Genomic DNA, 55,762 nt, shown 5'->3' with positions numbered 1-55,762 from the left:
CCACCCGGTACGACAAGACCGCCGAGTCCTACCACGCAGCAGTCACCCTCGCCTCACTCCTGATGTGGGCGTGACATTTGACGACAGAACCTAGGGCCCGGCGTCCCCCACCGCCCGGCGCAGGAACCCCACCAGCTCCGCCGGGCGGTAGCCGAGCGCCAGGCCGCGCTCGGCGGCCATGAGGAGCAGTTGCCCCACGATCCCGGCGCCCCACCCGTCGGTCCCGCCCTCGGAACTCCACTCCCACAGCTTCTCGACACCGAGGTCGGTCATCAGCAGACCGTGCCCGGCCCGGACCTCGGCACACAGCTCGCCGACCGAGTCGAGCAGGGTCGCGCCCCGCCGCTCGCACCTCAGCCCGAAGTACGCCCCGAACGCCTCCACCGTGCAGCCCTGAGGCGGGCTCGCTTTGATCGTGTCGTACAGCGGATCTCCGAACCCGGGCAGCCGCCCCACCGGGCAGTGGATCAGGTCGAAGCGGTGCCACCCGGGTGGCAGCAGCGGCGGGGGGCGGTACGCCGCCAGGCCGAACGCCTCCCGTACCAGCGCAGCCGCTTCGTCCGCCGTCCCCGCCGTCACCGTCACCGCCGGGCGCTCCCCGTCCTCACCGGTGGCGGTCCACAGGCCGGTGAGCTGATCCTGGTGGCACCGGATCGAAAGTCCCATGCGCCCCACCGTCCCACCGGCCACTGACAACGCCCCTCACGGCAGCCGACCCTCCCTGTTCACCTGGCGGACGCGGGCGCGCAGGACCTCACCCGTCGACGCGGGGGCCGTCGACTCCGGTGGGCAGTCCCACTCTCTGCCTCCGCCTACCGGGCGCAGCTGTACGTAACCGCCCTCGTGGCTCATCACCTGGCCGACGCTGCCGTTGCGTACGTCGACCGCGTACTCCCCCGGGTTCACTTCGCCGCCTCGCGCAGCACGGCCACGAGGCGCATCGCCGTGTCCAGGTTGCACCGCCCCAACTCCACCAGCGGGTACGGGGCTTCCGCCGCCATCGTCAGGGGGTCCACCCGCAGCGAGGGCAGCGTAAGCCCGAGCCGGGCCAGCTCCGCCCGCAGCGCGGCCACCGCGTCCTCGGCCGCGCGGCCCCTCTCCTCCGCCGTCATTGCCATGACTACGCCTTTCTACTGAGTGTTCAACGTTCCTCACCCAGGGTGTTCACCCGCGCCTACCCTGAAAAGCGCAGGCCACCCAACAGTCCCCCCGGTGTCCGAGGAGCTACTCGCCGATGACCCGCCCCAAAGACCTCGACCCGTCTTCCAATCCCCGCGCTTTACTGGGCGCCGAACTCCGCCATGCGCGTGAGCGGGCCAGCCTCAGCCAGGAGGCCCTCGGCGCCCCGCTGTTCGTCAGCGGCTCCTTCATCGGCCAACTGGAGGCCGGTACGCGCAGGATGCACCTGGAGTACGCCCGCCACTTCGACGAGACCCTCGGCACGGGCGGCTTCTTCGCCCGTAACTGCCGCGCCCTGGCGAAGTCGAAGTACCCCGACCACTTCGCCGAAGCAGCGGAGGCGGAAGCTGTCGCCACCGCGATCAAGGAGTACGCACCCCTGCTGATCCCCGGGCTGTTGCAGACCCCCGACTACGCCCGCGAAGTATTCCTGGCCTACCAGCCAACTGCGCCGGACGCCGTCATCGACGACCTCGTCTCCGCGAGGATGGCTCGGACAGCAATCCTCGATGATCCAACAACCCCGTTGTTATGGGTGGTGTTTGACGAAGCCGTACTGCGACGAAGTGTCGGCGGACCTGACGTGATGGCACCAGCGCTACGGCACATTGTCCAGCTGGCACGCAAGCGGCGAGTGATCGTGCAGGTGCTGCCGTTCGACGTAGGCGCGCACATGGCGCTGGGCGGCACCCTCAAGTTGATGACGTTCAGCGACGCACCCCCGCTGGCGTTCGTCGATGGCCTGGGCATCGGCCGCCTGGAGGACGACCCGGCCACAGTCGCACGGCACGAACTGACCTACGATTTGGTTGGGGCCAGCGCACAGTCACCCAAGGATTCCCTGGCCCTGATCGAATCAGTGGCAGAGGATTACGAGCATGAGGACCAGCCCTGAGTACGACCTGAGCAAGGCCATCTGGCACAAGTCCACGTACAGCGGCGGGGGCGGCGACGACTGCCTGGAGATAGCCCGCTGGCGCAAGTCCACGTACAGCGCGGGGGACGGCGGCAACTGCCTGGAAGTGGCTGACGGCCACCCGGACGTCGTCCCCGTCCGGGACTCCAAGAACCCCCACGGCCCCCACCTCCTCTTCCATCCCCCAGCCTGGTCCGCTTTCATCGGGTCGTTGAGGCAGGGCGGCTGAAGGAGGAGGCACGGCGTTGACGACCGCGCTCCTGAGCGAGGACCCCGAGCGGCTCGGCGGCTACTGGCTCGCGGCACGGCTCGGTGCGGGCGGCCAGGGCGTCGTCTACGAGGCGTACGACGCCCACGGCACCCGCGTCGCGGTCAAGGCGCTGCACCGGGGCGCGGAACCGTTCGTACGGGAGCGGTTCGGGCGGGAGGCGGACGCGGCCCGGCGGGTCGCGTCGTTCTGCACGGCCCGGGTGCTCGACGCCTCGGCCGGGGGCGAGACCCCGTACATCGTCAGCGAGTTCGTGCCGGGGCCGACGCTCGCGGACGAGGTGCGGGAGCGGGGCCCGCTCGGCGAGGACGCCCTGACGCGCATGGCGGTGGGCGCGGCGACCGCGCTCGTCGCGATCCACGGCGCGGGCGTGGTGCACCGCGACCTGAAGCCGGGCAACGTCCTGCTCGGGCCGGACGGCCCGCGCATCATCGACTTCGGGATCGCCCGCGCCCCGGACACCTCGGTGACGGCCACCGGCAGGATCATGGGGACGTTCGGCTACATGGCGCCCGAGGTGCTGGCGGGCAGGCGGGCGACGGAGGCGTCGGACGTGTTCGCGTGGGCGGCCGTGGTGCTGTACGCGGCGAGCGGCGCGGAGCCCTTCCGGGGGGCGCACATCGGCGAGGTCGTGCACCGGGCGACGACCCTGGACCCGGACCTGTCGGCGGTGCCGGGCCGGATGCGTCCCCTGGTCGCGGCGGCCCTGGCGAAGCGGCCTGAACTGCGGCCCCCCGCGCGGGAGTTGCTTCTGGGCCTGGTCGGGGAGCTGCCGAAGTCCGCCGACCCGCGCAAGGGCCTCCTGGAGGCGGGGGCCCGGCGGGCGGCCGAGGCGGGCGGCCGGCCCGAGGGCGCCACCACGGAGGTCGTGCCACCGCTGGGCGACCGCGCGGAGGACGCGTTCGCCGCGCTCCCGGCCGCGACCCAGCTCGTGGCGCGGCAGGTGCTGCTGCGCCTCGTCGTGCCCGGGGACGCGGCCGACGGCGCCCAGGACACCGTACGGACCGCGAGCCGGGCGGAGCTGTGCGCGGACCGGCCCGAGAGCGAGCGGCGGGCCACGGACGCCGCCGTGGACGCGCTGGCCGCCGCCGGGGCCCTCGTCGTCGAGGCGGACGACCGGTCCGTACGGCCGGTCAGCGCGGCCCTGATACCCGCGTGGCGGCGCTTACGGGAGTGGGTCGCCGACGACCGGGCCGGGCTCACGGTCCACCGGCGCGTCGGCCGGGCGGCGCTGGCCTGGCGGGCGGGCGGGGAGCGCGCCGACGACCTGCTGCGCGGCACGGCGCTCGCGACCGGCCTGGACTGGCTGGCCACGGCTCCCTTCCCGCTCCGCCCGAACCCGCTGGAGCTGCGCTTCCTGACGGCGTCCCGGGACGAGGCCGCGCGCGCCACGCGCCGCAGGCGCCAACTCCTGTCCGGCCTGGCCGCGTTGGCGGCGCTCGTGCTGCTCGCCGGGACGATCGCCTGGTTCCAGGCCCGGGAGAGCGACCGCAACGCCGCGGAGGCGGACCGCCGCCGCGCCGAGGCCACGGCCCGCTCGGTCGCCCAGGCCGCCGACAACCTGCGCGGCGACCAGCCGGACACGGCCCTGCTGCTGGGGCTCGCGTCCTGGCGCATCGCGCGGACCCCGGAGTCACGCTCGGCGCTCAACTCGGCGGCGACGCAGCGCGAGACGGCGGTGATCGCGCCCCCCGCCGTCGTGTCGACCGAGGACAGCGGCCAGGAGGTGCTGCCCGGCGGGCGGGTGATGGTGCAGTACACGACCGGCACCTTCAGCTTGTGGGACCTGACCAAGGGGCGCGCGGGCGCGGCCAAGCCGTACGCCACGCTGAAGGGCGACGCCATGGGCGACGAACTGGGCGAGATCGTCGCCAGCCCGGACGGCCGCCTCCTCCTCGCCCACGGCGGGGGCGAGGACTCCCCCGACCGGATCGTGTCCGTCCGCGACGGCGGGACCCGGGGAAAGCCCCTGCCGCACACGCCCGGCTACGTCCCCGCCGCGCTCTCGAACCACGGCCACGTACTCCTGGAGGAGTTCACCACGGAGCCGGAGCGGAACCCGGACACGAAGTACCGCCTCCTCTCCCCCACGGGCAAGCGGATCGCGGCCTGGTCCCAGCGGAGCAGGCCGGTGCTCTCCCCGGCCGGCACGCACTACGCGACCTGCGGCACCCAGGGCGAGGACCAGGCCCCCATGGTGGTCTGGTCGGTCGGCCCCGGCGGCACCGAGCGGGTCTTCGACTCGGAAGGCGACGGCAGCGGCCCGCTGTGCGGCCGGGGCATCAGCTTCAGCGCGGACGGCCGCCAGGTGGCGGTGCACTCGCCCCTCACCACGACCACCGTCTTCAGGACCGCCACCGGTGAGGAGACGGGTCAGGCGGTCTACGAGGAGCTGGAGAGCGCGTCGCTGAGCGCCGACGGCCGCCATGTCATCGGCACCACCGAGAAGGGCACCCTGGAGATCTGGGCCCTCGACGACGCCGGGACCCCGGTCTTCCGCTTCACCCCCCGCCAGGGCCAGGAGGACGACTTCCGCCAGGCCGCCTACGACCACCGCACCCAACACCTCGTCTACGTCACCACCAGCCCGCTCCAGGTGCACCGGCTCGACGTGCGCGCCGCCCTGTCCACCGGGCCGCTCGGCCCGGACACGGAGGCCGCCGCGGTGTCCGCCGACGGCCGCGTGGGCGTGTTCCGCACGGCCACCCACGAACGGCCGGTGCAGCGACTCGTCGACCTGCGTACGGGGAAGAGGTCCGCCGCCCCCGTCACCCAGCGCCCCGGCCCGGGCGAAGCCGCGGAGAACCGCGAGAGCGGCCTGTCCGCCGACGGCCGCCACCTCGCCTTCACCGACTTCGTGACCCGCGGCGACCGGTACCGCCTCGCGATCAGCCTGTGGGACACCCGCGCGCACAAGGAACTGTTCCGCGCGCCCGTCCCTCAGGACCGCGAGGTCTCCGCCATCACCGTCTCGCCGGACGGCCGCCACCTCGCGTACTTCCACGAGCCCGCGGGGGCACCGGACCCCGAGCCCGGCACGTACGAGGTCTGGGACACCCGCGCCCGCAAGCGCGTCCACACGTACGAGAAGGCCGACATCCACGGCCAGTTCAGCCCGGACGGCCGCCGTCTGATCACCACCCGGGGTGACGTCCTGGACCTGGCGAAGGGCACCACGCGGCGGGCCCGCTTCGGCCGGGGGACCGCGGCGGACCTCGTCTTCTCCCGCGACGGCGGGACCCTCGCCGTCGTACGGGACACGGGCTGGGTCGAGCTGTGGGACGGCGCGGCCACCGGGCGCCGGGCGCGGATGCCCAGCAGCACCGTCCGGGGCGGCACCCACGGCGGCAAGGCGATGGGCGCGCCCGCCGTCTCGCCCGACGGCTCGCTCCTCGCGGCCGTCGTCGACGGCAACGCCCTCCAGCTCTGGGACCTCGACGCCCGCCTCGCCCTCGGGGCGCCGCTGGAACTCATGGGCCGCGACATCGACGCCCTGGCCTTCGACGGCGACGGCGTGCTGCGGGCCCTCACCGGCAACCGCGCCCAGGCCCTCGACCTCACCCCGGAACGCCTGACCGCCGCCGTCTGCCGGAAGGCGGGCCGCGACATCACCCGCGAGGAGTGGCGTACATACGTCCCGGACGCCCCCTACCGGAGCCTGTGCTGAAACGCCCGAGGGCGGCACCCCCTGCCAGAGGCAAGGAGTGCCGCCCTCGGGAAGGACGAGCCTGAACCGTCAGCCGGCTCAGAAGTCCATGTCACCGCCGGGCATGCCGCCCGGAGCGGCCGGGGCGGCCTTCTCCGGCTTGTCGGCGATGACGGCCTCGGTGGTGAGGAACAGCGCGGCGATCGACGCGGCGTTCTGCAGCGCGGAGCGCGTGACCTTCGCCGGGTCGATGATGCCCTCGGCGATCATGTCCACGTACTCGCCGTTCGCGGCGTTCAGGCCGTGACCCGGGGTGAGGTTGCGGACCTTCTCCACGATGACGCCACCCTCGAGCCCGGCGTTCACGGAGATCTGCTTCAGCGGGGCCTCGAGCGCGAGCTTGACGGCGGCGGCGCCAGTGGCCTCGTCGCCCTCCAGCTCCAGCTTCTCGAACACCGAGGAGGCCTGGAGCAGGGCCACGCCACCACCGGCGACGATGCCCTCCTCGACGGCCGCCTTCGCGTTGCGAACGGCGTCCTCGATGCGGTGCTTGCGCTCCTTCAGCTCCACCTCGGTCGCGGCACCGGCCTTGATGACGGCCACGCCGCCCGCGAGCTTCGCCAGGCGCTCCTGGAGCTTCTCGCGGTCGTAGTCCGAGTCGCTGTTCTCGATCTCGGCGCGGATCTGGTTGACCCGGCCCTGGACGGCCTCGGAGTCACCGGCACCGTCGACGATCGTGGTCTCGTCCTTGGTGATGACGACCTTGCGGGCGCGGCCGAGCAGGTCCAGACCGGCGTTCTCCAGCTTGAGGCCGACCTCCTCGGAGATGACCGTGCCGCCCGTGAGGATGGCGATGTCACCGAGCATGGCCTTGCGGCGGTCGCCGAAGCCCGGGGCCTTGACGGCGACGGACTTGAAGGTGCCACGGATCTTGTTGACGACCAGCGTGGACAGGGCCTCGCCCTCGACGTCCTCGGCGATGATCAGCAGCGGCTTGCCCGACTGCATGACCTTCTCCAGGAGCGGAAGGAGGTCCTTCACGTTGGAGATCTTGGAGTTGACGATGAGGATGTACGGGTCCTCGAGCGACGCCTCCATGCGCTCCATGTCGGTCGCGAAGTACGCCGAGATGTAGCCCTTGTCGAAGCGCATGCCCTCGGTCAGCTCAAGCTCCAGACCGAAGGTCTGGGACTCCTCGACCGTGATGACGCCTTCCTTGCCGACCTTGTCCATGGCCTCGGCGATCAGCTCGCCGATCTGGGTGTCGGCGGCGGAGATGGAGGCCGTGGACGCGATCTGCTCCTTGGTCTCGACCTCCTTGGCCTGGTCGAGCAGGGCGCCCGAGACGGCCTCGACGGCCTTCTCGATGCCGCGCTTCAGGGCCATGGGGTTGGCACCCGCGGCCACGTTGCGCAGGCCCTCGCGGACCAGCGCCTGGGCCAGGACGGTCGCGGTCGTCGTGCCGTCACCGGCGACGTCGTCCGTCTTCTTCGCGACCTCCTTGACCAGCTCGGCGCCGATCTTCTCGTACGGGTCCTCGAGCTCGATCTCCTTGGCGATGGACACACCATCGTTGGTGATCGTGGGGGCGCCCCACTTCTTCTCGAGGACGACGTTGCGACCCTTGGGGCCCAGGGTCACCTTGACGGCGTCGGCGAGCTGGTTCATGCCGCGCTCGAGGCCGCGCCGTGCCTCCTCGTCGAACGCGATGATCTTGGCCATGTGAAGTGGTCCTCCCGGACAGGGGTGGAAAAACTCGGACCGCGCCGGCGCCCGCGACGGACGGCCTGCCTGCCTTGTGGTTCCTTGCCCCACCCGGCCTGCGGGCCTCGCCCACCCGGTCCTTCTGTCACTCTCACTCGTAGAGTGCTAACGCCAATGATTAGCACTCGCCCCCTCCGAGTGCAAGGTCGCCCCCACACACTGGGGTCCGGCTTCCTCACTTCCCCTCCTGCCCGGGGGTCCCTGGGAACCCTGGCTGCGCATGCGAGCCCCGGCTGCCGCCCGGGGGCGCGGCCTGTCGGCCCCTCGGGCCTCGCCGCCCGGCTGCCGCCCGGCCGCCCCTCGGGTGCGGCCTTGGTGGCTGGGGGGCTGGGGGGCTGCCGCCTGCTCGTCCCTCGGGCGCGGCCCTGGCCGCTGGGGGCGCTGCCGCCTGCTCGTCCCTCGGGTGCGGCCCTGGCCGCTGGGGGGGCTGGGGGCGCTGCCGCCTGCTCATCCCTCGGGCGCGGCCCTGGCCGCTGGGGGCGCTGCCGCCTGCTCATCCCTCAGGCGCGGCCCTGGCCGCTGAGGGCGCTGCCGCCTGCTCATCCCTCGGGCGCGGCTCGTCGCCCACGACACCGGCGCTGGCGCGCCGGATGCCTCCCACCCACCCGCCCATTGCTCGGCAGTGCACCGCCCGGGCAGGAAAGCGACCACCCGCTCGCGCGTGGAACATCTGCCGCAGAACGGTGGCGCCGCTGCCGCCTGCCCGTCCCTCAGGCGCGGCTCGTCGCCCACGACACCGGCGCTGGCGCGCCGGATGCCTCCCACCCACCCGCCCATTGCTCGGCAGTGCACCGCCCGGGCAGGGAAGCGACTACCTGGCCCCGAACCAGCGCGAAACGCGCGCCGCGCAACCCCAGCCGCTGCCACCCGCCCCCGCCGCCCACAACACCGCCGCTAACGCGCCGGATACCTCCCACCCACCCACCCATTGCTCAGCAGCGCACCGCCCGGGCAGGCAAGCGCCCATCCGCTCGCGCGTGAAACATCCGCCACAGAACAGTGCCGCCGAGGGCGACAGCCCGCGCCGTGAAGCTGCGCCTGGTCATGGGCGGGAGACATCCGCCGTGGTAGCGACGGAGGCGACAGCCCGCGCCGGGGACTCCGTGGTCATGGGCGGGTGGGTGGGAGACATCCGGCGCGGAGCGACGGTGACGGGCGACGACGGCCCGCGGCCGAGGGACGGGGCGCCCGCGCCGGAACCCGGCTGGTCATGGGCCGGCGGTGGGAGACATCCGGCGCGGAGCGACGGTGACGGTGATGGGGGGGGCAACGGCCCGCACCCGAGAGACGGGTAGCCCGCGCCAGGGGCTGCCTGGCCATGGGTGGGCGGGTGGGAAGCATCCGGCGCGGAGCGGCAACGGCCCGCGGCCGAGGGACGGGGCGCCCGCGCCGGAACCCGGCTGGTCATGGGCGGGCGGGTGGCATCCGGGGCGGAGCGGTGACGGCTCGCGGCCAAGGGGCCGGGCGCCCGGCGCCGGAACCCGGCTGGTCATGGGCGGGCGGTGGGAGACATCCGGCGCGGAGCGACGGTGACGGAGGGCCACGGCCCGCACCCGAGAGACGGGCCGCCCGCGCCAGGGACTGCCTGGCCATGGGCGGGCGGGTGGGCGGCATCCGGCCCGGAGCGGTGACGGCTCGCGGCCGAGGGGCGGGGCGTCCGGGCCGGGGGCCCGGTCATGGGCGGGCGGGTGGGCGGCATCCGGCCCGGAGCGGTGACGGCTCGCGGCCGAGGGGCGGGGCGTCCGGTCCGGGGGCCCGGTCATGGGCGGGCGGGAAGCATCCGGCGCGGAGCGGCGGCGGCTCGTGGCCGGGGGGCAGGGGCTGCCTGGTCATGGGCGGGTGGGTGGGGGGCATCCGGCGCGGAGTGGAGGCGGCAGGCCGGGGGCCCGGGCCCGGAGGGGGACGGCGGAAGGCCCGCCTCCCGGTGAGGGAGGCGGGCCCTTGCGTCGCTGGTGGCCGATCGCGCCAAGCCGATCAGACGGCGAGCTTGACCATGTCCGCCTGCGGACCCTTCTGGCCCTGCGAGATCTCGAACTCGACTCGCTGACCTTCTTCCAGGGTGCGGTAGCCGTCCATCTGAATCGCGCTGTAGTGGACGAAAACATCCGCACCACCGTCGACCGCGATGAAGCCGTATCCCTTCTCCGCGTTGAACCACTTGACGGTGCCCTGAGCCATGCCTAACTCCCCTATTACTGGCCCTTGCGCAGGACCGCACTTCGCGGACCCGGGTCAGACCTCACTCCCCATGGGTTGGGGGTGTGCGCCGGAACGCGTCGACCGCGGCTGAATGTATCTGCCCAACTGCCGTCTGCAACAGGTCAATCGGACGAGAATTCTGGGCAGGGCCGATCGCCGATATGCGGAGAATTCACCGGGGTTCAGGGCAAGTCGGGCCAGGCAAAAGCCACGTTCGGCTCAAATAGGCAGGACACTTTGGCTACTTCTTGTCGGCTCCGAGGCCGACTTCATCCGGGCGACTGACGCCGCCGGACACCAATAGCGAAGCTCCATTCCCAACTGTACCGCGATCAACCATGCAGAATTGCCCCCTCCGCTTCTCTCGTGGTGGGGGCAATCGGAGTAACTCTGCGCAGGGACAGGGGTCGTTGTATACGAAAACGCGTGTACGAAGCGGCCCCCGGCGCGGCGGTTCAGCCGCCGGCCACCGCCGGAATGATCGAGACGCCCGCGCCGTCGGGCGTCGCCGTTTCCAGGCCCTGCTCGAAGCGCACGTCGTCGTCGTTGACGTACACGTTCACGAAGCGGCGCAGCTTGCCCTGGTCGTCCAGGACGCGGGCGGCGATGCCGGTGTGGTTCTTCTCCAGGTCGGCGATGACCTCGGCGAGGGTGGCCCCCTCGGCGCTCACCTCGGCCTGCCCACCGGTGTACGTACGGAGGATGGTCGGAATGCGGACGTTGACGCTCATACTCTTCACCTCGGTAGTTCAGACAGGGCGCCCGGTACGGGAGCGCCCCGAAGGGGCGCGGGGAACTGCGTGAACTGCGCGACCAGCCACAGCGAACCCGCTGACGAAATGAGGACCTGTGACTCCACGGCGCTAGCCCGCAAGCCCCGCGGAGCGGAACGCCTCCAGGCTCGGCCGGATCGTCGCGGTCGCCTGGGACGTCGCCGCGACCGCGTCGAGGGTCTTCAGGCCGTCGCCGGTGTTGAGGACCACCGTGGTCAGGGAGGGGTCGATGAGGCCCGCCTCGATCAGCTTGCGCGTGACCCCGACGGTCACGCCGCCCGCGGTCTCCGCGAAGATGCCCTCCGTGCGCGCCAGGAGCTTGATCGCGTCGACGACCTGCTCGTCGGTCACGTCCTCCACCGCGCCGCCCGTGCGCCGGGCGATGTCCAGGACGTACGGGCCGTCGGCCGGGTTGCCGATCGCGAGCGACTTGGCGATGGTGTCCGGCTTCTGGGGGCGCACGACGTCGTGGCCCGCCTTGAAGGCGGCGGAGACCGGCGAGCAGCCCTCCGCCTGGGCGCCGAAGATCTTGTACGGCTTGTCCGCGACGAGGCCCAGCGCGATGAGTTCCTTGAGGCCCTTGTCGATCTTCGTGAGCTGCGACCCCGAGGCGATCGGGATCACGAGCTGGTCCGGCAGTTCCCAGCCGAGCTGCTCGCAGATCTCGTACGCGAGGGTCTTGGAGCCCTCGCCGTAGTACGGCCGCAGGTTCACGTTGACGAAGCCCCAGCCCTCGCCGAGCGGGTCGCCGATCAGCTCGGAGCAGAAGCGGTTCACGTCGTCGTAGTTGCCCTCGATGCCGACAAGCTCGCCGCCGTAGACCGCGGCCATGACGACCTTGCCCTGCTCCAGGTCGTGCGGGATGAACACGCAGGAGCGGAAGCCCGCGCGGGCGGCGGCGGCGCCGACGGCTCCGGCGAGGTTGCCCGTGGAGGAGCAGGACAGGGTGGTGAAGCCGAAGGCGCGCGCGGCCTCCAGGGCCTGCGCGACGACGCGGTCCTTGAAGGAGTGCGTGGGGTTGCCCGAGTCGTCCTTGACGAACAACTTGCCCGGCTCGACGCCCAGTTCACGGGCCAGGTTGTCGGCCTTGACGAGCTTGGTCCAGCCGGGGTTGAGGTTCGGCTTGTCCGCGACGTCGGCGGGGACGGGGAGCAGCGGGGCGTACCGCCAGATGTTGGCCGGGCCGGACTCGATCTTCGCCCGGAGCGCCTCGGGGTCGCCGAGGGGGAGGTCGTACGCGACTTCGAGCGGGCCGAAACACTCGGCGCAGGCGAAGATCGGTCCGAGCGGGAAGACGGTGCCGCACTCGCGGCAGGAGAGACCCGAGGCGGGTCCCAGGTCGACGGCGGCGTCTGCGGGGGACGGGGTGTCGACGGTCTGCACAGCCATGGAGGCGAGGCCCTTTCTCCTCATCTTCCTCGCGGCGCATCTCGCCACGAGACGGAATTGGCACCTTCCCGAGCCGGGAGCCTCGCGGTCGCGCCTGTGGCGCTACGAGACCGGCTGGAGGGTTGCCGGGGCTTCAACGGGCCGTATCCCTCTGCCCCTCTGGATGAGCGGTATTCGATTGTTGTGCGGGGGTGCCGACGGCACCCGTGACGGGCGGTGACCCCCGACATGCGACGGTCACCGGCGTTGTTCAAGACTGTAACCGAAGGCCAGGACAGTTGAGATAGTCGTCCGAACCGCGAGATGGATCACATACGGCCACCAACGGGAGGAACCCGCGTGCTGGAAGAGGTCGAGCGCTGGCTGAGCAGGCGTTCCTGGTCCGTGACCGACCGCCCGCCGGAGCGTCTCAGCGCCGCGAAGCGGGCCTCGGGCACCACGGTGAGCGTCGTGCTGCCCGCCCTCGACGAGGAGCGGACGGTCGGGGAGATCGTCGCGGAGATCCGCCGTGAGCTGGTGGAGAAGGTCCCCCTGGTCGACGAGCTGGTGGTGGTGGACTCCGGCTCGCGGGACCGCACGGCGGAGGTGGCGCGCGCCGCGGGCGCCCGGGTCGTGCGCCGGGACGACGTCCTGCCGCGCCTCCCGGCGGTGCCCGGCAAGGGCGAGGTCCTGTGGCGCTCGCTCCTGGTCACGCACGGTGACGTGGTGGCGTTCGTGGACGCCGACCTGAAGGAGTTCTCGGCGGACTTCGTGACCGGCATCGTGGGGCCGCTGCTCACCGAGCCGGACGTGCACTTCGTGAAGGCGATGTACGACCGCCCGATGACGGTGATCGACGGATCCGGCGGCCCCGGCGACGCGTCGAGCGCCACGGCGGGCCAGGGCGGCCGGGTCACCGAGCTGATGGCGCGGCCCCTGCTCAACATGCACTGGCCGCAGCTCGCGGGCTTCGTCCAGCCCCTCGGCGGCGAGTACGCGGCCCGCAGGTCCCTCCTGGAGCGCCTGCCGTTCCCGGTCGGGTACGGGGTGGAGCTGGGGCTGCTCGTGGACGCGCTGCACACCGTGGGCCTGGACGCGCTCGCGCAGGTCGACGTGGGGGTGCGCAGGCACCGGCACCAGGACGGGCAGGCGCTCGGCCGGATGGCCGCGTCGATCTACCGCACGGCGCAGCTGCGGCTCGCCCGCGGCCATCTCGTACGGCCCGAGCTGACGCAGTTCGTGCGGGGGGCGGGCGGCTTCGAGCCGCGTACGTATGCGGTGGATACGGAGGAGCGGCCGCCGATGGTGGAGGTCGAGGAATACGCGGCGCGCCGCGTGGCCTGAGCGGCCTGCCGGGGCACGGGGGCTGGATTTCGTCCGCGGGCCGTCGGGGGCTGGTCGCGCAGTTCCCCGCGCCCCTTAGGGGCCGTCGAGTCGGCCAAGTGAGGGGGCACTCGTACTGATGCGCGTTTACGGGCATCCCGGGCGGGCTAGGTTCGCCAACATGGTCTCCGTTCACGCCGCCGCCCGGGTCCTCGTCGCGTCCAACCGCGGCCCCGTCTCGTACGCCGTCGGGGACGACGGCGAGCTGACCGCCAAGCGCGGCGGCGGGGGGCTCGTGTCCGGGCTCAGTGCCATCGGTGACGAGGCGGACGCGCTGTGGGTGTGCTCCGCGCTCGGTGACGGCGACCGCGAGGCGGTGCGGCGCGGGATCTCCGAGCCCGGCGTGCGCATGCTCGACATCGACGCGAAGACCCACGCGGCGGCGTACAACGGCATCGCGAACTCGGTGCTGTGGTTCGTGCACCACATGCTGTACCAGACGCCCCTGGAGCCGGAGTTCGGCCCCGAGTTCCGCGCCCAGTGGGCGGCCTACGAGCAGTACAACCAGGCCTTCGCGCGGGCGCTCGCCGACAGCGCGGCGGACGGCGCGGCGGTCCTCGTGCAGGACTACCACCTCGCGCTCGTCCCGGGGATGCTCCGCGAACTCCGCGAGGACCTGCGGATCGGGCACTTCTCGCACACCCCCTGGGCGCCCGTCGACTACTTCCGGATGCTGCCCGACGACGTCGCCGAGCAGCTCCTCCGCGGCATGCTGGGCGCGGACCGGCTCGGCTTCCTCACGGGCCGGTGGGCGGACGCGTTCACGGACTGCTGTGTGCGCCTCGTCGGCGGCACGTCGGGGACGCGCGTCGGGGTGCACGGCCTTGGCGCGGACGCGGACTTCCTGCGGGAGCGGTCGCGGCGCGCGGACGTCGAGGAGCGGCTCGCGGCGCTGCGGGAGCAGGTGGGGCCGGACCGGAAGGTCATCGTCCGGGTGGACCGCACCGAGCTGTCGAAGAACATCGTCCGGGGCCTCAGGGCGTACGAGCTGTTGCTGGAGACGCACCCCGAGTGGCGCGAGCGGGTGGTGCACGTCGCGTTCGCCTACCCCTCGCGGCAGGACCTCGCGGTCTACCGCGACTACACGGCGGAGGTCTCCCGCGTCGCCGACGCCGTCAACGCCCGCTTCGGCACGGACGGCTGGACGCCGGTGGTGCTGCACGTCAAGGACGACTTCGCGCGCTCCCTCGCCGCGTACAGGCTCGCCGACGTGGCCCTGGTCAACCCCATCCGGGACGGCATGAACCTCGTCGCCAAGGAGGTCCCCGTCGTCTCCGACGAGGGCTGCGCGCTCGTCCTGTCCCGGGAGGCGGGGGCGTATGAGGAGCTGGGCGAGGACGCGTTCGCGGTGAACCCGTACGACGTGACGGGCACGGCCGCCGCGCTCCACGAGGCCCTGCTGCTGCCCGCGGCGGAGCGGGCCGAGCGCACCAAGCGCCTGGCCGACGCGGCCACGGCCCTGCCGCCGGCGCGCTGGTTCCTGGACCAGCTCGGAGCGCTGGAAGCGTAGGCGGTCAGGACAGGGCCGCGGTCAGCTCGGCCAGGAGCCCGACCACACCCGCGGGCCCGTCGACCACCAGGTCGGCGCGCGAGGCCAGCTCCGCGACCTCCGCGCTGCCGCTGCACACCAGGAGCCCCCGCACCCCGCCGTCCGCCCGCAGCTTGTCGACCGCGGCGAAGGCGGGCAGGTCCCCGAGGTCGTCCCCGGCGTAGAGGACCGAATCGGCGCCCGTCTCGCGTACGTACTCGGCGAGCGCCACGCCCTTGTCGACGCCGGGCGGCCGCAGCTCAAGGACCATCCGGCCGGGCTCGACGATCAGGCCGTGGCGGGCGGCGAGGTTGCCGAGGGGGCCGCGCAGGGTTTCGAAGGCGGCCTGCGGGTCGTCGGCCCGGCGCGTGTGCACCGCGACGGCCCGCCCCTTCTCCTCGATCCAGGTGCCCCGCCAGGCCCCGATCGCGTCGAGGAAGCCGGGCAGCTCGGCCCGTACGGCGGCGACGCCGGGGTGCGGCTCCGCCGCGTGCACGGTGCCGCTGACGGCGTCCCAGCGCTCCGCGCCGTAGTGCCCGAGCACGACGAGGTGCTCAAGGCCGGGGACGCCCGCGAAGCCGCCGTAGCGGACGGCCACGCCCGCGGGGCGGCCGGTGACGACCGCGACGGAGCGGACCCGCGGGGCGAGCGCGGCGAGCGCGGGCACGGCGTCCGGGTGGGCGCGGGCCCGCTCCGGATCCGGCACGATCGCGGCGAGCGTGCCGTCGAAGTCCAGCGCGATCACGGCGCGTTCGGGCCGGGCCAGGATCGCGGCGAGCCCTTCGCGGCCCGCGGGGGTCAGTGGCTCGTACGGGGAGTGCGTGCGGTCGTCGCCCATGGCCCCGACCCTAGCGTCAGCGCTCGGCGCGGCGTGCGTCGCGTACCCGACGCAGGCGGTTCACGGTGACGGGGTCGTGGGCGAGGGCGCGCTCGTCGTCGAGCAGGGCGTTGAGGAGCTGGTAGTAGCGGACCGGGGCCAGGCCAAGCTCCTCGCGGATGGCGCGCTCCTTGGCGCCCGGGCCGCTCCAGCCCCGCCGCTCCAGGGCGAGCACGGCCCGGGCCCGCGCGGACAGGCCTCCCGCCACGGCGGGGGGCTCCGCCTCAGGAACGTCGTTCATCCCGTCCAGCCTAACGCCGCCCCGGCCCGGGAGTGCCCCGAAGGGGCGCGGGGCTGAGTCGACATGCGGCTCCGCCGCGTGGGCGCGATCAGCCACGACGGACCCGCGGGCCATCGACGGCGAGGCGCCGCAGAACCGGCGGAGCGCTCAGCTCGCGTTCTCCTCCGCCGCCGCCTTGGCGTCGAGCTGGGTCAGGATCGCCTGCGGGTCGCCGTTCGGGTCGACGGCCTTGCCGATGTACTTCTTGATCTGCACGGACACCTGTGCCCAGGAGGTCTTGCCGACCGGGTACAGCTGCGACGTGGGCAGCTCGTCCAGGAAGCCGCCGAGCTTCTTCGCGTCCTTCTTGTCGGCGGCCATCTCCTGGGACGCCGAGGTGGTCACCGGGAGCAGGTCGTACTCGCGCGAGAAGTCCAGGACGTTCTTCTTGGAGTAGGCGAAGTCGAGGAACTGGCGGATCTCCTTGCGGTGGCCGTTCTCCTTGAAGGCCATCATCCAGTCGGCGACGCCCATCGTGGACTGGGCCTTGCCGTTGACGCCGGGCAGGGGGACCATGCCGTACTTCAGGTGCTTCTTGGCGGCCATCTGCATCAGCGTCGGGTGGCCGTTGAGCATGCCGACCTCACCGCGCGTGAACGCGGCGAAGGCCTCGGCGCGGTTGAGCTTGCCGGGCGGCGTCGGCCCGGTCAGGCCCTTGCCGACCAGCTCGTTCTTCAGCCAGGTGAACGTCTTGACGTTCTGCTTGGAGTCGAAGTCGTACGAGCCGACGTTGTCGGTGTAGCCGCCGCCCCCGCTGAGCAGCCACTGGTACGTCTCGGCCTGCGCCTCCTCCGGGCCGAGCGGCAGCGCGTACGGGAACTTCACGCCGCGCGCCTTGAGCTTCTTCGCGGCGGCCTGGAGTTCGCCCCAGCTCTGCGGCGGGGTGACGCCGGCGCTCTTGAAGAGCTTCTCGTTGAAGAACAGCAGACGCGTGGACGCGGCGAACGGCATGCCGTACTGCACGCGGTTGACGATGCCCGCCTTCGCCAGCGGCGCGAGGAAGTCGGCCTGGGTGGGGATGGAGAGCACGTCGTCGGCGCTGTAGAGCTTGTCCTGCGCCGCGTAGTCCGCGTAGGCGCCGATCTGCGCGAGGTCGGGGGCCTCGCCGTCCGCGACCATCTCCTTGACCTTGCGGTCGACGTCCGTCCAGGAGTAGACGCTCACGTCGACCTTGATGCCCGGGTGCGCGTCCTCGAACTTCTCGGACAGCGCCTCCCAGTACTTCTTCGAGCTGTTCGCCGCCGAGTCGCCGTAGTCGGCCGCCACGAGCTTGAGGGTCACATCACCCGATCCGCCCGATTCGCCGCATCCGGCGAGCAGCGCCGCCATGCTCAGTGCGGCCACCGCCGCCGTAAGGCCTGTCCCGCGCCGCTGCACCGCTTTTTCCCACCCTTGCCGAGTCCAACCGGAACGCGAGTCTCCCCCGCGTCAACACACCAGGTCTACACCACCCGAGTATCACTTCTGCAACGGCGGTCACCCATTGCCGGGCCGGTCCCCCTGCTGCTAAGCACTGCTCGGGGCGCCACCCCAAGGGCGCCCGGCACAACTCCCGCACCGGCAAGGAGCCTTGGCACATGTCGCGTACCGCAAATGAGATAGCCACCCAGCCCGACTGCTGGCGGCGGGCCGCCGGGAGCGCCGCGGCCTGCGCGGGCCTGCCGGAGCCGGGCGAGCGGATCGCCGTGACCGGGTGCGGCACCTCGTGGTTCATGGCGCTCGCGTACGCGGCGCTGCGGGAGGCCGCGGGACAGGGCGAGACGGACGCGTTCGCGGCGTCGGAGTTCCCCACCGGGCGGCGCTACGACCGCGTCGTAGCGATCACCCGGTCCGGTACGACCACGGAGGTGCTCGACCTGCTGCGGGCGGTGCGGTCCGGCACGCCGACCCTTGCGCTCACCGCCGACCCGAAGACGCCCGTCATGGACGCCGCCGCCGAGGTGGCCGTCCTGGACTGGGCGGACGAGGAGTCCGTCGTGCAGACCCGGTTCGCCACCACCGCGCTCGCCTTCCTGCGGGCCGGGCTCGGCGCGGTCCCGGGCCTCAAGCCGGTCGCGGAGGCGGCGGCGGACGCCGAGCGCACCGTCGCGGAGCCGCTGCCGGATACGGTTCTCGCGGCGGAGCAGTGGACGTTCCTCGGCCGCGGCTGGACGTACGGGCTCGCCCTGGAGGCGGGCCTGAAGATGCGGGAGGCCGCGGGGGCGTGGACGGAGGCGTACCCGGCCATGGAGTACCGGCACGGGCCGATCTCCATCACCGCGCCAGGCCGCGTGGCGTGGATGTTCGGGGAGCTTCCGGAGGGCCTCGCGGACGACGTGGCCCAGGTCGGCGGCCACCTGGAGGCGCGCGCCGACGTCGACCCCCTCGCCGATCTGGTCCGCGCCCAGCGCCTGGCCGTGCGCCTCGCCGAGGACCGGGGCCAGGACCCCGACCGGCCGCGCAACCTGACCCGGAGCGTCGTGCTCAAGTAGCGCGGCCCCTGACGGGGACGGTCCGCACACTGGACTAGACCTCTTGTGGGGTCACACGCGACACTGTCCCCGTGAGACATGTCATCGCCCTGGACGTGGGCGGCACCGGAATGAAGGCCGCCCTGGTCGGGGCGGACGGCACGCTGCTGCACGAGGCGCGCCGCCCCACCGGGCGTGAGCGCGGCCCGGACGCCGTGGTCGAGTCGATCCTGGACTTCGCCGCCGAGCTGCGCGCCCACGGCGTGGCCCAGCTCGGCGAGCCCGCCGCCGCGGTGGGTGTCGCGGTGCCCGGCATCGTCGACGCCGAGCGCGGCGTCGCCGTGTACGCGGCGAACCTCGGCTGGAGCGACGTACCGCTGCGCGACCTGCTCGCCGAGCGCCTCGGGGGCACCCCCGTGGCGCTCGGCCACGACGTGCGCACCGGCGGCCTCGCCGAGGGCCGTCTCGGCGCGGGCCGGGGCTCGGCGCGCTTCCTCTTCGTGCCGCTCGGCACCGGCATCGCGGGCGCCATCGGCATCGACGGCGTCATCGAGCCCGGCGCGCACGGCTCCGCGGGCGAGATCGGCCACATCGTCGTCCGGCCCGGCGGCCCGCCCTGCGGCTGCGGCCAGCGCGGCTGCCTGGAGCGGCTCGCATCGGCGTCCGCCGTGAGCAAGGCCTGGGCCGAGGCGAGCGGCGACCCGGCGGCGGACGCCGCGGACTGCGCCAAGGCGGTGCGCTCGGGCGACCCGCGCGCGGCCGAGGTGTGGCAGCACGCCGTGGACGCCCTCGCCGACGGCCTGCTCACGGCCCTCACCCTCCTGGACCCCGACACGCTGATCGTCGGCGGCGGCCTCGCGGAGGCCGGGGACACGCTGTTCGGCCCGCTGCGCAAGGCCGTGGCGGACCGCGTGGTGCAGTTCCAGACGCTGCCCGAGATCGTCCCCGCGGCGCTCGGCGACGCCGCCGGCTGCCTCGGCGCGGGCCTGCTCGCCTGGGACCTGCTCACGCCCGAGGGCCCTCGTACCGATACACCGACCACCACCGCGCACGACACCCCCACCGACGCACCCCCGGAGGTATCCACCTGATGGCCACTAGCAAGGTTCTCGCCGGTGCCCGGGTGGTCCTGCCCACCGGGACCGTGGACGGCGGCCGCGTCATCGTGGACGGCACGCGCATCGCAGGGAGCGCTCCCGCGGACGCCGAGACGATCGACCTGACCGGCCACTGGCTGGTCCCCGGCTTCGTGGACATGCACAACCACGGCGGCGGCGGCGCGTCCTTCACCAACGGCACCGTCGAGGACATCCTGCACGGCGTCCACACGCACCGCCTGCACGGCGCCACCACCGTGGTGGCCTCCACGGTCACCGGCGAGACGGACGCCCTCGCGCAGCGCGCCGGCCTGCTCAGCGAGCTGGCCGAGCAGGGCGAGATCGCGGGCATCCACTTCGAGGGCCCGTTCATCTCGCCGTGCCGCAAGGGCGCGCACAGCGAGTCCCTGCTGCGCCACCCGGACCCGGCGGAGGTCCGCAAGCTGCTCGACGCGGCCCGTGGCCAGGCCAAGATGGTCACCCTCGCCACCGAACTGCCCGGCGGCATCGACTCCGTACGCCTGCTCGCCGAGCACGGCGTGATCGCCGCGATCGGCCACACCGACGCGACGTACGAGCAGACGGTGGCGGCCGTCGACGCGGGCGCCACCGTGGCCACGCACCTGTACAACGCGATGCCCGGGCTCGGCCACCGCGCGCCGGGGCCCATCGCCGCGCTCCTGGAGGACGAGCGGGTCACCGTCGAGCTGATCGACGACGGCACGCATCTGCACCCGGCCGCCTTCCAGCTGGCCTACCACCGCGCGGGCGCCGATCGCGTCGCGCTCATCACGGACGCGATGGACGCGGCGGGCTTCGGCGACGGCACCTACCACCTCGGCCCGCTGGAGGTCGTGGTCTCGGACGGCGTCGCGCGGCTCGCCGAGGGCGGGGCCATCGCGGGCTCCACCCTCACCCTGGACCGGGCGTTCCAGCGCGCGGTGACCGTCGACGGGCTGCCCGTCGAGGACGTCGTCACCTCGATCTCCGCGACGCCCGCGAAGGTGCTCGGCCTCTACGACCGGGTGGGCTCCCTGGAGCCCGGCAAGGACGCCGACGTCGTGGTCCTGGACGCCCGGTTCGCGCTCAAGGGCGTGCTGCGCAAGGGCGAGTGGATCATCGACCCCCGATGAGGCGCGCGCGGTCACGCGCGATCCGGCCGCGGCGAGGCGGTTGGCCCCGAGGTCTGGGCCAACCGCCTTCTTTTTGGCATGATCAGGCCCCGAAAGCCGTACTGGCACCGGGGTCTCGGGGGTGAAGCAGTGATCGTCACGGTCACGCTCAACGCCGCCCTCGACCTCACCTATCACGTCCCGTCCCTCACGCCCCACGCCACGCACCGCGTCACCGAGGTGACCGAACGCGCGGGCGGCAAGGGCGTGAACGTGGCGCGGGTGCTCGCCGCGCTCGGCCACACGGTGACGGTGACCGGCTTCGCGGGCGGCGCCACCGAGCGCACCCTGCGCGAGCACCTCACGCGCACCTCCGGCCTCGTGGACGCGCTGCGCCCCGTCGAGGGCCCGACCCGCCGCACCCTCGCCGTCGTCGACGCCCGCACCGGCGACACCACGCAGCTGAACGAGCCGGGGCCGGTCGTGTCGCCCGCCGAGTGGTCCGGATTCCTCACCGCGTACGAGGAGTTGGTGGGCGGCTCCGGCGTCACGGCGGTGGCCCTGTGCGGCAGCCTGCCGCCGGGCGTACCGGTCGGCGCGTACGCGCTGCTCGTGCGCGCGGCACGCGCCGCGCGGGTGCCCGTGCTGCTCGACACCAGCGGCGAGCCGCTGCGCCGCGGCGTCGCCGCCCGCCCCGACCTCGTCAAGCCGAACGCCGAGGAACTCGCCGAACTCACCGGCTCCCACGAGCCGTTCCGCGCCACCCGCGACGCCCGCCGCAGGGGCGCGCACGCCGTCGTCGCCTCGCTCGGCGCCGAAGGCCTGATCGCCGTCACCCCCGAGGGCGCTTGGCGGGCGACGCCGCCCGCCGCCGTGCGCGGCAACCCGACGGGCGCGGGCGACTCCGCGGTCGCGGGCCTGCTCTCCGGGCTCGCGGAGGGCCTGGCCTGGCCGGAGCGGCTCGCCCGCGCGGCGGCCCTGGCGTCGGCGACCGTCGCGGCCCCGGCCGCGGGCGAGTTCGACCGGTCGGTGTACGAGGACGTACTGCCGAAGGTGACGGTGAGCGGCAAGGCCTCCGCCGCGTGACGGGGTTGGGCGACACGGGCCGCGCGCGCCCGGGAATGAGGGCACCATGCCACTGATCACCACCGGCGAACTGATCGGCCGGGCCCGCGCCGAGGGGCGCGGCCTCGCCGCCTTCAACGTCATCACCCTGGAGCACGCGGAGGCCATCGCCCTCGGCGCCGAGCGCGCGGGCCGCGCGGCCGTGCTCCAGATATCCGAGAACGCGGTGCGGTTCCACGGCGGCGACCTCACCCCGCTCGCCCAGGCCGCCGCGGCCGTCGCGCGCGCCTCGGCCGCGCCCCTGTCCCTGCACCTGGACCACGTCACGGACGTGGACCTGCTGCGGGCCGCGCACCCCGAGGGCTTCAGCTCCGTCATGTTCGACGCCTCGAGGCTGCCGTACGCGGAGAACGTGAAGGCCACGGCGGACGCGGTGCGTTGGGGCCACGAGCGGGGCATCTGGGTCGAGGCCGAGCTGGGCCGCGTCGGCGGCAAGGAGGGCGAGGCGCCCCTGGACGCGCACGCGCCCGGCGTGCGCACGGACCCGGACGAGGCCGTCGCGTACGTGGCCGACACCGGCGTCGACGCCCTCGCCGTGGCGGTCGGCTCCAGCCACGCCATGACCGAGCGCACGGCCTCCCTCGACCACGAGTTGATCCGCGCCCTGCGCGCGCGGGTGCCCGTCCCGCTGGTCCTGCACGGGTCGAGCGGGGTGCCCGACGCGGAGATCCGCGCGGCGGTCACCGCGGGCGTGCTGAAGGTGAACGTGGGCACGGCCCTGAACACCGGCTTCACCGGGGCGGTGCGCCGGTTCCTGGCGGCGGACGCCGGGGCCGTGGACCCGCGCAAGTACCTGACCCCGGCCCGGGAAGCGATGGCCGGGGTCGTGGCGCAGTTCCTGCGGGTGGTCGGCTGACGCCGGGGTCAGTCCTTGACGTGGCCCGCCTTCAGCCACATCTGGTCGAGGTTCGCGTCGCACTTGTCGCCCTGCTGACAGGACACGGAGATCGTGTTCGTGCCCTTGTTGAGCTGGACGAAGGCGAACGTTTTCGTCCAGCCCTTGTCCCAGGCGCCTTCCTCCGCGTGCGCGAAGTTGTCCATGTTGAGCTTGCGCTCGGACGCCGTGCCGTTGACGACGAGGGTCGTCTCGGCCGCCTTGCCGGGCACGCCGTAGCCGACGAAGACCGTGTACGCGCCGGCCTTGGGGACGCCGTTGACGGTCCAGGTGACCTGGGCGCCGACCTTGTTGAGCCCGGCCACGTACACACCGCCCGCGGACTTGGCGCCTTCGATGTCGGACGCGGTGGTGGTGCCGCCCTCCAACTTGAGGGCCTTGGCGTCCGTTTCGGGCAGCTCGGCCTTCTTCTCCGGCTTGTCCTTGTCCTTGTCCTTGGACGCGCTGGGGTTCGGGTCGGTGGACTCGCTCTGCCGCTGCGAGGGTCCCGCCTTGTTGTCCCCGTCCCCGTCGTCGTCGCCGGTGAGCATGGCCGCGCCGATGCCGAGCGACACCACGGCGACGACCGCGATCGCGCCGATCAGCAGGCCCTTGGTGTTGGGCCCGCGGCCGCGGCCCGCGGGGGGCGCGGGCGGTGCCTGGCGGATGGGCGCGGTGACGCCGGGCTGCGCCTCGGGCGCCGCGTAGTGCGCGCTGGGCTGGCCGTAGGACTGCTGCTGCGGCGGGTAGCCGTAGCCGCCCTGGGCCGGGGGCTGCTGCTGCGCCTGCTGGCCGTACTGCCGCTCGCCCACCGGGCGCACCTGGTGGTACGAAGACCGGGGCCCGGGGTAGCCGTAACCGCCGCCCCCGGAAGGCGGGGTGGCGCCGGCCGCCTGGCCGTCGGCGTACAGGTAGCCGAACGGGTCGTCGTCGCCCTGTGGCGCGTTCGGCGTCTGCTCGCCGTTGTTGCCGGGCGTCATTCGCAGGTCACTCCCTCGCATCGCGGATGCGGGCGAGCCTACCCGCTCCGGGTGACCGCCCAAGGTGCCGTCGGTATCGATCCAGTTCCGGGTGCGGGGGCTAGCCGGCCCGCCGGTGCTGCTTGGCACGGGAACGTTTCTCGACGTACATCCGCTGGTCGGCGGAGTGCAACACCTCGTCCGCCGACATGCCGCAGTGGGCCCAGCCGATGCCGAAGCTGGCGCCCACGCGCACGGCACGGCCGTCGACCCTGATCGGCGGGATGATGGCGTTCCGCAGGCGCACCGCGAGGTCCTGCGCGTCGGCCCTGCCGAGCCCGTCGGCGAGGACCACGAACTCGTCGCCGCCGAGCCGCGCCACCGTGTCGCCGTCGCGGACGCCGCTGGTCAGACGGCGTGCGACCTCGATGAGGACGGCGTCCCCTGTGTGGTGCCCGAAGCGGTCGTTGATCGACTTGAAGCCGTCGAGGTCGCAGAAGAGGACGGCGAGCCCCTTCGTGCCGTCGTCGGCCTCGGTCTCCTCGGGCGGGGCGACGGTGTGCACGTGGTGGTCGAACTCCCCGTGCGCGCCGTGGTGCGCGCCGGGCGGTGCGGCGTGCCCGTGCGCGGCCGTGTGGCCGGTGCCGCCGCCGTACAGGCCGCTGTGGTCGTACGCCGCGTCGAGCGAGTCGACCGTGCTCGGCCGGCCCGCGTGCGGCCTGCGACAGAGCCGGGCGCTGAGCCGGGCGCGCAGCTCGGCGGAGTTCGGCAGGCCGGTGAGCGAGTCGTGCGAGGCGCGGTGCGCGAGCTGGAGTTCGCGCCGCTTGCGCTCCTCGATGTCCTCGACGTGCGTGAGCAGGAACCGGGGTCCGTCCGCGGCGTCCGCGACGACGGAGTTGCGCAGCGACACCCAGACGTAGGTGCCGTCGCGGCGCCCGAAGCGCAGCTCGGCGCGGCCGCCCTCGGCGGAGGTGCGCAGGAGGGTGCCGATGTCCTCGGGGTGGACCAGGTCGGAGAAGGAGTAGCGGCGCATCGCGGAAGCGGGGCGGCCGAGCAGGCGGCACAGCGCGTCGTTGGTGCGCAGGATGCGGCCGTGCTGGTCACCGCCCATCTCGGCGATGGCCATGCCGCTCGGCGCGTATTCGAAGGCCTGGCGGAAGGACTCCTCGCTGGCCCGCAGCGCCTGCTGCTCGCGCTCCAGGCGGACCAGGGCGCGCTGCATGTTGGCCCGCAGGCGGGCGTTGCTGATGGCGATGGCGGCCTGGAAGGCGTACATCTGGAGGGCTTCGCGGCCCCAGGCGCCGGGCCTGCGGCCGTTGCGCGGGCGGTCGACGGAGATCACGCCGAGCAGTTCGCCGCCGGAGCCGCCGGTCGCGTACATGGGGGCGAAGAGGCGGTCGGAGGGGTGCCACTCGTCCTCGAAGCGGGGCTCGGGGCCCTCGGTGTACCACTGCGGTACGTCGTCCTCGTCGAGGACCCAGCCCTCGGTGTGCGGTATGAAGCGCAGGGCGCCCCAGGCCTCGCCCATGGCGAGGCGGCGGTCCCAGGACTCGCGGGAGCCGACGCGGCCGGTGATGAGCGCCTCGGCGGCGGGGTTGCCCGCGAAGGCGGCGACGACGAGGTCGCCGTCCGGGCGCACGAGGTTGACGCACGCCAGCTCATAGCCCAGGCCGTTCACCACGCCGTCGGCGACGGTCTGCAGCGTGTCCGCGAGGCTGCGGGCCGTGTTCAGCTCCGCCACCACCTGGTGCAGCTGCCGCAGGGTCGCAAGACGGACGTACGGCTCCGACTCGGTCTCCATGCTCGCTCTCCCCGAGACCTCGACAGCAACTCCAGGATCCGCAGCGTCCTCAGTGTCCGTAATCTCTGACTCTTCGTGACTCTTCCGGCTTCGTACGGCGCTGTACCTCTTCGTACTTCTCCGTACGGTGCTGTGCTTCCGTGCCCTCAGCGTCTGTCTGATTGCCACGGTCACTGAATCACAGCGAGCTGCCCACCCGGTACACAGGGTCAACAAAATATGGGTCCTGTGACTCAAGTCACAGATGGGGGTGCCTGGTTGAGACCGGAACATGAGGCTCCGTCGCATGGGTGGGGCGGGGGGTGCCTGGGCGGCGGCCGGGGTGGGGGCCTGCGCGGGGCCTGGGCGGGGCCTGGGCGGGGGCCTGGGCGGGGGCCTGGGCGGGGCCGGGTCCTAGGTCCACGCCCTAGGACCGGTCTCGGCCCCGGGTCCGATGCGCCGCGGGCGCGTCCGGCATTAGCGTCAGTCGTGTGGTTGCCGATCTGACCTTGAACACACAGCCCCCTGCCGCCCCGTCCACCCCTCATCCTGTGGGGGTGAGCAACGACGAGTTCCGCGCCGCCATGTCCCGGCTCGCCGCGGGCGTGGTCCTGGTGACCGCGCGGGAGGCCCCGCTGGACCCGGACGACCCGATGGCGCCGGTCGGCGAGGACGTGGGCATGACGGCCACCGCGTTCCTCTCCGTCTCCCTGGACCCGCCCCTGGTCATGGTCAGCCTGCGCACGGGCTCCCGCATGGACGACCTGCTCACCGAGCAGCCCCTGTGGGCCGTGTCGGTCCTCGCCGAGAGCCAGCGGCACATCGCGGGCCGCTTCGCCATGAAGGGCCGCCTCAGCGACCGGCTGCTCTTCGAGGACATCCCCTACGTACGCGGCCGGGAGAGCGGCGCGCCCCTGGTGGGCGGCGCGCTCACCACCCTGGAGTGCCGCACCGAGAAGACCGTCCCGGCGGGCGACCACACCCTGGTGATCGGCCACGTCCTGACAGCACAGCTCCCGAGCGCGGAGGGCGGCCCCCTGCTCTACTTCCGAGGCCGATACCGCCAACTGGGCTGAGCCCCCCCCCCGACGACGGGGCCGACATCGACAGCTGGGCCGGGAGCGAGGCCAGGGATTACTGCCAGCCCTTGCCGGAGCGGCCCTGTTTGGTTTCGCCGCGCTTCTTCTTCTCGCGCAGTCGCCGTTCGTTGATCCCGCGCGGGATCCGGGTGGCGCGCCGGGGCTTGGGCGGTGGTGCGGTGGCCTCCGCGAGGAGGGAGGCGAGGCGGACGGCCGCCGCTTCCCTGTTGCGCCACTGGGAGCGGTGCTCGCTGGCCCGCACGCTCACGACGCCGTCGACGAGCCGGGGCGCGAGCCGCTCCAGGGCCCGCTGCTTCCACACCTCGGGCAGCGCGTCCGTGCGCGCCAGGTCGAAGCGCAGCTCGACCTGCGAGTCGCTGGTGTTGACGTGCTGGCCGCCGGGCCCCGAGGAGCGCGAGAAACGCCACATCAGCTCGGCCTCCGGCAGGACGACCGAGCCGCGGATGACGTGTTCGCGACCAGACATGTCTCCTATGATCCCGCGTCCGCGCGCCGTACGACACCTGTTTTCCGCCGCCTGGCAAAGAAAGTAAAGAAGCGCGTCCGCATATGGAACCTTGGGTACCCCCCACGGCGTTCATAGGGGTGCCGGTAGCTTCGCCTCCAGAGTGAAGCCCGCACATAGGCGACTAGGGAAGGGACTCCCAACAATGGCTGTAAGCCTGTCCAAGGGCGGCAACGTCTCGCTCACCAAGGAGGCACCGGGCCTGACCGCCGTCACGGTCGGCCTCGGCTGGGACGTCCGCACCACCACGGGCACCGACTTCGACCTGGACGCCTCCGCGATCGCGGTGAACACCCAGGGCAAGGTCTACTCGGACGCCCACTTCGTCTTCTTCAACAACAAGGCGACGCCCGACCAGACCATCGTCCACACCGGTGACAACGTCACGGGCCAGGGCGAGGGCGACGACGAGCAGATCAACGTCAACCTCGCGGGCCTGCCCGCCGACATCGAGAAGATCGTCTTCCCGGTCTCGATCTACGACGCCGAGAACCGCTCGCAGAACTTCGGCCAGGTCCGCAACGCGTTCATCCGCATCGTGAACCAGGCCGGCGGCACCGAGATCGCCCGCTACGACCTGTCGGAGGACGCCGCCACCGAGACCGCCATGGTCTTCGGCGAGCTGTACCGCAACGGCGCGGAGTGGAAGTTCCGCGCCGTCGGCCAGGGCTATGCCTCGGGCCTGGTCGGCATCGCCCAGGACTTCGGCGTCAACGTCTGAGTCCACCGCGACTGACCACGGGCCCCGGCCGGACTCCCTCCGGCCGGGGCCCGCCCCGTGTCCGCCCCAAGGCACGGGCCGCGCGGGGAACTTCGCGGCGCCAGGCGGCGTTGCCAGGACGACGTGCGCACCCTGCGCGCGGCCGACGGGTACGACACGGGCAGAAGCCGAGGTGGCGCCAGATGGCTATGTGGGACCGGATCAAGGACCAGGCCAAGAATTTGCAGCAGACGCAGGGCGGGCGGGCCCCCGGCGGGCACGGCGCGGGTGGCCACGGCGCGCACGGCAGCGGCTCCAAGAGTTCCAAGGCGCAGCTCGTGGGCCTGCTCAAGACCCAGCTCACCTCGCTGAAGTCGGAGCTGAAGAGCGGTGCCTACCGTGACGCGAGCATGGCCATGTGCGCCCTGGTGGCCGCCGCCGACGGCACCGTCGACCCGGCCGAGCGCCAGCACGTCGAATCCCTCATCCTCCAGAACGACGTGTTGCAGAACTTCCCCCCGGACCAGCTGCGCCAGCGTTTCAACAAGCACGTGGACCAGCTGTCCTTCAACTTCCAGCAGGGCAAGGCCGCGGTGATGCAGGAGGTCGCCAAGGCCGCGAAGAAGCCCGCGGAGGCGCGGGCGGTCGTGCAGACCGGCTTCGTCATCGCCGGCGCGGACGGCTATGTGGCCCCGGCCGAGGAGCAGGTCCTGCGCGAGGCGTGCGCGGCGCTCGGCGTCTCCCCCCAGGAGTTCGGCCTCTGACCCCACCCCGCACCCGGGCCGCGGAGGCCCGGGTGCGCCCCGAAGGGGCGCGGGGAACTGCGCGACCGGCCACGACGAGCCCGCAGCCAAACGACGGCAGAACACCGCACCCCAGCGGAGCGCGTCAGCGTTCGTCCGGCTTGCCGTCGCCGTACAGCCAGTCCGACCACACCCGCTTCAGCTCCTCGCGCGCCTCGTCGTCACCCGCGTGCTTCTCGACGTACGTGGTGAAGTCCTCGGTGTCCGCGTTGGCGTGGCGGTACTTCTTCGTCCAGCCCTTGAGGATCTCGTAGAAGGCGTCGTCGCCGACGGTCTCGCGGACCTTCTGGATGACCATGGCGCCCCGGGCGTAGACGGGATCGCCGGAGATGTGCGCGGCGTCCGGCTGCTTGGCGGGCGGGAAGTCCCAGACGTCGGAGTCGTACTCCTCGTCCTCGTCCTCGTAGATCGCGTCGACCCTCTCCTCGACGGTGTCGCCGTCGTTGTCCTCCTCGTACAGCCACTCGGCGTACGTCGCGAGGCCCTCGTTGAGCCACATGTCCTGCCAGCTCTTCGGCGAGACCGAGTCGCCGAACCACTGGTGGGCCAGTTCGTGGACGAGGGTCGTGGTGTCGGCGTACTGGACGGGGAACAGCGGCTTGGTCTGGGTCTCCAGGGCGTAGTCGAGGTCCGCGCGGCCGTCGACGACGGCGCCGGTGGAGGAGAAGGGGTAGTCGCCGAAGTTGTACTCCGCCCAGTCCACGATGTCGGGGATGTCGTCGAGGACCTTCTCGACCTTCTTGCGCTTGGCCTCGGGCAGCGTGTGGTCGACCGCCGTGTAGACGGGGATGCCGCTCTCGGTCACCGCCGTCCTGGTGTCGTACGTGCCGACGACGACCGTCGCCAGATAGCTGGCCATCGGCTCGGCGCTGTGCCAGGCGAAGGTGGTCCGGCCGTTGGCGGTGGTCTCCTTCGTCAACTCGCCGTTGGAGATGGCCTTCAGGCCCTTGGGGACGGTGACCTCTATGTCGTACGAGGCCTTGTCGACCGGGTGGTGGTTGCCCGGGAACCACGCCATCGAGCCCGCGGGCTGGCCCGTGGCGAGCGCGCTGTCCTCGCCCTTCAGCCAGCCCTCCTTGGCGCCGTCCACGTCGGTGACGGTCTGCGGGGCGCCGGAGTAGCGGACGGTGGCCCGGAAGGTCTCGCCCCGGTCGAGGTCGTCGCGGGGGCGCACGGTCAGCTCGCTGCCCGCGCGCTGGAAACGGGCCTCCTTGCCCTCGACGGTCACGGACTCCACGTCCAGGCCCTTGAGGTCGAGGTTGAAGGCGCTGAGCGTCTTGGTGGCGCGGGCCGTGATGTCGGCGGTGCCGGTGAGGTGGCGGGACCCGGGGTCGTAGCCGATCCTCAGGCCGTAATGAGTCACGTCGTAGCCGCCGTTGCCGAGCTTCGGGAAGTACGGGTCGCGGACGCCCGCGGCCCCCGGGGTGCCCCCGACGCCACTGCTCGTGCACGCGGTGAGCGCGGTCGCGAGGGCGGTGGCGCAGAGCAGCGCGAGAGGGGTGCGGCGGGGCCCCTTGGTCAGGGGGGCGGTGGCTCGGTAGATCACCCCGGTGATCCTATGGCCACCGCTCCCGCCCGCCGTGGGGCCCCCGGTGGCGGGGCGGTTCAGCGGCCCAGCGCGGCCACGCCCGCCTTCGCGAACTTCTCGTCCAGGTCGCCGCTGGGCGCGCCCGCGACGCCGATGCCCGCGACGGGGCCGCCCTTCGCGGTGACCGGGGCGCCGCCCGCGAGGAACAGCGTGCCGGGGATGTCCTTGAGGTTCGGCGCCTGCGCGAGACGCTTGGCCAGCTCGGAGGTGGGCGCGTTCCAGGACACGGCGGTGAAGGCCTTGCGCTCGGCCGACTCGGGCGACTGCGGGCCCGCGCCGTCCCCGCGCAGGGTGACGATGGTGTTGCCGTCGCGGTCGACGACGGCGACCGTGACGCGCTGGTTCTCCTTCTTCGCCGCGTCCAGGGTGGCCTGCGCGGCCTTGGTGGCGGCGGCCACGGTGAGGTGCGTGGTCCGCGTCAGGTTGCGGTTGCCCGCGTCGGCGCTGACAGCGGCCTTCGCGGCGGCCTCCGGGGCGTCGGCGCTGGCGGACACGGCACCGAACGTGCCGGCGCCGACCACGCCGAGGACGGCGGCGGCGGTGAGGACGCGGGCACGCGGCGAGAGCTGCTTCATGGGGGAACTCCTTGGGTCGGCCGGCACGATCCGTGCGGCGGTACGGGTCCGCTGGTGGGCCCTGTGCTTCGATCCTGCGGGCGGACCACGGCCCGGCCCGTCGGCGCTCCGGCTGGCGGTCGCGCGCGCTTCGGCCGACCCCCAGGTCAGCCGATCGGTTGACCCCTGCCCCCGCCCAGCGGGCCACAATGAGGGTGTTTGCCCAGTTCACACGGATGACAGGAGGCCCGGGATGCACGGCGGTGACGGCGTCGGGGCCCTCCGCCCCACAGTCGCGGAGCCGGAGGGCCGCCGGCTCGCGGCCGTCATGCACACCGCGTTCTTCCTGCTGCTCGCCGCCTCCCTCACCCGCTTCCTGCTGCGCCACCCCGGCGAGCCCCGCACGCCGTGGATCATCGCGCTCTCGGCCGTACTCGCCCTTCTGTACGTGCTCGGCCCCGCCCTCGGCGCCACGCCGAACCCGAGGCGCCTGCTGTGGCTCGGCGCGGTCGTCGGCGTCTGGGTGGTGCTCGTGGTCCTCGCGCCGAGCTACGCGTGGTGCGCGGTGCCGCTGTTCTACACGGGCCTGCGGACGCTGCCCACGCGCGCGGCCCTCGCCCTCGTCGCCGTCCTCACGGCCCTGGTGGTCGCGGCCCAGCTGCGGCTCGCGGACGGCTTCGACCCGAACCTGGCGTTCGCGCCGCCCGCCGTGGCGGCCGTGGCGACGGCGGTGTTCGTCCACATGCAGCGGCAGACGGCACGGCAGCGCGCCCTCATCGACGACCTGCTGCGCACCCGGCGCGAACTCGCCGCCACCGAGCGGCGCGAGGGCACGCTCGCCGAGCGGCAGCGCCTGTCCATGGAGATCCACGACACGCTGGCCCAGGGCCTGTCCAGCCAGCGGATGCTGCTCCAGGCGGCGGACCGGGTGTGGGACACGGACGCGGCGGCGGCCCGCACCCACGTCCGCACCGCCGAGTCCATCGCCGACCGCGGCCTCGCCGAGGCCCGCCGCCTCGTCCACGACCTGGCCCCGGCGGACCTGGCCGAGGCCGGGCCCGACCCGGCGTACGCGCTCCCCGCGGCGCTGCGGACGCTGGCGGGGCGGGAGTCGGGGGCGGGCCTGACGGTCCGCTTCCACGCCGAGGGCACCCCGGTCCCGCTCGCGGCCCTGGCCCGTTCGGCGCTCTTCAGGATCGCGCAGGGCGCGCTGGCGAACGTACGCGAGCACGCCGGGGCGGCCACGGCCGCGCTGACCCTGACGTACCTCGACGACCAGGTGGTGCTCGACGTGGCGGACGACGGGCGCGGATTCCCGCCGGAGGCACCCGGCGGCAGGGGCGCGCGCGGGCACGGCCTTCCCGCGATCCGCGCGCGGGCGGCGCAGCTGGGCGGGACCCTGACGGTGGAGTCCGCGCCGGGTGAGGGGACGGTGCTCTCGGTGGTGCTTCCGCTGGGGGACCCCACGGCTGAAGGGAGTCACGATGAACGCGGCTGAGGGTTCGGCCCCCGGCTCTCCGGCGGAAGCCGCTCCGGTGCGGCTGCTCGTCTGCGACGACCACGCCGTCGTCCGGGCGGGCCTGCTCGCCCTGCTCGGCAGCGCCCCCGGTGTCGAGGTGGCGGGCGAGGCCGGCTCCGGCGAGGAGGCGGTGGCCCTGGCCGCGAAGCTGCGGCCGGACGTGGTGCTCATGGACCTCCAGCTCGGCCCCGGCATGGACGGCGTGGAGGCCACGCGCCGCATCACGGCGGCGGCCGGGGGCGGGCGACCGCACGTGCTTGTCCTCACCACGTACGACACCGACGCCGACATCACCCGCGCGATCGAGGCGGGCGCCACCGGCTATCTGCTCAAGGCCGAACGGCCCGAGGAACTGTTCTCCGCGATCCGCGCCGCCGCGTGCGGCCGCACCGCGCTCTCGCCGCCGGTCGCCTCCCGCGTGATGGCCCGCATGCGGGAGCCACGCGCCGGGCTCACCCCGCGCGAGCGCGACATCCTGGGCCAGCTCGCCCAGGGCCTCGGCAACCGCGAGATCGCCCGCGCGCTGTTCATCAGCGAGGCCACGGTCAAGACGCACCTGGGGCGCATCTACGACAAGCTCGGCGTGGAGACGCGGGCGGGCGCGGTGGCCGTGGCCAAGGAGCAGCGCCTCCTCTAGCCCTGGGACCGGCGGACCCTCGGGAAACGGGCCAGCAGGGTCCACAGCGCGGGGTTCTCGCCGAGCCCCTCGTGCAGGTCGGTCAAGTCGGCCACCACGTCGTGCAGGAAGTCGCGTGCCTCCCGGCGCAGTTCGGCGTGCGAGAAGGTGAGCGGCGGCTCGCCCGGGTCGAGCCAGTCCGCGTCGATGTCGACCCACCCGAAGCGCCGCTCGAAGAGCATCCGGTCCGTGGACTCGGTGAAGTCCAGCTCGGCGTGCTGGGGCCGCGCGGCCCTGCTGCCCATCGGGTCCTGGTCGAGCCGCTCCACGATGTCGCACAGGGCCCACGCGAAGTCGAGCACGGGAACCCATCCCCAGGCTGTGGACAACTCCCGGTCGGCCTTGGTGTCGGCCAGGTACACGTCCCCGCAGAACAGGTCGTGCCGCAGCGCATGGACGTCCGCCGTGCGGTAGTCCAGCTGGGGCGGGTCGGGGAAGCGGCGGGAGAGGGCGTAGCCGATGTCGAGCACGCCTCGATGGTGCCATGCGCGCCGGCCCCGCCCGGACGCCCCGGCGGCCTCCCCCCGGACGCCCCTGGCCTGCGGGGGCAAACTCCTGGCCGGGGAAATGTGACACCTGGCCGGGGAGATGTCACATTCGCGAGGGGCACAACCGTCGTACCCGTACAGGACCACGACAGAAACGGACCCCGCCCATGGCCCGCGCCACCAGCCCCCGTAGCCGTCCGCACTCCTCCACCGTCACCGTCACCGTCGTCGGCGGCGGCTTCGCCGGCCTCACCGCGGCCATCGCCGCCGCCGAGGGCGGGGCCCGGGTCACCGTGCACGAGGCGCACCACACGCTCGGCGGCCGCGCCCGCACCTCGGAGGGCACGTACCGGACGAGCGAAGGACCGCACGCCCTCTACAACGGCGGCCCCCACTGGACCTGGCTCAAGCAGCGCGACCTGATCGGCGAGCTGGCCCCGCTGCCGCCCCTGGAGGGCACCCGGCTGCGCCTGCGCCACCAGGGCGCGCTGCGCCGCACCCCGCCCCTGGCGATGCTGCGGCTGCTGCGCCGGGCCCCCGAACAGGCGCCCGTCGACGAGGACTTCCTGACCTGGGCCACCCGCGAGGTGGGCGCGGCGGGCGCCCGTGCCGCCGCCCACTACACCGCCGTGGCCCTCTTCCACCACGACCCGGGCTCCCTCTCCGCCCGCTTCGTGCACACCCGGCTGCGCCGCGCCGCCAAGCTGCCCCCGGAGGCGCACTACCCGGTGGGCGGCTGGGGCGCGGTCGTCGACCGGATGGCGGCGCGCGCCTGGAACCTGGGCGTCCGCGTGGAGACCCTGGCCCGCGTCGACGACCTCACGGAGCACGCGCGGCGCGGCCCCGTCATCGTCGCCACCTCGCTCGACGCCGCGCGCCGGCTCCTGAAGGACGACACGCTGACCTGGGAGAGCGGGCGCACCGCCCTCGTGGACGTGGCGCTGCGCACGCGCAGGGGCGATCTGTTCGCCCTCTCGGACCTGGACGGCACGGGCTGGATGGAGCGCTTCACCGCCCAGGACCGCACCCTCGCGCCGGAGGGGGAGCAGCTGATCCAGGGCCAGGTCCCGCTCGCCCCGCACGAGTCGAAGGCGGACGGCGTGGCGCGCGCGGAGGAGCTGCTCGACCTCGGCTTCCGCGACTGGCGCGAGCGCGTGACCTGGCGCCGCTCCGCGGTGGCGAACGGCCGCACGGGCGCCGTCGACCGGCCGGGCACCACCTGGCGCGACCGGCCCGCGGTGGACAGGGGCGACGGCGTGTTCCTGGTGGGCGACCAGGTGGCGGCGCCGGGGCTGCTCAGCGAGGTCTCCTTCAACAGCGCCGTCGAGGCGGTGTCGCTCGCCCTGACGGGCGCGGGCCGGCTGACCTCCACCACGCCCTGGGTTGACCTCAAGTCCGCTTGAGGCTGAAGGGTGGGTGACGGCCAGCCGGTCCACACCTCCAGAGGAGCCCGCCATGCACGCCGTCCGTCTGCACGCCTTCGGCCCCGCCGAGAACCTCACGTACGAGACCGTCGAGGACCCCGTGCCGGGCCCCGGCCAGGTGCGGATCGCCGTCGCGGCGGCCGGGGTGCACCTGCTCGACACCGCGATCCGGGAGGGCGAGCAGGGCCCGCTGCCCCAGCTGCCCGAGCTGCCGACGGTCCCGGGCCGCGAGGTCGCGGGCACCGTCGAGTCCGTCGGCGACGGCGTGGACACCGCCTGGCTCGGCAAGCGCGTCGTCGCCCACATCGGCTTCGCCCCCGGCGGCTACGCCGAGCTGACCGTGACCGAGGCCGCCCGGCTGCACGAGCTGCCCACCGGGCTCGGCTTCCCCGAGGCCGTGGGGCTCATCGGCACGGGGCGTACGACGATGGGCATCCTCCAGTTCACGGACCTTGACGCCGACTCCGTGGTCGTCGTCCCCGCCGCCGCGGGCGGCATCGGCACGCTGCTCGTGCAGTACGCCAAGCACGCCGGGGCCACGGTGATCGGCCTCGCGGGCGGCCCCGCCAAGGTGGCCCGCGTCGCGGCGGGCGGCGCCGACCTCGCCGTCGACTACACCGACCCGGCGTGGCCCGACGAGGTCCGCGCGTACCTCAAGGGCCTCGGCGACGGCGGCCGCGCCGCGACCGTGGTCTTCGACGGGGTGGGCGGCGACGCGGGCCGGGCCGCCGTGGACCTGCTCGGGCCGGGCGGCAGCCACGTCGCCTTCGGCTGGTCGGAGAAGAAGGGGCCGGTGGCCCTGACCGACGAGGAGCTGGCCGCGCGCGGCATCACGCGGATCGACCCGCTCGGCGGAGCCATGCTGGCGAAGGCCGGCGGCGACAACCCCGTCCGCACCCTGGAGCTGGCCGCCCTGCGCGCCCACGAGGGCGGCTACTTCACGCCCGCCGTGCAGGCCTTCCCCCTGGCAGAGGCGGCAGAGGCCCACCGCGCCCTGGAGTCCCGCGCCACCACGGGCAAGGTCGTCCTGATCCCCTGATCCCCTGAGCCCCTGATCCGCTGAGCCACGGGGCCCCGCGGCCCGGGCGTTCGCGGTGCCGCTCGGGCAAAAACCAGATGCCCGTGCGGCAGGCGCGAACTACCGTCCGGATTATGGACTCCGCACCCCCCAGCCCGGCCCCGTCCACCACCCTCACCTTCCGCGACCTCCCCGACACCGACCTGGACCGCGCCCTCGACCTGGTCTACCTCGCCTTCCACGAGAGCCCGGAGGACGAGAAGCGCAAGCACCACCACGACCTGCTGCGCGGCTGCGACCGCGTGGGGGCGTACGACGGGGAGACGCTGGTCGGTCTCCTCGCCACCTTCCGGTTCACGATGTCCGTGCCGGGCGGCGAGCTGCCCTGCCCCAGCGTCTCGTTCGTCTCCGTCGCCCCCACGCACCGCCGCCGCGGCGTGCTCTCCGGCATGGTCGCGGCGCTGTTCGAGCGGTGCGGCGCGAGCGGCCGTCCGCTGGCGGCCCTGTGGGCGTCGGAGGACGCGATCTACGGCCGCTTCGGCTTCGGCCCCGCCACGTACAACAACACCGTCGAGGTGAAGTCCGAGCGCCCCCTGGCCCTGCGGATCGCCCCCGACGAGGGCCCCCTGCGCCTGGTGGACCCGGCGGCCGTGCCCGCGCTGCTCGCCGAGTACTACGACCGCACGCGCGCGGCCCGGGCGGGCCGCATCGACCGCACCGGGCCCTGGTGGCGCGAGGAGTGGATGGCCACGGAGGACGAGGACGACGACGACCTGTCGCCGCCGCGCGTCGTGGTCCTCGGCGCCGCGGACGACCCCGACCGCGTCACCGGGTACGCCATCTACCGCACCAAGGGCCGCGACGACGCCCCCGGCCTGGTCCGCCTGGACGAGCTGGAGGCCGACACCCCGCGGGCCGCGGCCGCGCTGTGGCGGTATCTGGCCTCGATCGACCTGACGGGCCTGGTCCAGGCGTGGGGCCGCCCGCTCGACGACCCGCTGCTGCTGTTCGCGGGCGACCGCGACCAGGTCCGCGTGACGGGCCAGTACCCGGGCCTGAGGGTCCGGCTCGTCGACGTGCGCGCCGCGCTGCTCGCCCGCTCCTGGGCGGCCCCCGTCGACCTGGTCCTGGAGGTCCGCGACGCCCAGCTCCCGGGCAACGAGGGCCGCTTCCGTCTGACGGTCACCGGCACGGACGCCGACACGCTAGACGGCACGGCGTACGCGGCGGCCTACGCCCCCACCGACTCCCCCGCCGACCTCTCCCTCGACGTGCGGGACCTCGGCTCGGCCTACCTCGGCGGCGTGCCGCTCGTGTCCCTCGTCCGCGCGGGCGTCGTCACCGAGCACACACCGGGCGCGGCCGCGGCCCTGGACGCGACGCTCACGACCGCGCTGCTGCCGCACACGGCCGACACGTTCTAGCCACCTCCCGCGGCGCCTTCTCGTACGCTGCCAGCTCACGGATCAGCGTGTGGACGAGAGGGATGTCGGCCGGTGCGGCGGTACGGATCATGAACGCGGCGAGCCGCGGGCGGCGGGCGCGGGCCGAGCGAAGGGCCCTGGCCGCGCTGCTCACCCTCGGCCTCGTCGCGGGCTGCACCCAGGGCGGCGGCCCCGGCACGGACACCGGCGGCGCCCGGCGCACCGTCACGCTGAAGTTCTACGACCCCCAGGGCCACGGCACGCTCCTCTCCCCCGGCCGGGCCCGCGCCGTCACGCACGGCAGCGGCGGCTCCGACAGCGACGCCCTCGTCGACCCGCGCACCCTGCGCGTCCTCGACGACTTCCCGCTGTACGAGGACGGGCGGCGCCTCCGCTTCGACCTGGCAGGGCGCGGCGGACCCGCGGCCCTCGCCCTCAACTGGCCCACCGAGCAGGGCTTCTCCACCGTCGTCGTCGACGGCGGCGGCAAGGGCTTCAGCCGCGCGGGCACCGTCGTCTTCAACCACGCCGCCGCGAAGGACGCCAAGCGCCGCCTCGACGAGGCCCTCGCCCTGCGCCCCGCCCACCGCCGCTCGGCCCGCTTCACCGCCGCCTACCGCACGGCCGCGCGCGAGCTGGCCCGCGCCGACGCCGCGGACTCCGACGCGGGCCGGGGCAAGCACGGCCAGCGGGCCCTGAGCGCGGTCGACGCGGCGTACGGGCAGCTCCTGGAGGAGTACGGGCCGCGCGTACGCCACCCGCACGCGCCCTGGACGGGCGTGACCGCCGCCGACGACGCGGACCCGAAGCGGTGGGCGCCGCTCGCCGGGCGCCTCACCCGGCCCCACGGCTGGGCGCGGATCGTCTTCGACGCGGGCGACGACCCCCGCGGGCCCGTCCCCCGGCGCTTCCGCGAGGCGGTGGCCGCCGCCCACGCCGCCGGCCTGAAGGTCCTCGGCCAGCCGGTCGACTCCGCGTACGCCAACGGCTCCGAGCACCGCGACCTCGGCACCCGCGCGGGCTATCTGGCCCGGATCAAGCGGTACGTCGACGCGTTCCCCGAGATCGAGGCCTGGGAGATCGGCAACGAGGTCAACGGCTGCTGGACGGACTCCCGTACCACCGCCGACGGCGACTGCACGGACCGGCTCCTGCCGCCGCGCGACCGCATGCGGCACAAGATCGCCGACGCGGCGGCGTACGTGCGGAAGAAACGGCCCGATGCCGACGTCGTCCTCACCCTGTACTGGCAGCTGGGCACGGACGCGGCCCGCTGGTCGGCCTTCACCTGGCCGCGCGCGAACCTGCCGCGCGCGGTCCGCGAGGACATCGACGTCGTGCTCCTGTCCAGCTGGATCGAGGACGCCCCGCTCGGCCTCGCCTTCGACCAGGTGATGACGCGGCTCGCGGCGGACTTCCCCGACCAGCGCGTGGGCCTGGGCGAGCTGGGCTACTGGAACGCGGACACGTCCAAGTTCTACTGGGCCTTCGACGAGGACGACCCGGACGCGGCCCGCCGGAAGGTCGCCCGCCGCTACTACGCGGCCGCCCTCGGCTACCCGTCGAGCGTCGGCGGCACCTTCTGGTGGTACTTCGCCCAGGAGATGCCCGGCGACGCGGGCCTGCGGGCCGCCGTGCGTGACGCCCGGCCCTAGAGCGGGCCCCCGAGCAGCCGCCGCGCCAGCTCCAGGTCCTCCTCCGGCGCGGGACGCCCGTCCTCGATCTCCCACAGCGCGTTCTGGAGCACACGGCCGAGGGTCCACGCGCGCGCCCGCTCCCGGTCCAGGCCGAGGACCTCCGTCATCGCGTCGAAGCGCCAGCGCGCGTCGTCCGGGTCGAAGAGGTTGTTCAGTCCTGGCCACAGGTCGAAGCCGGGGTCGCCCGCGAGGGGCTTGGGGTCGATGGCGAGCCACGGCTCGCGCTCGGCCGCGAGGACGTTGTCGAAGTGCAGGTCCCAGTGCAGCATGCGGTCCCCGGGCTCGCCCACGACCTCGCGCACGGCGTCCGCGCACCGCGCGACGAGCGCCCGGTCGGCCGGGTCGGCGATCGCCTTGAGCGCGGCCGGCGTGTCGTCGAGCATCTGCCCCGCGATGTCGCCGAGCGTACGCATGCCCTCGGGCGCGGGCCCCGCGGTGAGCCGCGCGAGCAGCTCCGCGATGACGAGCACGGCCCCCCGGGTCTCGTCCTTGCCCGCCTCGGCGAACCGGGTCAGCTCCCGGCCGTCACCGGCCCGCTCCAGCAGCATCGTGCCGGTGGCCGCGTCGTGGTCGAGCAGCCGCACCGCGCCGTCGCCGCCCCACACGCGAAGCGCGACCGGCTCGCCCTCGGTCTCCTCGTCGAGGACCTGGAACTTCACCACGGCCGGTGAGCCGTCGGCGCGCTCCACGGGCAGCACGAGCGCCGCCATGCCGTGCATGGACTCGCCGACGGGCGTCAGCTCCCACCGCTCGAGGGTCCGCGCGGCGAGGTCCGGCAGGCCCGCGACGAAGGCGCGGCCCGCCTCGCCCGCGTACAGGTGCTGGGAGGCGACGAGGGCGTCCGGGACGTGGATGTCGATCACGGGCGCGACCCTACGCGGGAGGCCGCGCGGGTCGCGCCCGATTAATTCCGGACACCCGGCTCGTTCAGGAGACCCCGGCCGCCTTGAGGGCCTTCGCGAAGTCGGCCTCGGCGTACAGGGAGTCGGCGGGCGCCTTCTCGCCGTCGATCTCGACCGCGGGCGTCCCGGACACGCCGTCGTCGCTGAAGGCCTTCATGGCGGTGGCGACCCACGCCTTGTGCGCGTTGCCGGTCACGGCCTTCTCGAACGCGGCGTCCTCGATGCCCGCGGCCGCGCCGATCTTCAGCAGGAAGGCGGGCGTGAAGCCGTCCGTGCTCTCCGCGGGCTGGTTGGTGAAGAGCGCGGAGTGGAACTGCGGGAACTTGCCCGTGTCCACGGCGGCCCGCAGCGCGTTCGCGGCGTTCTTGGAGCCGTTGCCACCGAAGTTGTTGTCGAGGAACGAGGCGATCGTGTACTCGACCTTCACGTCACCCGCGGCGAGCGGCGCGACGAGCGCCTGCGCGCCGGTCTCCTCGAACTTCTTGCAGTAGGGGCAGCGCGGGTCCTCGTACACCTTCACGGTGTGCTTCGCCGACGGCTCGCCGACCGTGATCACACCGCCCTTGACCGCGGTGGGGACCTTCGCGAGGTCGTTCACCGAGGCGGGCGGGACCTTCGCCTCCGGGCCGGACGGCTTGCCGGAGACGGAGGCGGAGGGTGAGGCGGAGGGTGAGGCGGACGGGGTCTTCTTCCCCGCGCCCGTCCAGTCACCGCCGTCGTCGTCCGAGTCGCACCCGGTGACCACGGCACCGAGCAGCGCGACAGCGGCCACCGACGCGGCCACGCGCCCGGCCTTGCGTACGGCCATGGAAAGCCCTCCAGAGCTTCAGAGATCGTCACGTACCGCTGAGGGCGCCCGATACGCGGCCTACCGCGCGGCGCCCTGCGGAAACGGTTCGCGAGGACGGCGTGTGGAGCCCCCTGTCGGATTCGAACCGACGACCTTCGCTTTACAAGAGCGGCGCTCTGACCAGCTGAGCTAAGGAGGCCTGCACGGGCCCCTGTGCGGCACGTGCCCGTGCAGTGTAACCAACGGGACCCCTTCCGCAGTCGAAAATCTCGTCGAAGGTCATCGGCTCCGGACTACTGACAGAGCGGTGACCAGCGAGGTAGCGTCTCGGGCAGTCCAGACGACTGGACTAGACCCATCCTTTACTCGGATCGTCCGGCACGTTCCTGCCGGTGAAGGGGGCCCCACCATGGCCACTGTCACGTTCGACAAGGCGACCCGGATCTACCCGGGTTCCACCAAGCCCGCCGTCGACGGCCTCGACATCGCGATCGAGGACGGCGAGTTCCTCGTCCTGGTCGGCCCGTCCGGCTGCGGCAAGTCGACGTCCCTGCGCATGCTCGCGGGCCTGGAGGACGTGAACGGCGGCGCCATCCGCATCGGCGACCGCGACGTCACGCACCTGCCGCCCAAGGACCGGGACATCGCCATGGTGTTCCAGAACTACGCGCTCTACCCGCACATGACGGTCGCCGCGAACATGGGCTTCGCCCTGAAGATCGCGGGCGTCGACAAGGGCACGATCCGGCAGAAGGTCGAGGAGGCCGCGAAGATCCTCGACCTCACCGAGTACCTGGACCGCAAGCCCAAGGCCCTCTCCGGCGGCCAGCGCCAGCGCGTCGCGATGGGCCGCGCCATCGTCCGCGAGCCCCAGGTCTTCCTCATGGACGAGCCGCTGTCGAACCTCGACGCCAAGCTCCGCGTCTCCACGCGTACGCAGATCGCCTCGCTCCAGCGCCGCCTCGGCATCACCACGGTGTACGTCACCCACGACCAGGTCGAGGCCATGACGATGGGCGACCGCGTGGCCGTCCTGAAGGACGGCCTGCTCCAGCAGGTCGACTCGCCGCGCAACATGTACGACCGCCCGGCCAACCTCTTCGTCGCCGGCTTCATCGGCTCGCCCGCCATGAACCTCGTCGAGGTCCCGATCACCGACGGCGGCGTGAAGTTCGGCAACTCGGTGGTGCCGGTGAACCGCGAGGCGATCGCCGCGGCCGCCGACCGGGGCGACCGCACCGTCACCGTCGGCGTCCGCCCCGAGCACTTCGACGTGGTCGAGCAGAACGGCGCCGCCGCCAAGACCCTCTCCAAGGAGTCCGAGGACGCCCCTGCGGGCCTCGCCGTGTCCGTGAACGTCGTCGAGGAGCTGGGCGCCGACGGCTACGTGTACGGCACCGCCGAGGTCGGCGGCGAGCAGAAGGACCTCGTGGTCCGCGTCAACGGCCGCCAGGTCCCCGAGAAGGGCTCCCAGCTCCACGTCGTCCCGCGCCCGGGCGAGACCCACGTCTTCTCCACCTCCACCGGGGAGCGCCTCAGCGACTGACGCCCGAAGGCGGACCCGGCCCGGCGCCGGGGCCGTCGCCGTCGGCCGGCCCGGAGGGCCCCGCACTCAGGCGCGGGGCCCCCTTCGCGCTCCCGGACACCCCCGAGCGTTGTCGACAAATACCCCGGCACATCGGCCATTTCGCCCGCGTTCGTCAACATCCACTTCGCCAAACCACATTCCCCCTCACCCAACCGGGTGACTAAATGTCGCCAAATCATCACCTAGCGCTACCCTCACTCGCGTGACGCACTCCGCCAACTACACCCAGAAGCCGCGCCGAGGCCACCGCGGCCCCGGCCGCCGCATCGGGCGCACGCTCGCCCTCGTCCTGCCCGTCGTCCTGGTGCTGTCCGGCACGCTCGCGGTCACCCGGGTCAACTGGACCGGCAGCTCATCGGATTCGGTCCTCACCGCCTCCGCGGGCGACCTCTCCGCACCGGCCAGGTCCCGCGGCCCCCACGAGGTCCTGCGCGACCGGCTCCTCGTCGAACTCCAGGAGAAGAACCCGGGCGTGGCCCTGACCCACCTCCAGCAGGAGGTCGACCGGCACCCGTCGCTCGCCAAGCACTGCGTGTCCATCGCCCGCGCCCTCGGCCGCGCCGCCGTCCGCGCCTACGGCCCGACCCGCGCCCAGTCGTACGCCCGCCCGGTGTGCGACACGTCCTTCGCCTCGGGCGTCGCCGCCCACCACAACAGCTGACGCGTACCGGGCCGACCCCGGCCCCACCCCTAACGCCCCCTGTCAGCGCCGGCCACGTCGGAACCCTGCGCGCCCCAACGCGTAGGGTTCCGTCATGACCACCGGTGACACCCACACAGCACAGCCCACGCAGGCCGTCGTCCTGGCCGGCGGCCAGGGTTCCCGGCTGCGCCCGTACACCGACGACCGCCCCAAGCCCATGGTCGAGATCCCCGGCACGGGCACCCCGATCATCGGCCACCAGCTGGCCTGGCTCGCGGCCGAGGGCGTGACGGACGCGGTCGTCTCCTGCGGCCACCTGGCCGAGGTGTTGCAGGACTGGCTGGAGACCGCCGACCTGCCGCTGAAGGTCACCACCGTCGTCGAGCCGGAGCCCCTGGGCCGCGGCGGCGGCCTGAAGTACGCGGCCGCGCACCTGCCGCAGCCCGACCAGGCCTGGTACGCGACCAACGGCGACATCTGGACCCGCTTCTCGCTGCGCGACATGGCGGCCTTCCACGCCGAGCGCGACGCCACCGCGACGCTCGCCCTGGCCCGCCCCCGCATCCCCTGGGGCGCCGTCGAGACCGACGCGTTCGGCCACATCACGGACTTCATCGAGGCCCCGCCGTCCCCGTACCTCATCAACGCGGGCGTGTACGTCTTCTCCGCCGCCTTCACCGCCCTGCTCCCCGACCGCGGTGACCACGAGCGCACCACCTTCCCGCGCCTGGCCCGGGAGAAGCGCCTGGCGGGCTTCCCGCTGCCGCAGGGCGCGTACTGGCGCGCCATCGACACCGCGAAGGACCTCACCGAGGCCGCCAAGGAACTGGCCGCGCAGAACCGCTGAGGCCGCCCCCGGCACCGGAAGGGCCCCGCACACCAGCCGTGTGCGGGGCCCTTCGCGTGCGGGCGGCGGACTCAGCCCAGGACGCCGCCGAGCAGGCCGGGGCGGCCACCGCTGCCGCCGGTGCTGCCGTCCGAACCGCCGGTGGTGCCACCGGTCGTGCCGCCACTGGGCCCGGCGCCGCCGCTCGTGCCGCCGGTCGAGGTCGGGCCGCTGGTGGCGGCGGGCGGGCGCTCCTGGGTCGGCGCGGGCTGCTGCTGCGCGGGGGCCTGGTCGCCGGTGCCCTGCGTCGCGCTCGGCCTGCTGCCCGTGCCGCTGACGCTGCCCGTCTCGCGGGCCGCGTCCGGCGTGCCGGTGGCGCCCTCCTGCGAGGGGGGTGCCGTGCTGCCCTGCGTCGGCGTCCCGGCGGACGCCGAGGGGCCGCGCGGGTCGCCGCGGCGCTCGCGCTTGCCGTCGGGGTCGCTCGGCAGCGGGGAGCCGGGCAGCTCGTTGCGGGGCGACTCGCCGGGCCCCGGCACGGTCACGCGGTCCGCGTCCCGCACCGCCCCGCCGAGCAGCGACCCGACCAGCAGCGTCAGGCCCACGACGACGGTGCCCACGAGTCCGCCCCTGCGCAGCACGCGGCGGCGCAGCTCCCACAGCTCGGCGCGCGGCCCGAGCGTGCGCCAGGCCTCCCCGGCGAGCCGGGCGTCGACGGAGTAGACCGGGGCGCCCGCGATGATGAGCGGCGACCAGGCGGCGAGGTAGATGATGTCGGGCGCGTCGTACGCCGGGACGGTCTTCCAGCTGACCGTCACGAGCAGCGCGATCGAGAGCAGCATCCCCACCCCGGCGGCGAGGCGCTGCCAGAGCCCGAGCACGGTGAGCACGCCGACGATCACTTGCAGGAAGGCGATGACGAGGCCCGCGCCCACGGGGTGCTGGAGCGCCCACTCCCGCAGCGGCTCGGCGAGCGCCCAAGGGTGCAGCGAATTCAGCCACTTGACCATGGAGCCGCGCTCGCCGCCGTCGAAGTAGACGGGGTCGCAGAGCTTGCCCATGCCCGCGTAGATGGAGATGAAGCCGAGGAAGACGCGCAGCGGCAGCAGCACCACGCCGAGGTTGAGACGGCGCCCCGGGTAGTAGGCGTGGCGCACCCCGTTGGCCGCCTTGCCGGTGCGGCGCCCGGCCGCCGCGTCCTCGCCGGACCCGTAGGACTCGTCGCCGTACCCGTCGTAGCCGTCGTAGCCGTCGTCGGGGAGTTCCCCGACGCGCTCCTCGTCGTCGACGCTGCCCGGCATGCGCATCTGCGGAAGGAGCCGGGTGGGGCCGTGGTCGCCGCCGGCGCCGACGGCGGGGGTCCGCACGGTGTCGCCGTACGGGTCGTCGACGGCGACGCGCGGGATGACCTGGGTGGCACCGGCGTCGTCGAAGCCGCCGGGGAGGCCCTGCGGGGGGCCGCCCGCCGTCACGTCCGCCGAACGGCGCACCCCGCTGCCGCGCACGGCCTGGAGCAGTCCGCCCGCGCCGGGATCACCCGGCTCGGACTTCCCGCTCCAGACGACCGGCGCGCGCCGGCGCGCGCCACCGCTCGCCGCACCCACCGCGGGCATGCTCACGGTGTCCTCGGCGGCGCTCACATGGCGGGCGACGCGCGGCGATTGGGTCCGCCCGGCCGGGGCCAGCCGGACGCGGAAGCTCGCGTGATTGACGATGACCTGCGCGGGGTCGCAGGGCACCTTCACCATGCTCAGCGCGGGAGTGTCGTCGAACCCTGACGAGCGTCCCCCCGTGGGTGTGCGGGGTGTTCTGGTGTCCACACTCATCTAACCGAGTGACGGGAGGTTTGGACACTGCCTTGACCGCCCGGATCTGTCCGGACCCCGTCAAACCCCCACCTTTTCCCCGGCCCCCGCGGAGCGACGCAGGGAGGGTCAGCGCCTGCGGCGGGCCGCCTCGTAGAGCACCACGCCCGCGGCCACGCCCGCGTTCAGCGACTCGGCGCCGCCCGGCATGGGGATGCGTACGCGGAAGTCACAGGTCTCGCCCACGAGCCGGGAGAGGCCCTTGCCCTCGCTGCCGACGACGATGACGACCGGCCCCTCCAGGGCTTCGAGGTCGCCGATCTCGCGGTCCCCGTCGGCGGCCAGGCCGACGACCACGATGCCCGCCTTCTTGTACGCCTCGAGCGCCCGCGTGAGGTTGGTGGCGCGCGCCACCGGCGTCCGCGCGGCCGTACCCGCGGACGTCTTCCAGGCGCCCGCCGTCATCCCGGCCGCCCGCCGCTCGGGCACGACGACGCCGTGGCCGCCGAAGGCGGACACGGACCGCACCACGGCGCCCAGGTTCCGCGGGTCCGTCACGCCGTCGAGCGCGACGATCAGCGGGTCCTGGCCCTCGTCGTACGCGGCGGCGGCGAGGTCCTCCGGGTGCGCGTACTCGTACGGCGGCACCTGGAGCACGAGGCCCTGGTGGTTGAGGCCGTTGGTCATGCGGTCCAGCTCGGGCCGCGGGGCCTCCATCAGGTGGATGCCGCCGCGCTCGCCGGCGAGCTGGATGGCGTCGCGGACGCGCTCGTCGTTGTCGATGAACTGCTGGACGTACAGCGTGGTCGCGGGCACGCCGTCGCGCAGCGCCTCGAACACCGGGTTGCGCCCGACGACCATCTCGGCCGTGCCCTTGGGGCCGCCACGGCGCTGCTGCGGGCGGCCCTGCGCGCGGCGCGCCTGGGCCTGCGCGATGCGCTGCTTGGCGTGCCCCTTGCGCATCTCGGCGGGCGGCGTCGGCCCCTTGCCTTCGAGGGCCCGGCGCCGCTTGCCGCCGCTGCCGACCTGCGCGCCCTTCTTGCCGGACATGCGGCGGTTGTTAGCGGCCATGACCTACCTGTTCCTCGGGGTTGCGTACGTATGTCTCTGCAATGCAGTGTGCCGCCCGGCGCGCCGGGCGGCACATTCACGGGGTCCCGCTAGCGCGAGCCGAGCGTCCAGCGCGGGCCCGACGGGCTGTCCTCGATGGCGAGGCCCGCCTGGGCGAGCTGGTCGCGGATGGCGTCCGCGGTGGCCCAGTCCTTGCGGCCGCGGGCGGCCTCGCGCTGGTCGAGGACGAGCCGGACCAGGGTGTCGACGACGCTGTGCAGCTCCTCGCCGGAGCCCTCGCCGCCGGCCGCCGCCCACTGCGGGTCGAGCGGGTCGAGGCCGAGGACGCCCAGCATGGCCCGCACCTCGGCGAGGCGCGCCACGGCGGCCTCCTTGTCGTCCGCGGCGAGCGCGGAGTTGCCCTGCCGGACCGTGGTGTGGACGATCGCGAGCGCCTGCGGGACGCCCAGGTCGTCGTCCATGGCGTCGGCGAAGGCGGGCGGCACCTCGGCCGCGGGCTCCACGACACCTCCGGCCAGCTCCACCACGCGCTGCGCGAAGCCCTCGATGCGGGCGAACGCCGCCTCGGCCTCGCGCAGGGCCTCCTCGCTGTACTCGATCATCGAGCGGTAGTGCGGGGTGCCCAGGTAGTAACGCAGGACGATGGGGCGCCAGCGCTTGACCATCTCGGAGACGAGCACCGAGTTGCCGAGCGACTTGGACATCTTCTCGCCGGACATGGTCACCCAGGCGTTGTGCACCCAGTACGTCGCGAAGTCGTCGCCGAAGGCCTTGGCCTGCGCGATCTCGTTCTCGTGGTGGGGGAAGATCAGGTCGATGCCGCCGCCGTGGATGTCGAAGGCGCTGCCCAGGTATTTGTGCGCCATGGCCGAGCACTCCAGGTGCCAGCCGGGGCGGCCGGGGCCGAAGGGCGTGTCCCAGGCGGGCTCGCCGGGCTTGACGGCCTTCCACATGGCGAAGTCGCGCGGGTCGCGCTTGCCGGTGATGCCTTCCTCGGCGGGCTGCTGCATCTTGTCCAGGTCCTGGCGCGACAGCTCCAGGTACTGGGGCCAGGAGCGCACGTCGAAGTAGACGCTGCCGTCGGCCTCGTAGGCGTGGCCGCGCTCGATGAGGCCGCGCATCATCTCGACCATCTCGGTGACGTGGCCGGTGGCGCGCGGCTCGTAGGTGGGCGGGAGGCAGCCGAGGGCGTCGTAGCCGTCGTTGAAGGCGCGCTCGTTCTCGTAGCCGATGGACCACCAGGGGCGGTCCTGGTCCGCCGACTTCCGGATGATCTTGTCGTCGATGTCCGTGACGTTGCGGATGAACGTCACGTCGTAGCCGCGGTACGTGAACCAGCGGCGCATGATGTCGAAGTTGAGGCCCGACCTGATGTGCCCGATGTGCGGGGCGGCCTGCACCGTGGCACCACACAGGTAGATCGAGACACAGCCCTCGGTGAGGGGGCGGAAGTCACGGATCTGCCGGGCGCTGGTGTCGTACAGGCGAATCGTCACCACTCCAGGGTAGTGGGCGCGGAAGAGTGCCCCGCGCCCCTTGGGGCACGGGGCACTCAACTGTGATGTCGCGCGGACCGTTCAGATGCGCCCGATGACCTTGCGCGCCGTGACGCGGACGACGACGCGCTGCGCGTCGTCCTTGGAGGCCGGGTTGAACTCGGCGTACTTCTTGCCCGTGTACTTCAGCGACAGCTCGTCGATCAGCTCCTGGCCGCCCTCGGTGGTGATCTCGGCGGTGCCCCGGATCTCCGCGTAGGTGTACGGCGCGTCGAAGGGCTGGAACAGCACCGTCACGCGCGGGTCGCGGCGCAGGTTCTTCTCCTTGCGCCGCCCGACGGTCGTCGAGAAGAGCACGTCGTCGCCGTCGCGCTTCACCCAGACCGGTGAGAGCTGGGGGCTGCCGTCGGGCTGGATGGTGGCGACGGTGATGAAGACCGGAGTGTCGAGCAGGGATTTGAGGTCGTCGGACAGTGCGGCGGACATGGCTTCACTCCTCGGCGGTTGATCGCTTGACGACTCGTAGCCCTACCCGATCGCGGGTCCGCGCACCATGGGGCGTGGCGGATTCCGGCCCGTGCTCAGCCCGTACGGACCACCAGGGCCGGGGCGTCAGCCCGTGCGGACCACCAGGGCCGTCGCGATGCCCATGAGGCCCTCGTCGCGGCCGGGGAAGCCGAGGCCGTCCGTGGTGGCGCCGGAGACGGAGACCGGGGCGCCGACCGCGTCCGAGAGGAGCTTCTGGGCCTCGTCGCGGCGCTTGCCGATCTTCGGGCGCGGGCCGATGACCTGCACGGCGACGTTGCCGATGGTGAAGCCGGCCGCCCGGACGATCCGGGCCGCCTCGGTGAGGAGGGTGAGCCCCGAGGCCCCGGCCCACTCGGGGCGGCCGGTGCCGAAGTGGGCGCCGAGGTCGCCGAGCCCGGCGGCGGAGAACAGCGCGTTGCACGCCGCGTGCGCGACGACGTCCGCGTCGGAGTGCCCGGCGAGCCCGGGCCCCTCGCCCTCCCACTTGAGCCCGGCGCACCACAGCTCGCGGCCGTCCTCGAAGGCGTGGATGTCGGTGCCGACGCCGACCTGCGGCAGCGGGTACGGCAGCGGTTCAGAAGCCATCGTTGGCCCTCCTGCGGGCGAGTACGGCCTCGGCGAGCACGAGGTCGAGGGGGCGGGTCACCTTGAACGCCTCCTCGTGTCCGGGGACGAGCACGACCGGCTCGCCGAGCCGCTCGACGAGCCCGGCGTCGTCCGTGGCGCCCTCGCCGACGACGTCGGCCTCGTGGGCGCGGACCAGGGTGGCGCGGTCGAAGCCCTGGGGCGTCTGCACGGCGCGCAGCCGCGCGCGCTCGGGCGTGGCGACGACGGGCTCGGGCTCCCCCGGCGCGCCGGGCGCGACCTCCTTGACGGTGTCCGCGAGCGGGAGCGCGGGCACCACGGCGGGCGCCCCGTCGCGGACGGCCTCGATGACGCCGTCGACGGTGTCGACGGGCACGAGCGGGCGGGCCGCGTCGTGTACGAGGACGATGCCGATGTCCGGCGGCAGGGCGTCGAGGCCGAGCCGCACCGACTCCTGGCGGGTGGCGCCGCCGGGCACCACGACGACGTCGGTGCGCTCGGGCAGCGCGTGGTCGGCGAGCAGCGTCTTGACCTCGGTGGCGCCGTCCGGCGGGGCGACGACCACGACGAGGGACACGGCGCGCGAGGCGGCAAGGGCGCGCACGGCGTGCACGAGCATCGGCGTGCCGCTCAGGGCGCGCAGGGCTTTGGGAGCACCGGGGCCGAGGCGCACGCCGCGGCCCGCGGCGGGGATCACGGCCGCGGTGCGAGAGGTTACGTCAGACATCGGTTCCGTTCAGGTTTGTGCGCTCGGCCGACATGGGTATGGCCACACCGTGCCGGGCGCGACGCCTTGACCGGACCCTTCCGTGACATCTGGTCGAGCCAGCTGCCCGAGCCCGGCACGCCAAAGTACCGGGGGATCTTTCCTTGCCCACCAACCGCCGGTGAAGTCCGGGGGATGACACAGGGCGCGGCCGGGCCCCGGATCCCGAGCGCGAGGCACGGATGACGACGCTGCCCGGGTAGGGACATGGGTATGAACATGCCGCAGCGCCCGGCGACACCCTCAGGTGTCGGCGGGCACTGCGGCAGTTCTTCATCCCGGAGTCATTCCGGACGCGAGCCCACGTGGGGCACGGTATCCGCACGCGCCGGAGCGACCACGTCGGTCGTCAGGACGCGAGGACCTCGTCGAGCAGGGCCTCGGCCTTGTCCTCGTTCGTGTTCTCCGCGAGGGCCAGCTCGCTCACCAGGATCTGGCGGGCCTTGGCGAGCATGCGCTTCTCTCCGGCGGACAGTCCGCGCTCACGCTCCCGGCGCCACAGGTCACGGACTACTTCCGCGACCTTGATGACGTCGCCGGAGGCGAGCTTCTCGAGATTTGCCTTGTAGCGACGCGACCAGTTCGTGGGCTCCTCGGCGTACGGCGCGCGCAGTACTTCGAAGACCCGGTCCAGGCCGTCCTGGCCGACCACATCACGTACACCGACGAACTCCGCGTTGTCCGCTGGCACACGTACCGTCAAGTCGCCCTGGGCGACCTTCAGCACCAAGTAGGTCTTGTCCACGCCTTTGATCTGACGAGTTTCGATAGCCTCGATCAGCGCGGCCCCGTGATGGGGATAGACCACGGTGTCGCCAACCTTGAACGTCATGTGACAGGTACCCCTTCCGTGGCTATCCAGGGTAACACGGATACGGCGTCTTCTGAATGGCGTTTTCGCAGGTCAGGGCATATCTCGGGGCTTGACAACAGCAACAGGAACGTGCTGCGGACCGGGTGCGGAAGGGGGTATTCGCAGGTCGGAGCCGCTCTCCGGCGACGGTGAAACGCTCACGTCACACACCCCGCGAGAGCGCCCCAAGGGGACGAACGTCCCGGTTTGCCGGGTTCCCTCAGGTGAACTTCCGCTACTCCGTTCGGTGACCGGGGACACGTGTACGCCCGCCGGTGAGCGGCGAAGTACGGGCCGCGCGGGAGCGAATCCGGAATTGATCAAGAAGCGTGGGCGCCGGTGCGCCGGAACCGCGCTCCGATGCGCTTGCTGTTAGACGCGTGATCCACCCGCCGATAGACACGTGATCCACACGCTGATCAATTTCCGTTCGGCCGCGCATTCCTTACGGAAAATCCCTCGGGCCCCACCGAGGCGGTTATACGAATGCCGAAACGTGAGACCAAAGGGGAGTGTGGGGCACGGGGGGTGCCACAGGCTCGTCACCCTCAGGGGCGGGTCGGGTGCGGCGGCGCGGGAACGGCTCGGTAACCTAAGCGCGCTGACACACCCTTAGGGCAACCGCCCGCCCGTATCGCCCACGTTCAAGGAGTTGCCGCCGCCGTGAGCCGCAGCCTTCGACGCGGCGCCATCGCCGCCACCGCCCTCGCGATCTCGCTCGCCTCGCTCACCGCTTGCGGTGCTGGAAACAACGCCCAGACGATCGAGATCAAGCCGGACAACGCGGCGACCGCCGTCGGCGACATCAAGATCCAGAACGCCATGATCATCACGCAGCCGGACCGCGAGTCGACGGGCCCCGCCGTGGTCTCCGCGACCGTGTTCAACAACGGCCGCACCGACCAGACCCTGGAGTCGGTCACGGTCGACGGCACCGGCAAGAAGGCCGCCCTGCGCCCCGCCAAGGGCGACCGCCCGGGCAAGAAGGGCAAGGGCGGCGGCCTGGTCGTCCCGGCCGGCGGCTCCATCGTCATCGGCGGCAAGGACAACGCGTCCGCCGTCCTGCCGAGCAGCCGCGAGGCCGTCAAGGACGGCAACGCGCAGCCCGTCACCTTCGGCTTCAGCAAGACCGGCGACGTCAAGCTGAAGACGTTCGTCGTGCCGGCCGAGAGCTACTTCGAGGAGTGGGGGCCGAGCGAGCTGCCGAAGGCGCCGGACGGCAAGCCCTCCGGCTCCCCTTCCGGGAAGCCCTCCGGCAAGCCCTCGGGCAAGCCGTCCGGTAAGCCGTCCGAGGGGGCGTCCGGGACTCCGTCGGGCAAGCCGTCCGAGGGGGCTTCGGGGGCCTCGGGGGCTCCGGCTGGTGAGGGTGAGGCTCCGGCGGGCGAGGCCGGCGCTTCGCACGAGGCCGCTGGGCACTGAGGCCGCGCACGTAGTACGCGGAAGGGCGGGAACCCCGAGGGGTTCCCGCCCTTCCGCGTACCTGTGTCGTTGTGACCTGCGGGCCGTGTGGGGCTGGGCGCGCAGTTCCCCGCGCCCCTACGGGGCGCTCCACTTCGGGGCGCTCCACTTCGGGGCGCTTCTGGCTTCGGGGTGGTTTACGGCTCGAACTTGTAGCCCAGGCCTCGTACCGTCACCAGGTAGCGGGGGGCGCCGGGGTCCGGCTCGATCTTCGCGCGCAGGCGCTTGACGTGGACGTCCAGGGTCTTGGTGTCGCCCACGTAGTCGGCGCCCCAGACGCGGTCGATGAGCTGCATGCGGGTCAGGACACGGCCCGCGTTGCGCAGCAGCATCTCCAGGAGGTCGAACTCCTTCAGGGGCAGGTCGACCTTCGAGCCGGAGACCGTCACCACGTGCCGGTCGACGTCCATGCGGACCGGGCCCGCCTCCAGGGCCTGCGGGGTGACCTCCTCCGGCTCGCCCCTGCGGCGCAGGACGGCGCGGATGCGGGCGACCAGCTCGCGCGACGAGAACGGCTTGGTGACGTAGTCGTCGGCTCCTATTTCGAGTCCGACCACCTTGTCGATCTCGCTGTCCTTGGCGGTGACCATGATCACCGGGACGTTGGAGCGGCTGCGCAGCTGGCGGCAGACCTCCGTGCCGGGCAGGCCCGGCAGCATCAGGTCGAGCAGGACGAGGTCGGCGCCATTGCGCTCGAATTCGTCGAGTCCGTCCGGGCCGGTGGCCGCGATCGCGACCTCGAAGCCCTCCTTGCGGAGCATGTACGACAGGGCGTCGCTGAAGGATTCCTCGTCCTCGACGACGAGCACTCGGGTCACGGAAGGACCTCCGGGGCGGCAGGAATGGGTTCGTATGCGGTTGTGACGTCGGGCCTGGCGCCCTGGTGCACGCCCTCGACGCCGAGGCGGTGCCCGGCTCCGCGGTCGCGGGTCGCGCCGGCCTCGGGCAGGCGCAGGGTGAAGGTGGAGCCCTGTCCCTCCGAGCTCCACACGGTGACCTCCCCGCCGTGCGAGGCCGCCACGTGCTTGACGATGGCGAGGCCGAGCCCCGTGCCGCCGGTGGCACGGGAGCGGGCCGGGTCGACGCGGTAGAAGCGCTCGAAGATGCGCTCCTTGTCCTTGTCCGAGATGCCGATGCCCTGGTCCGTGACCGCGACCTCGATGAGGTCCCCGCCGGGGGCGTTGACCCGCCTGGCGGCTATCCCCACGCGCGTGCGGGCCGGCGAGTAGTTCACGGCGTTCTCGACGAGGTTGCCGAGGGCCGCGGCGAGCTGGCCGCGGTTGCCCCAGACGTGCAGGTCGGCGGTGCCTCCGGCGGCCATCGTGATCTGCTTCGTGCCCGCCTGGTGGCGGCAGCGGTCGATGGCCTCGGCGACCAGCTCGTCCACGCGGACCGGCTCGGCGTCCTCCAGGGGGTCGTCGTTCTGCACCCGGGAGAGGTCGATCAGCTCCTGTACGAGGTTGGTCAGGCGGGTCGCCTCGTTCTGCATCCGGCCCGCGAAGCGCTCGACGGCCTCGGGGTCGTCCGCGGCGTCCATGACGGCCTCGGAGAGGAGGCTGAGGGCGCCGACCGGGGTCTTCAGCTCATGGCTCACGTTCGCCACGAAGTCGCGGCGCACGGCCTCGATGCGGCGCGCCTCGGTGAGGTCCTCGACGAGCAGCAGGACGAGCCGGGAGCCGAGCGGGGCCACGCGCGCGGAGACCGCGAGGGCGTCGCCCCTGCCGGTGCCGCGGCGCGGCAGGTCCAGCTCGACCTGTCGTATCTCGCCGTCGCGCCGGGTGTCCCGGGCCATCTGGAGCATCGGCTCGACGGCCAGCTTGCCGCCGCGTACGAGACCGAGCGCGTACGCGGCCGAGCTGGCCTTGACCACGCTGTCCGCCTCGTCGAGGACGACAGCGGACGAGCGCAGTACGGAGAGCACGGTGTCGACGCCCGGTGGCAGTACCGGGTCGGTGTGCAGGGAAGTCCTTGTGGGGCGTTTCTGGTCGCGTTCGCTCCAGCGGAACGCCAGCATCGCGATGACGCCGGTGCACACCCCGGCGATCGCTGCCGCTGCGGCGACCGCCGCGTTCACGTCCATGCCTCCAGGTTATGCGGGGTCGCAGCACCAGCCACAGCCATCCGGGTGACCCCCCGAACAGTCGTCGCTCAGAGTTCACCGTGGGGACAGTGATGGTTCATTTCGGGTGGTGGGGTCGGCGGAGCGACTGGTTCCGGCGAGAGAGGGGCGTATCCCACCGTTCACCTGGACGACAGGGGCGATTCACTTGTGATGCCGGTAACGGACGCGTGCGCGTCACACCGTGGGAGCGTAGGGGAGAACCCCTGAAGACGTAGGGGCGAGCCCCTGTGACGTACGAGAGAGGGACAGCCAGATGCGTGACGCGTACCACGAGGAACTTGACTCGATCGGCGAGGGACTGGTCGAGATGGCCCGTCTCGTCGGGTCGGCGATCGGGCGCGCCACCACGGCCATGCTCGACGCGGATCTGAAGCTGGCGGAGAGCGTGATCGCCGCCGACCAGAAGGTCGACGACCTCCAGCACGACCTGGAGGCCCGTGCGATAACCCTGCTGGCCCGCCAGCAGCCGGTGGCCACCGACCTGCGCATCGTCGTGACCTCGCTGCGCATGAGCGCCGACCTGGAGCGGTCCGGCGACCTCGCCCAGCACGTGGCCAAGCTCGCGCGGCTGCGCTTCCCCGAGTCGGCGGTGCCGCGCGACCTGCACGCGACCATCCTGGAGATGGGGCAGCTCGCGCAGCGCCTGATGGCCAAGGCGGCGGAGGTCATCATCACCAAGGACGTCGACCTGGCGCTCCAGCTGGAGCAGGACGACGACGAGATGGACCTGTTGCACCGCACGCTCTTCCAGCACCTGATGGACGACCGCTGGAAGCACGGCATCGAGACCGCGGTCGACGTGACGCTGCTCGGCCGCTACTACGAGCGCTTCGCGGACCACGCGGTGTCGGTGGCGAACCGGGTGGTGTACCTGGTGACGGGCGAGCACGCGGACGAGATCCAGCCGGGTGGGGGGGCTGTGGCTGTGGAGGGGGCCTGATCCCTGAGGGGGCCGGGCCTTCGCTGGCCCTGAGGGGGCCGGGCCTTCGGCGACTCGGGAGGGGCCTGCCGAGCTGGCCTCTCCCCTGCTGGGCTCTCTTGTGCGTGCCCTTGCTGCCCGCGCTGCGCGCGGCCGGGGCGGGCCCACCCGCCCGCCCCATCGGGGAACCGGCGGTCGGCCTCCGCGGCCGGGCCGGCCTGGCGGGGTTCGACCACGAGTCGGGGCCTAGGTTCTGTCGTCAAATGTCACGCCCACATCAGGAGTGAGGCGAGGGTGACTGCTGCGTGGTAGGACTCGGCGGTCTTGTCGTACCGGGTG

At 73.1% G+C, this 55,762-nt stretch carries 51 protein-coding genes, 1 tRNA gene and 1 riboswitch; of the genes, 24 read left to right on the top strand and 28 right to left on the bottom strand.

The features are described from left to right. Window positions 1–90: 90 nt before the first annotated feature. The 3 genes from AC07GB_RS36750 to AC07GB_RS36740 are packed head-to-tail and all read right to left on the bottom strand — an operon-like array spanning window position 91 to window position 1,118. Entirely contained in the window at window positions 91–666 is a 576-nt protein-coding gene (locus tag AC07GB_RS36750; protein WP_478853352.1) for a hypothetical protein, read from the bottom strand. A 36-nt stretch (window positions 667–702) separates the two neighbouring features. After that, window positions 703–906, bottom strand: coding sequence for a hypothetical protein (locus tag AC07GB_RS36745; protein ID WP_478853350.1), 204 nt, complete (start codon window positions 904–906; stop codon window positions 703–705). Next, window positions 903–1,118, bottom strand: a complete 216-nt coding sequence (locus AC07GB_RS36740) for a hypothetical protein (RefSeq protein ID WP_478853348.1) — start codon at window positions 1,116–1,118, stop codon at window positions 903–905. The genes AC07GB_RS36745 and AC07GB_RS36740 overlap by 4 nt, the downstream gene beginning before the upstream one ends. Before the next feature lie 116 nt (window positions 1,119–1,234). Between AC07GB_RS36740 and AC07GB_RS36735 the strand changes: the two genes are divergently transcribed. The 3 genes from AC07GB_RS36735 to AC07GB_RS36725 are packed head-to-tail and all read left to right on the top strand — an operon-like array spanning window position 1,235 to window position 6,030. Next, on the top strand, window positions 1,235–2,074 hold the full coding sequence (locus AC07GB_RS36735; RefSeq protein ID WP_478853346.1) for a helix-turn-helix domain-containing protein: 840 nt from the start codon (window positions 1,235–1,237) through the stop codon (window positions 2,072–2,074). Then, a complete protein-coding gene (locus tag AC07GB_RS36730) occupies window positions 2,058–2,324 on the top strand; it encodes a DUF397 domain-containing protein (RefSeq protein ID WP_478853344.1) in 267 nt (88 codons plus the stop codon). The genes AC07GB_RS36735 and AC07GB_RS36730 overlap by 17 nt, the downstream gene beginning before the upstream one ends. Before the next feature lie 16 nt (window positions 2,325–2,340). After that, window positions 2,341–6,030, top strand: a complete 3,690-nt coding sequence (locus AC07GB_RS36725) for a protein kinase domain-containing protein (RefSeq protein ID WP_478853342.1) — start codon at window positions 2,341–2,343, stop codon at window positions 6,028–6,030. A 78-nt stretch (window positions 6,031–6,108) separates the two neighbouring features. On the opposite strand, the gene groL is transcribed toward AC07GB_RS36725, so the two are convergent. From groL to thrC, 4 genes are all read right to left on the bottom strand, one after another. Continuing rightward, window positions 6,109–7,731: a chaperonin GroEL gene (gene groL / locus AC07GB_RS36720; protein ID WP_478853340.1), complete on the bottom strand. Its 1,623-nt coding sequence runs from the start codon at window positions 7,729–7,731 to the stop codon at window positions 6,109–6,111. Between the two features lie 2,016 nt (window positions 7,732–9,747). After that, window positions 9,748–9,951: a cold-shock protein gene (locus AC07GB_RS36715; protein WP_005315736.1), complete on the bottom strand. Its 204-nt coding sequence runs from the start codon at window positions 9,949–9,951 to the stop codon at window positions 9,748–9,750. A gap of 476 nt (window positions 9,952–10,427) precedes the next feature. Further along, window positions 10,428–10,703, bottom strand: a complete 276-nt coding sequence (locus AC07GB_RS36710) for a MoaD/ThiS family protein (RefSeq protein ID WP_058924632.1) — start codon at window positions 10,701–10,703, stop codon at window positions 10,428–10,430. Window positions 10,704–10,835: 132 nt separating this feature from the next. After that, window positions 10,836–12,158 carry a threonine synthase gene (gene thrC / locus AC07GB_RS36705; protein ID WP_478853338.1) on the bottom strand — a complete coding sequence of 441 codons (1,323 nt, stop codon included), beginning with the start codon at window positions 12,156–12,158 and terminating at the stop codon, window positions 10,836–10,838. Further along, window positions 12,152–12,304, bottom strand: a riboswitch (SAM riboswitch). Its footprint overlaps the gene before it by 7 nt. 169 nt (window positions 12,305–12,473) lie before the next feature. Between thrC and AC07GB_RS36700 the strand changes: the two genes are divergently transcribed. Both AC07GB_RS36700 and AC07GB_RS36695 read left to right on the top strand, forming a co-directional pair. Next, window positions 12,474–13,457 carry a glucosyl-3-phosphoglycerate synthase gene (locus AC07GB_RS36700; RefSeq protein ID WP_478853336.1) on the top strand — a complete coding sequence of 328 codons (984 nt, stop codon included), beginning with the start codon at window positions 12,474–12,476 and terminating at the stop codon, window positions 13,455–13,457. Between the two features lie 160 nt (window positions 13,458–13,617). Then, window positions 13,618–15,006 carry an alpha,alpha-trehalose-phosphate synthase (UDP-forming) gene (locus AC07GB_RS36695; protein WP_478853334.1) on the top strand — a complete coding sequence of 463 codons (1,389 nt, stop codon included), beginning with the start codon at window positions 13,618–13,620 and terminating at the stop codon, window positions 15,004–15,006. Between the two features lie 4 nt (window positions 15,007–15,010). On the opposite strand, the gene otsB is transcribed toward AC07GB_RS36695, so the two are convergent. From otsB to AC07GB_RS36680, 3 genes are all read right to left on the bottom strand, one after another. Continuing rightward, window positions 15,011–15,862, bottom strand: coding sequence for a trehalose-phosphatase (gene otsB, locus AC07GB_RS36690; protein WP_478853332.1), 852 nt, complete (start codon window positions 15,860–15,862; stop codon window positions 15,011–15,013). 16 nt (window positions 15,863–15,878) lie between these two features. Next, window positions 15,879–16,142 carry a DUF3263 domain-containing protein gene (locus AC07GB_RS36685; protein ID WP_478853330.1) on the bottom strand — a complete coding sequence of 88 codons (264 nt, stop codon included), beginning with the start codon at window positions 16,140–16,142 and terminating at the stop codon, window positions 15,879–15,881. 147 nt (window positions 16,143–16,289) lie between these two features. Next, a complete protein-coding gene (locus AC07GB_RS36680; protein WP_478853328.1) occupies window positions 16,290–17,558 on the bottom strand; it encodes an extracellular solute-binding protein in 1,269 nt (422 codons plus the stop codon). 200 nt (window positions 17,559–17,758) lie between these two features. Between AC07GB_RS36680 and AC07GB_RS36675 the strand changes: the two genes are divergently transcribed. The 5 genes from AC07GB_RS36675 to AC07GB_RS36655 all read left to right on the top strand — a co-directional run bounded on the left by AC07GB_RS36675 (window position 17,759) and on the right by AC07GB_RS36655 (window position 22,821). After that, on the top strand, window positions 17,759–18,652 hold the full coding sequence (locus AC07GB_RS36675) for an SIS domain-containing protein (RefSeq protein WP_478853326.1): 894 nt from the start codon (window positions 17,759–17,761) through the stop codon (window positions 18,650–18,652). A gap of 71 nt (window positions 18,653–18,723) precedes the next feature. Next, entirely contained in the window at window positions 18,724–19,722 is a 999-nt protein-coding gene (locus AC07GB_RS36670) for an ROK family protein (protein WP_478853324.1), read from the top strand. Beyond that, window positions 19,722–20,861, top strand: coding sequence for an N-acetylglucosamine-6-phosphate deacetylase (gene nagA / locus AC07GB_RS36665; protein WP_478853322.1), 1,140 nt, complete (start codon window positions 19,722–19,724; stop codon window positions 20,859–20,861). The genes AC07GB_RS36670 and nagA overlap by 1 nt, the downstream gene beginning before the upstream one ends. A 129-nt stretch (window positions 20,862–20,990) precedes the next feature. Next, the gene (locus AC07GB_RS36660; protein ID WP_478853356.1) at window positions 20,991–21,926 is read left to right on the top strand and encodes a 1-phosphofructokinase; all 936 of its coding nucleotides are present in this window, start codon (window positions 20,991–20,993) and stop codon (window positions 21,924–21,926) included. Between the two features lie 46 nt (window positions 21,927–21,972). After that, window positions 21,973–22,821 (top strand): class II fructose-bisphosphate aldolase, encoded by an 849-nt coding sequence (locus AC07GB_RS36655; RefSeq protein WP_478853320.1) that lies wholly within the window; start codon window positions 21,973–21,975, stop codon window positions 22,819–22,821. An 8-nt stretch (window positions 22,822–22,829) separates the two neighbouring features. Here the strand turns inward: AC07GB_RS36655 and AC07GB_RS36650 are convergent, their stop codons facing one another. Both AC07GB_RS36650 and cdgB read right to left on the bottom strand, forming a co-directional pair. After that, entirely contained in the window at window positions 22,830–23,819 is a 990-nt protein-coding gene (locus AC07GB_RS36650) for a CBM35 domain-containing protein (RefSeq protein ID WP_478853318.1), read from the bottom strand. Between the two features lie 100 nt (window positions 23,820–23,919). Next, entirely contained in the window at window positions 23,920–25,599 is a 1,680-nt protein-coding gene (gene cdgB, locus AC07GB_RS36645; RefSeq protein ID WP_478853316.1) for a diguanylate cyclase CdgB, read from the bottom strand. A gap of 470 nt (window positions 25,600–26,069) precedes the next feature. Between cdgB and AC07GB_RS36640 the strand changes: the two genes are divergently transcribed. After that, entirely contained in the window at window positions 26,070–26,654 is a 585-nt protein-coding gene (locus tag AC07GB_RS36640) for a flavin reductase family protein (protein ID WP_478853314.1), read from the top strand. 58 nt (window positions 26,655–26,712) lie between these two features. Here the strand turns inward: AC07GB_RS36640 and arfB are convergent, their stop codons facing one another. Next, window positions 26,713–27,144, bottom strand: coding sequence for an alternative ribosome rescue aminoacyl-tRNA hydrolase ArfB (arfB, locus tag AC07GB_RS36635; RefSeq protein WP_478853312.1), 432 nt, complete (start codon window positions 27,142–27,144; stop codon window positions 26,713–26,715). 184 nt (window positions 27,145–27,328) lie between these two features. Between arfB and AC07GB_RS36630 the strand changes: the two genes are divergently transcribed. Together AC07GB_RS36630 and AC07GB_RS36625 are read left to right on the top strand one after the other, a co-directional pair. Beyond that, window positions 27,329–27,904 carry a TerD family protein gene (locus tag AC07GB_RS36630; RefSeq protein ID WP_289949196.1) on the top strand — a complete coding sequence of 192 codons (576 nt, stop codon included), beginning with the start codon at window positions 27,329–27,331 and terminating at the stop codon, window positions 27,902–27,904. A gap of 182 nt (window positions 27,905–28,086) precedes the next feature. Continuing rightward, complete coding sequence (locus AC07GB_RS36625) at window positions 28,087–28,647, top strand: tellurite resistance TerB family protein (RefSeq protein WP_478853310.1); 561 nt, start codon at window positions 28,087–28,089, stop codon at window positions 28,645–28,647. Window positions 28,648–28,771: 124 nt separating this feature from the next. Here AC07GB_RS36625 and AC07GB_RS36620 read toward each other — a convergent pair whose 3' ends face one another. Together AC07GB_RS36620 and AC07GB_RS36615 are read right to left on the bottom strand one after the other, a co-directional pair. Next, on the bottom strand, window positions 28,772–30,232 hold the full coding sequence (locus AC07GB_RS36620; protein ID WP_478853308.1) for a M1 family metallopeptidase: 1,461 nt from the start codon (window positions 30,230–30,232) through the stop codon (window positions 28,772–28,774). 59 nt (window positions 30,233–30,291) lie between these two features. After that, on the bottom strand, window positions 30,292–30,849 hold the full coding sequence (locus AC07GB_RS36615; RefSeq protein ID WP_478853305.1) for a GlcG/HbpS family heme-binding protein: 558 nt from the start codon (window positions 30,847–30,849) through the stop codon (window positions 30,292–30,294). Between the two features lie 232 nt (window positions 30,850–31,081). Between AC07GB_RS36615 and AC07GB_RS36610 the strand changes: the two genes are divergently transcribed. After that, the gene (locus tag AC07GB_RS36610) at window positions 31,082–32,326 is read left to right on the top strand and encodes a sensor histidine kinase (protein WP_478853303.1); all 1,245 of its coding nucleotides are present in this window, start codon (window positions 31,082–31,084) and stop codon (window positions 32,324–32,326) included. Beyond that, entirely contained in the window at window positions 32,313–32,984 is a 672-nt protein-coding gene (locus tag AC07GB_RS36605) for a response regulator (RefSeq protein ID WP_478853301.1), read from the top strand. Before AC07GB_RS36610 ends, AC07GB_RS36605 begins: the two co-directional genes overlap by 14 nt. Here AC07GB_RS36605 and AC07GB_RS36600 read toward each other — a convergent pair. Next, window positions 32,981–33,493, bottom strand: coding sequence for a hypothetical protein (locus AC07GB_RS36600; protein ID WP_478853299.1), 513 nt, complete (start codon window positions 33,491–33,493; stop codon window positions 32,981–32,983). The two genes, AC07GB_RS36605 and AC07GB_RS36600, sit on opposite strands and share 4 nt — an antisense overlap. 185 nt (window positions 33,494–33,678) lie before the next feature. Here AC07GB_RS36600 and AC07GB_RS36595 point away from each other — a divergent pair, with 185 nt between their 5' ends. The 4 genes from AC07GB_RS36595 (at window position 33,679) to AC07GB_RS36580 (ending at window position 39,032) form a co-directional block, all read left to right on the top strand. After that, the gene (locus tag AC07GB_RS36595) at window positions 33,679–34,914 is read left to right on the top strand and encodes an NAD(P)-binding protein (protein ID WP_478853297.1); all 1,236 of its coding nucleotides are present in this window, start codon (window positions 33,679–33,681) and stop codon (window positions 34,912–34,914) included. Window positions 34,915–34,966: 52 nt separating this feature from the next. Further along, window positions 34,967–35,974 carry a zinc-binding dehydrogenase gene (locus tag AC07GB_RS36590; protein WP_478853296.1) on the top strand — a complete coding sequence of 336 codons (1,008 nt, stop codon included), beginning with the start codon at window positions 34,967–34,969 and terminating at the stop codon, window positions 35,972–35,974. A 113-nt stretch (window positions 35,975–36,087) separates the two neighbouring features. Continuing rightward, window positions 36,088–37,377, top strand: a complete 1,290-nt coding sequence (locus tag AC07GB_RS36585) for a GNAT family N-acetyltransferase (protein ID WP_478853294.1) — start codon at window positions 36,088–36,090, stop codon at window positions 37,375–37,377. An 89-nt stretch (window positions 37,378–37,466) separates the two neighbouring features. Next, window positions 37,467–39,032, top strand: coding sequence for a hypothetical protein (locus AC07GB_RS36580; protein ID WP_478853292.1), 1,566 nt, complete (start codon window positions 37,467–37,469; stop codon window positions 39,030–39,032). On the opposite strand, the gene AC07GB_RS36575 is transcribed toward AC07GB_RS36580, so the two are convergent. The 3 genes from AC07GB_RS36575 to AC07GB_RS36565 form a co-directional block, all read right to left on the bottom strand. Next, entirely contained in the window at window positions 39,029–39,937 is a 909-nt protein-coding gene (locus AC07GB_RS36575) for an aminoglycoside phosphotransferase family protein (RefSeq protein WP_478853290.1), read from the bottom strand. The two genes, AC07GB_RS36580 and AC07GB_RS36575, sit on opposite strands and share 4 nt — an antisense overlap. 64 nt (window positions 39,938–40,001) lie before the next feature. Continuing rightward, entirely contained in the window at window positions 40,002–40,784 is a 783-nt protein-coding gene (locus AC07GB_RS36570) for a DsbA family protein (RefSeq protein WP_478853288.1), read from the bottom strand. 104 nt (window positions 40,785–40,888) lie between these two features. Further along, window positions 40,889–40,965: transfer RNA gene (locus tag AC07GB_RS36565), tRNA-Thr, on the bottom strand. 210 nt (window positions 40,966–41,175) lie between these two features. Here AC07GB_RS36565 and AC07GB_RS36560 point away from each other — a divergent pair. The 3 genes from AC07GB_RS36560 to AC07GB_RS36550 all read left to right on the top strand — a co-directional run bounded on the left by AC07GB_RS36560 (window position 41,176) and on the right by AC07GB_RS36550 (window position 43,844). After that, window positions 41,176–42,312: an ABC transporter ATP-binding protein gene (locus AC07GB_RS36560; RefSeq protein WP_478853286.1), complete on the top strand. Its 1,137-nt coding sequence runs from the start codon at window positions 41,176–41,178 to the stop codon at window positions 42,310–42,312. Window positions 42,313–42,556: 244 nt separating this feature from the next. Then, window positions 42,557–43,015 carry a hypothetical protein gene (locus tag AC07GB_RS36555; RefSeq protein WP_478853284.1) on the top strand — a complete coding sequence of 153 codons (459 nt, stop codon included), beginning with the start codon at window positions 42,557–42,559 and terminating at the stop codon, window positions 43,013–43,015. Between the two features lie 94 nt (window positions 43,016–43,109). Then, window positions 43,110–43,844, top strand: a complete 735-nt coding sequence (locus tag AC07GB_RS36550) for a nucleotidyltransferase family protein (RefSeq protein WP_478853282.1) — start codon at window positions 43,110–43,112, stop codon at window positions 43,842–43,844. 71 nt (window positions 43,845–43,915) lie between these two features. On the opposite strand, the gene AC07GB_RS36545 is transcribed toward AC07GB_RS36550, so the two are convergent. The 7 genes from AC07GB_RS36545 to AC07GB_RS36515 form a co-directional block, all read right to left on the bottom strand. Continuing rightward, complete coding sequence (locus AC07GB_RS36545; protein WP_478853354.1) at window positions 43,916–45,640, bottom strand: DoxX family protein; 1,725 nt, start codon at window positions 45,638–45,640, stop codon at window positions 43,916–43,918. Between the two features lie 114 nt (window positions 45,641–45,754). After that, the gene (rlmB, locus tag AC07GB_RS36540; RefSeq protein ID WP_478853280.1) at window positions 45,755–46,696 is read right to left on the bottom strand and encodes a 23S rRNA (guanosine(2251)-2'-O)-methyltransferase RlmB; all 942 of its coding nucleotides are present in this window, start codon (window positions 46,694–46,696) and stop codon (window positions 45,755–45,757) included. 89 nt (window positions 46,697–46,785) lie between these two features. Beyond that, window positions 46,786–48,192, bottom strand: coding sequence for a cysteine--tRNA ligase (cysS, locus tag AC07GB_RS36535; RefSeq protein WP_478853278.1), 1,407 nt, complete (start codon window positions 48,190–48,192; stop codon window positions 46,786–46,788). Between the two features lie 81 nt (window positions 48,193–48,273). Then, window positions 48,274–48,678 (bottom strand): PPOX class F420-dependent oxidoreductase, encoded by a 405-nt coding sequence (locus AC07GB_RS36530; RefSeq protein WP_478853276.1) that lies wholly within the window; start codon window positions 48,676–48,678, stop codon window positions 48,274–48,276. Between the two features lie 126 nt (window positions 48,679–48,804). Continuing rightward, entirely contained in the window at window positions 48,805–49,305 is a 501-nt protein-coding gene (gene ispF / locus AC07GB_RS36525) for a 2-C-methyl-D-erythritol 2,4-cyclodiphosphate synthase (protein WP_478853274.1), read from the bottom strand. Next, window positions 49,295–50,032 (bottom strand): 2-C-methyl-D-erythritol 4-phosphate cytidylyltransferase, encoded by a 738-nt coding sequence (gene ispD / locus AC07GB_RS36520; RefSeq protein WP_478853272.1) that lies wholly within the window; start codon window positions 50,030–50,032, stop codon window positions 49,295–49,297. The genes ispF and ispD overlap by 11 nt, the downstream gene beginning before the upstream one ends. A gap of 388 nt (window positions 50,033–50,420) precedes the next feature. Continuing rightward, entirely contained in the window at window positions 50,421–50,903 is a 483-nt protein-coding gene (locus AC07GB_RS36515; RefSeq protein WP_003953493.1) for a CarD family transcriptional regulator, read from the bottom strand. A 684-nt stretch (window positions 50,904–51,587) separates the two neighbouring features. On the opposite strand from AC07GB_RS36515, the gene AC07GB_RS36510 reads away from it, so the two are divergent. Then, a complete protein-coding gene (locus AC07GB_RS36510) occupies window positions 51,588–52,343 on the top strand; it encodes a copper chaperone PCu(A)C domain-containing protein (protein WP_478853270.1) in 756 nt (251 codons plus the stop codon). Between the two features lie 176 nt (window positions 52,344–52,519). Here the strand turns inward: AC07GB_RS36510 and phoP are convergent, their stop codons facing one another. Together phoP and phoR are read right to left on the bottom strand one after the other, a co-directional pair. Further along, window positions 52,520–53,200 (bottom strand): two-component system response regulator PhoP, encoded by a 681-nt coding sequence (gene phoP, locus AC07GB_RS36505; RefSeq protein WP_030682312.1) that lies wholly within the window; start codon window positions 53,198–53,200, stop codon window positions 52,520–52,522. Next, window positions 53,197–54,462: a two-component system sensor histidine kinase PhoR gene (phoR, locus tag AC07GB_RS36500; RefSeq protein WP_478853268.1), complete on the bottom strand. Its 1,266-nt coding sequence runs from the start codon at window positions 54,460–54,462 to the stop codon at window positions 53,197–53,199. The genes phoP and phoR overlap by 4 nt, the downstream gene beginning before the upstream one ends. A gap of 295 nt (window positions 54,463–54,757) precedes the next feature. On the opposite strand from phoR, the gene phoU reads away from it, so the two are divergent. Further along, window positions 54,758–55,444, top strand: a complete 687-nt coding sequence (gene phoU, locus AC07GB_RS36495) for a phosphate signaling complex protein PhoU (RefSeq protein ID WP_478853266.1) — start codon at window positions 54,758–54,760, stop codon at window positions 55,442–55,444. Window positions 55,445–55,762: the final 318 nt, after the last annotated feature.

Source organism: Streptomyces sp. NPDC045778 (assembly GCF_056431945.1).
The sequence above is the reverse complement of the archived record's forward strand: the minus strand, read 5'-3'. Positions and strand labels throughout refer to the sequence as shown.

Coding starts and splice junctions, on each gene's coding strand:
- AC07GB_RS36595 (WP_478853297.1), top strand. CDS start 33,679: ATGGCCCGCGCCACCAGCCCCCGTAGCCGTCCGCACTCCTCCACCGTC.
- AC07GB_RS36515 (WP_003953493.1), bottom strand. CDS start 50,903: ATGACGTTCAAGGTTGGCGACACCGTGGTCTATCCCCATCACGGGGCC.
- groL (WP_478853340.1), bottom strand. CDS start 7,731: ATGGCCAAGATCATCGCGTTCGACGAGGAGGCACGGCGCGGCCTCGAG.
- AC07GB_RS36685 (WP_478853330.1), bottom strand. CDS start 16,142: ATGAACGACGTTCCTGAGGCGGAGCCCCCCGCCGTGGCGGGAGGCCTG.
- AC07GB_RS36615 (WP_478853305.1), bottom strand. CDS start 30,849: ATGAAGCAGCTCTCGCCGCGTGCCCGCGTCCTCACCGCCGCCGCCGTC.
- AC07GB_RS36710 (WP_058924632.1), bottom strand. CDS start 10,703: ATGAGCGTCAACGTCCGCATTCCGACCATCCTCCGTACGTACACCGGT.
- cdgB (WP_478853316.1), bottom strand. CDS start 25,599: ATGGAGACCGAGTCGGAGCCGTACGTCCGTCTTGCGACCCTGCGGCAG.
- nagA (WP_478853322.1), top strand. CDS start 19,722: ATGGCCACTAGCAAGGTTCTCGCCGGTGCCCGGGTGGTCCTGCCCACC.
- AC07GB_RS36610 (WP_478853303.1), top strand. CDS start 31,082: ATGCACGGCGGTGACGGCGTCGGGGCCCTCCGCCCCACAGTCGCGGAG.
- AC07GB_RS36630 (WP_289949196.1), top strand. CDS start 27,329: ATGGCTGTAAGCCTGTCCAAGGGCGGCAACGTCTCGCTCACCAAGGAG.
- AC07GB_RS36750 (WP_478853352.1), bottom strand. CDS start 666: ATGGGACTTTCGATCCGGTGCCACCAGGATCAGCTCACCGGCCTGTGG.
- phoU (WP_478853266.1), top strand. CDS start 54,758: ATGCGTGACGCGTACCACGAGGAACTTGACTCGATCGGCGAGGGACTG.
- AC07GB_RS36580 (WP_478853292.1), top strand. CDS start 37,467: ATGAACGCGGCGAGCCGCGGGCGGCGGGCGCGGGCCGAGCGAAGGGCC.
- AC07GB_RS36695 (WP_478853334.1), top strand. CDS start 13,618: ATGGTCTCCGTTCACGCCGCCGCCCGGGTCCTCGTCGCGTCCAACCGC.
- AC07GB_RS36570 (WP_478853288.1), bottom strand. CDS start 40,784: ATGGCCGTACGCAAGGCCGGGCGCGTGGCCGCGTCGGTGGCCGCTGTC.
- AC07GB_RS36530 (WP_478853276.1), bottom strand. CDS start 48,678: ATGTCCGCCGCACTGTCCGACGACCTCAAATCCCTGCTCGACACTCCG.
- AC07GB_RS36675 (WP_478853326.1), top strand. CDS start 17,759: ATGTCGCGTACCGCAAATGAGATAGCCACCCAGCCCGACTGCTGGCGG.
- AC07GB_RS36550 (WP_478853282.1), top strand. CDS start 43,110: ATGACCACCGGTGACACCCACACAGCACAGCCCACGCAGGCCGTCGTC.
- AC07GB_RS36625 (WP_478853310.1), top strand. CDS start 28,087: ATGGCTATGTGGGACCGGATCAAGGACCAGGCCAAGAATTTGCAGCAG.
- AC07GB_RS36730 (WP_478853344.1), top strand. CDS start 2,058: ATGAGGACCAGCCCTGAGTACGACCTGAGCAAGGCCATCTGGCACAAG.
- arfB (WP_478853312.1), bottom strand. CDS start 27,144: ATGTCTGGTCGCGAACACGTCATCCGCGGCTCGGTCGTCCTGCCGGAG.
- otsB (WP_478853332.1), bottom strand. CDS start 15,862: ATGGGCGACGACCGCACGCACTCCCCGTACGAGCCACTGACCCCCGCG.
- phoR (WP_478853268.1), bottom strand. CDS start 54,462: ATGGACGTGAACGCGGCGGTCGCCGCAGCGGCAGCGATCGCCGGGGTG.
- ispF (WP_478853274.1), bottom strand. CDS start 49,305: ATGGCTTCTGAACCGCTGCCGTACCCGCTGCCGCAGGTCGGCGTCGGC.
- AC07GB_RS36585 (WP_478853294.1), top strand. CDS start 36,088: ATGGACTCCGCACCCCCCAGCCCGGCCCCGTCCACCACCCTCACCTTC.
- AC07GB_RS36740 (WP_478853348.1), bottom strand. CDS start 1,118: ATGGCAATGACGGCGGAGGAGAGGGGCCGCGCGGCCGAGGACGCGGTG.
- AC07GB_RS36605 (WP_478853301.1), top strand. CDS start 32,313: ATGAACGCGGCTGAGGGTTCGGCCCCCGGCTCTCCGGCGGAAGCCGCT.
- AC07GB_RS36735 (WP_478853346.1), top strand. CDS start 1,235: ATGACCCGCCCCAAAGACCTCGACCCGTCTTCCAATCCCCGCGCTTTA.
- rlmB (WP_478853280.1), bottom strand. CDS start 46,696: ATGGCCGCTAACAACCGCCGCATGTCCGGCAAGAAGGGCGCGCAGGTC.
- AC07GB_RS36560 (WP_478853286.1), top strand. CDS start 41,176: ATGGCCACTGTCACGTTCGACAAGGCGACCCGGATCTACCCGGGTTCC.
- AC07GB_RS36590 (WP_478853296.1), top strand. CDS start 34,967: ATGCACGCCGTCCGTCTGCACGCCTTCGGCCCCGCCGAGAACCTCACG.
- ispD (WP_478853272.1), bottom strand. CDS start 50,032: ATGTCTGACGTAACCTCTCGCACCGCGGCCGTGATCCCCGCCGCGGGC.
- AC07GB_RS36655 (WP_478853320.1), top strand. CDS start 21,973: ATGCCACTGATCACCACCGGCGAACTGATCGGCCGGGCCCGCGCCGAG.
- AC07GB_RS36650 (WP_478853318.1), bottom strand. CDS start 23,819: ATGACGCCCGGCAACAACGGCGAGCAGACGCCGAACGCGCCACAGGGC.
- thrC (WP_478853338.1), bottom strand. CDS start 12,158: ATGAGGAGAAAGGGCCTCGCCTCCATGGCTGTGCAGACCGTCGACACC.
- AC07GB_RS36715 (WP_005315736.1), bottom strand. CDS start 9,951: ATGGCTCAGGGCACCGTCAAGTGGTTCAACGCGGAGAAGGGATACGGC.